Raw genomic sequence first — 57,671 nt, 5'->3', positions numbered from 1 at the left:
TCTGCTGATCGTCTGGCTGCTGTTCGGCTTCATGGGTGCCTCCTACTACCTGGTACCGGAAGAGGCGGAGCGGGAACTGTATAGTCCCAAGCTGGCCCTGGCGCTGTTCTGGATCTTCCTGGTCGCCGGCGCACTGACCATCGTTGGTTACCTGGCGGTACCCTACGCCACGCTGGCCGAAATGACAGGCAATGATCTGCTGCCGACCATGGGACGCGAGTTCCTGGAGCAGCCCACGATTACCAAGATCGGCATCGTGGTGGTCGCCCTGGGCTTCCTGTTCAACGTGGGCATGACCGTGCTTACCGGCCGCAAGACGGTGGTCAATATCGTCCTGATGACCGGTCTTACCGGCCTGGCAGTACTGTTCCTGTTCTCCTTCTACAACCCGACCAACCTGGTACTGGACAAGATGTTTTGGTGGTGGGTGGTTCACCTGTGGGTTGAAGGCGTCTGGGAACTGATCATGGCCTCTATCCTGGCGTTCGTGCTGATCAAGACTACCGGCGTTGACCGCGAGGTTATCGAGAAGTGGCTCTACGTCATCATCGCCATGGCCCTGATCACCGGTATCCTGGGCACCGGCCATCACTATTTCTGGATTGGCACGCCGGAGTACTGGCAGTACCTGGGCTCGATCTTCTCCGCCCTTGAGCCGATTCCGTTCTTCATGATGACCGTCTTCGCCTTCAACATGGTGAACAAGCGTCGTAAGCAGCATCCCAACAAGGCGGCCGTACTCTGGGCGCTGGGTACTGCAGTAGTGGCATTCCTGGGCGCAGGCGTGTGGGGCTTCCTGCATACGCTCGCTCCGGTCAACTACTACACCCACGGCTCTCAGATCACCGCTGCCCACGGTCACCTGGCCTTCTACGGTGCGTATGTGCTCATCGTGTTGACCATGATCTCCTACTCCATGCCCTACCTGCGCTGGAACCAGTCCGCCGCGCCCCAGCGGGCACAGGTGCTGGAGATGTGGGCCTTCTGGCTGATGACCATTTCGATGGTGTTGATCACGCTGTTCCTTACTGCGGCGGGTATCCTGCAGGTCTGGATGCAGCGTGCAGCTGAGGAGCCGATGGCCTTCATGGTGGTTCAGGACAAGATCGCCCTGTTCTACTGGCTGCGTTTCGCCGCGGGATGGACGTTCTTTGGTGGCCTCCTTGTGTACGTGTCCAGCTTCTTCGTTAAGAATGAAGCACCCTCGGCCATCACGGATGAGGAAGTGACCGCTGCCGCGTAACACGCAGTAGCGTTGATGGAGGGGGGCTTCGGCCCCCCTTTTTCTTTGTACCTGAACTTCGCCTGGCGGCCGCCGACCGGGTGCATCCGCTGCCAGATCCCCCGGTTCAACGGGAACCCGAACCCACCAGTTGTTTTTATCCTTCTACTATTCTCCGATCACTCCTTCCCCTGCCAATGTTTCCAGCCGTTACCTAACTCCTTGAATGCAAGACGTTTGAAAACCGACAGGTTTGCTGAGAAAGTAATCCTGCGTTTTTTTTGATAATTGTCATTTTTAGTGCATATTTGAATGCGGCCCTATTTCGCCTGGTTGAAATTGGGTGCATTATGTAACAAACCTTTTATCCCTTGATTCAGATCAATGCTCGGAATCAAGAACAGGATTAAAACTGTCATACAGAGAAGAGGGGTATTCTCGCCAGTTAACACAACCCGACCGACCAAAAGGGGAACAACCATGCAAGTCCGCTTCGCACTATCCGCACTCAGCCTCGCAATGGGTCTGGCCGTCGCCGGCTCTGCCGCTGCTGCCGGCAAGCCTACGCTTTCCGAGGCTGATTTCGAAAAAGCCAAACAGGTTTACTTTGAGCAATGCGCCGGTTGTCACGGCGTTCTTCGCAAGGGGGCCACGGGCAAGGGCCTTGAACCCGCGGATACCCGCGAAAAGGGTCAGAAACGCCTGGAAAGGATCATCACCTGGGGTACCGAAGGTGGTATGAACAACTTTGACAATATCCTTTCCAAGGATGAGATCAAGTTGCTTGCCACCTACATCCAGATGGACGTGCCCGAGCCGCCGGAGATGTCGCTGGCGCAGATGAAAAAGCACTGGAAGGTCCACGTCAAACCGGAGGATTATCCCACCAAGCCGCTGCACGGCCGCAACTGGGAGAACTTCTTCGTGGTGATTGAGCGTGACGTCGGCAAAGTGGCTGTTATTGACGGTGACACCAAGGAGGTCCTGACCCATATTCCGACCGGCTATGCCGTTCACGTCATCAAGGCGCTGGAACACTCCACCGTCGAGGAGGCGGAGTATCCGGGCCGCTTCTGGTACACCCAGGGTCGCGACGGCAAGATGACCAAGATCGATCTCTGGCAGAAGCCTGAGAACATGCTGGTTGCCGAAAACAAAATCGCCTATGACGCACGTGACGTCGCGGTCTCCGGCGATGGCAAGTACGTAATCGGCGGCGGTTACTGGCCCCCGCATTTCGTCATCTCCGATGCCAAGACCATGGAGCCCCTGAAGGTGGTCTCTACGCGCGGCATCAACGTCGACGGCGAGTATGTGGAAGAGTCCCGTGTTGCCGCTATCTACACCACTCCGAATGCGCCGACCTGGCTGGTCGCCACCAAGGAGCTTGGTCAGATGTGGCAGGTCGATTACACCGATATCGACAACCTCCGTATCGAGCAGATCAATACCTCCAAGTTCCTGCACGACGGCTTCTTCGATCCGACTGGACGCTACTTCCAGATCGCGGCCAACGCCTCTAACCAGATGGTGGTGGTCGACTCGAAGACGCGGAAACTGGAAGCCATCATCGATACCGACAAGCTGCCCCATCCGGGTCCGGGCGCCAACTGGATCGATCCGAAGTGTGGTCCGGTAGGCGGCACCACCCATCTGGGTGTCGGCAAGGTCACCGTCTGGGGCAACGACCCGCAAGGGCATGCGGACCAGGCCTGGAAGACCTGCTACACGGTCAATACCGATGGTCCCGGCGTGTTTATCCGTACCCATCCGAAGAGCAAGTACGTCTGGGCGGATCAGACCAAACACCCGGAGCCGGAGGTTCAGCAGTCGGTCAAGGTTATCGACAAGAAGACCCGCAAAGTCGTGAAGACGCTTCGGCCGACCACGAAAGAGGGCCAGGCTACTGTCCATATGGAGTTCAACGCCGATGGCAGCGAAGTGTGGGTCTCGGTCTGGAACCTGTCTGACAGCAAAAAGGCCAATGGCGAAATCGTGATCTACGATGCGGAAACGCTCGAAGAGAAGGATCGCGTCAAGGGTCTCTACGCACCGACGGGCAAGTTCAACGTCCATAACCGGACCGAACACGTGACCTGATCGCATCAACTCCGGTTCACTCGAACAGGCGGGCTGAGGGAGCAGCCCGCCATTACCTAATCTACTGCTCGGCTGAAAGGAGAAAGGTGTGATGGCCCACTCGGAAAACAAGCGGCGGTTGCTGTCGCGTAAGGTACTATTCGGCGCGAGTATCGGAAGCGCCCTCTTTTTCATGATGCTTGGTGTGTTCTTCTGGGGTGGCTTCAACACCGCCATGGAAGCCACCAACACACTCGAATTCTGTATCTCCTGTCACGAGATGGAAGACACCGTCTACCAGGAGTACAAGGAAACCGTTCACTACAATAATAGGAGCGGTGTCCGTGCGGCCTGTTCCGACTGCCACGTTCCGGACCCGTGGGTCCACAAGATCGTTCGCAAGGTACAGGCCACCAAGGAACTCTGGGGCAAGATGACCGGAAGCATCAATACACCGGAAAAATTCGAGGCCAAACGCCTCCAACTCGCGATGAACGAGTGGAAGCGTATGAAAGGCAGCGACTCCCGGGAGTGCCGCAACTGCCACGACTGGTCCACCATGGACCCGGCAGGCCAGAAGAAACGTTCGCGTAGTCAGCACGTCTTCGCTATGGAACAGGGGCAGACCTGCATTGACTGTCACAAGGGCATCGCCCACAAGTCGGTCCGTGACCAGCTGAGTGAAGAACAGATTGCCGAGCTCGAGAAGCCCGATGCCTCCCATAGTCGTCCCCTGCCAGCCAGATGGGTGACCTTCCTGGCAGAAGAGGAAAGCCAGGGCCAGCAGGCTGCCAGCGCGCCAGCGGTTGCAGCCGCATCTGCACCGGCTGCAGCAGTACCGGCATCGTCCGGCAGCTCTGAGGGAATGCCCGACTGGGCTGCCGTTCCGGCGCGCCAGATCACGGTTTTCTATCCCGGACAGACCTCCATGGAGTGGGCGCTGAATGGTAGCCGCCACGGCGGAGCCCGGGTCTACGATAAAGCGGGAGACCGGTGCTTCGATTGCCATGAAGGTGAAGAGGCCGACATGGGCGCGAAGATGGTAAGCGGCGACAAGGCGGAAGAGACCCCCATTCCCGGCAAGCGCCCGGGCATACCCGTCGACGTCCAGGCTGCACACGATGGCGAACACCTCTACATGCGTTTCGTTTGGCCCGAGACCGAGCACTCACCGGTACCGTTTGTCGACGGTGGCAAGATGGACCCGGAAAACCCGGTCAAGCTGGCCGTGATGCTGTCCAATGACGATCCCGAACAAGCCGGCCAGGCCGGTTGCTGGGGCACCTGTCACCATGATGCCCGCTCCATGCCGGATACGCCCGACGGTGAACAGGTGACCAAGTACATCGCCGAAACGCGGACAGACATCTCCATCCGAAGCGAGCCGCGTGGTGGCTGGGATAAGCGCAAGAGCGATGAGGAAATCCAGGCACTGCTCGCCGACGGAACCTTCATGGATCTGCTCCGCTTCAACGCCGGCACCGGCGAATCCGAGGATGGCTATGTCTTGGCCGACCGGGTAATGGAAGGTGGACAGGGCGTGGAGTTCAGCGCCGAACAGCAGGACGGTTTCTGGGTAGTCACGATGAAGCGCAAGCTTGATTCCGACCAGCCCGGCGATCTGTCACTGGCCTCCGACCAGCTCTACAATATCGGTTTCGCCATCCACGACGACTACAGTGATTCCCGTTTCCACCACGTTTCGCTCGGTTTCAAGCTCGGGTTTGACAATCCCGGCGCCGAGATCAACGCGGTCGGGATGTAGAGGTTCCTCCGTGCCCAGGGATGGGCCCTCCTTTAGGTTCGCTTGATACAGATCATGGGAAAAAGGCGGAACAAGAGCGACAGTCGGTAAAACACCCAACCGGGGAAAATATCGTGCGTACATCTCGATACTGGATACTCCTCTCACTGCTCATCGCCGGGTCGTCACTGGCGGATACGGTTACCGTTGAAATCAAGGGGTACCAGTTCATCCCCGAAGAGGTAACGGTAAAGCCGGGCGATACGGTCCAGTGGGTCAACCGTGAGAAGCGCCAGTACCACAGCGTCTGGTTCGAAGAACTGGGCGAACCGGAGTCGGATTACTTCTTCCCGGGCGAGAGTACCTCCCGCCAGTTTACGCAGGTAGGCAGTTTTCCCTACCGTTGCGGACCCCACCCGGAGATGACCGGGGTGGTCAACGTTGAGGAGTAGAGTACATGAGACTTGCTATAGCTCCCGAACCTGGACGAAGCCGTTGGCATGCCGTCGCCGTCGCCATCACGCTTCTGTTCCTGACGACCACTTCCGTAGCGGCCATTGAACCGGATGGCGAGCGCAAGGACGAACTGATCCATCTGCTGCAGCACGACTGCGGCTCCTGCCATGGAATGACGCTGAAGGGCGGGCTGGGTCCCTCCCTTCTCCCGGAACAGCTTGAAGACAAGTCGGCGATGATGTTGCGCGCCACCATCCTCATCGGTCGGGCCGGGACACCGATGCCGCCATGGCAGGGCATTCTTTCCGAAGAGGAAGTCGACTGGCTGGTTGGCAGACTGCAAGAGGGGATCTCCGATGCGCATTGACCAACTGCTGGTCGCAACGGTTCTGACGGTCATGCTGACGGGCTGTGCGGCCCCACGGGCAACCGGCGATCTCGGTGTGGTCGTGGAGCGCGCTTCGGGCAGTCTGACCCTCGTTGAAACCACTAACCAGACACTGTTGCAACGCATCGAGGGCCTCGGCGATCTTTCGCACGCCTCGGTGGTGTATTCGCGGGATGAGCGTTTTGCCTATGTCTTCGGTCGCGACGGCGGATTGACCAAGGTCGACATGTTGAGCGGCCGCATCGCCGGGCGGACCATTCAGTCCGGCAACAGTATCGGTGGTGCCATCTCCCAGGACGGGAGCCTGGTTGCCGTCTCCAACTACGAGCCCGGCGGGGTCAAGGTGTTTGATGCCGACACCCTCGAACTGGTCGTTGATATTCCCGCAACCTATGGTGAGGAGGGGCAGCTATCCAAGGTGGTCGGGCTGGTCGATGCCCCCGGACAGCGTTTCGTCTTCAGCCTCTTCGAGGCTGGAGAGATCTGGGTGGCGGACCTGAGTCAGCCGGACAAGCCGCAGATCACCCGATTCAAGGATATCGGCCGCGAACCCTACGACGCACTTGTTACCCCGGACGGGCGCTACTACATCGCCGGGCTGTTTGGAGAGGATGGCCTTGCAATGCTCGACCTGTGGCATCCCGAACAGGGTGTGCGCCGCATTCTTGACCATTACGGCCGCGGGGAACAGAAGCTTCCTGTCTACAAAATGCCGCACCTGGAGGGCTGGGCCATTGCCGGCGATTACGCCTTCGTACCGGCAGTGGGTCGTCACGAGGTGTTGATCGTTGATGTCGGCACTTGGCAGGAAGTGGATCGCATCGAGGTCCACGGCCAGCCGGTTTTCGTCATGGGACGCCCTGATGGGCGCGAGGTCTGGGTCAACTACGCGTTCCCTGACAACGATACGGTGCAAATCATCGATACCGCATCGTTCCGGATTGCCGAAACGCTGAAGCCGGGCAAAGGCGTCCTGCACATGGAGTTCACTCCCCGGGGTGAACACCTGTGGATGTCGGTGCGCGACGAGGATGTCGTCCGGGTCTACGACACCAGGACGCGGCAGGAAATTGCCACTCTGCCGGCGGAAAAACCCAGCGGTATCTTCTTCACCGCACGGGCGCACCGGATCGGTCTCTGAGAAACGCAGCCACCAGGGGAAAGCCAATGCTACTTCCGGAAACGAATGTGAGCGAAATCGAGAGTGCGTCCCTGGACCCGCTGGAGCGTCACCTTCTGAATGATTTTCAGCGTAACCTGCCCCTGGAGCCCCGGCCTTTCCAGCGCATGGCCGAGCAGCTTGGCACCAGCGAGGCGCGTGTTCTCGAATGCCTGTCCCTTCTGAATCGGGACGGCCGTATAAGCCGCGTAGGTCCGGTGTTTCGACCCCATTCCGTGGGAACCAGCACACTCGCCGCAATGGCAGTTCCCGGTGAGCGGCTCGATGAGGTCGCCCTCCTCATCAATCAATACCCGGAAGTCAACCACAACTACGAGCGCGAACATCGAATCAATCTCTGGTTCGTGGTGACCGCGCCGGATGAGCCCCATCTCCAGGAGATTCTGAAGGACATGGAGCTGCGTACAGGGCTGCCCGTAATCTCACTTCCGATGCTCGAGGCCTACCACATCGACCTGGGTTTTAGCCTGCAATGGGGCGTCGGCAACAGCGCAGCGGAAGCGAGCCACCCATCCGCTCGGCAGGCACCTTTTCATCCCGGCCCCGGCCCCGGTCTCGGAAAAGCGGAGGGAGCCATTGAGTCCGAGTTCGATCGGCGACTGGTTGCCACCATCCAGCAGGGGCTGCCGCTCGTTGCACAACCGTTTGCCGAGATCGCAGAGCAGGTAGGGCTGGACGAACGGCAAGTCATCCGGCGGTTGCGGGAGTGGCTGGCCAACCGCGTGATCAGTCGTTTGGGCGTAATTGTCCGACACAGGAGACTGGGCTATCGGGCCAACGCCATGGTGGTCTGGGATGTGCCGGATGACAGGGTGTCACAGTTGGGCCGTTGCATGGGGCAGTACGATTTTGTCACGCTCTGCTACCAACGCCCGCGTCGGCTACCCGAGTGGCGTTACAATCTTTTCTGCATGATCCATGGACGGGATCGGGATACGGTCATCGAGAAGGTCGAGTGGCTGGTCCAGCAGTGCGATCTGCAGGACATACCGCATCGCCTGCTTTTCAGCCGGCGCAGTTTCAAGCAGCGGGGGGCGCACTATCAGCGTTCGGATGCTGCCGACCACGGCACCGTCGCCTCCAGGCAGCGGGAGCTGGCATCATGCTGAACGAGCTGGATCGTCGCATCATCAATGAACTGCAGCGTGGTTTTCCGGTTTCGGAGACCCCCTATGCCGACGTTGCCGGTCGGCTGGGAACGACCGAGGCCGCATTGCTGGCGCGACTGCAGCAGATGCTGGATGACGGCATCCTGACCCGCTTCGGCCCGCTCTATCATGCCGAGAAGATGGGAGGAGGACTGACGCTGGCGGCCATGGCGATTCCCGCAGCCGATTTCGAGTCGGTGGCGGAGAGCGTCAACGGATTTCCGGAGGTCGCTCACAATTACGCTCGTGACCATCGCCTCAACATGTGGTTTGTGCTGGCCACGGAATCTCCCGAGCGCATCGGGGAGGTGATTGCGGAGATAGAGCAGCGGACGGGATATCCGGTGTATAACATGCCCAAGCAGGAAGAGTTCTTCGTCGGCCTTCACTTCGGGGTGTGAGATGAATACAGCTGAAGCAATCACCACCGAATACACACTCGACGATACCGATCGCGCCATTATACTGGCCACCCAGTCCGGACTGCCGCTGACGCCCCGCCCCTATCACCAGCTGGCGGATCAGCTGAATCTTCGGGTCGAGGAAGTACTGGCACGCTTTCGGCGCATGGCCGAGGCCGGGGTGATTCGTCGCATCGGTGCGGTTCCCAACCATTACAAACTCGGATACCGTGGTAACGGCATGAGTGTCTGGAACGTTCCCGATGCACGCATCCGCCACTGGGGACAAAAAATCGGTGCGCTCGACGAGGTCAGCCACTGTTACCATCGGCCCCGTCATCTACCCGAGTGGCCTTACAATCTGTTTGCCATGGTGCACGGTCATGACCGCGCTGCCGTCGAGGAGCAGGTGAATCGGATCGCCGAACTGCTGGGCGATGATGACCTTGGGCATGAAGTGCTGTTCAGTACACGGATACTCAAGAAAACGGGCCTGCGGATTACCGGCTGATTTCCACCGGTTGATACGCGGTGCCGCATGCAAAGTTCCCGGGTGCCCACCTTCGCCAACCGACAGGACACAGAACATGTTCCGAGTTTCCCAATTCATGAAAGCCCTTACGGCTCCTGTGCCCACTCTCCCCCCCAGCCGGGGACCGATGCCGGGCCCGGTGGTGATCTGGAACCTGATTCGCCGCTGCAATCTCACCTGCAAACACTGCTACTCGATCTCGACCGACACCAACTTCAAGGGTGAACTCTCCACGGAAGAAGTGCTGACGGTGATGGAAGACCTCTACGCCTTCGGTGTTCGCGTGCTGATCCTCTCCGGTGGTGAACCGCTGCTTCGGCCGGACATCTTCACCCTCTCCGAACGGGCCAAGGCCATGGGTTTTTATGTCGGGCTCTCGACCAACGGTACCCTCATCGACGAGAGCAACATCGACGCCATTGCCGCCGTTGGCTATGACTACGTCGGTATCAGCATCGACGGGCTGCGGGAGACTCACGACGAATTTCGTCGCCTGAAGGGGGCCTTCGATGCCTCCATGCATGGCATTCGCCTGTGCCGGCAGCACGACATCAAGGTCGGTCTGCGCTTCACTCTGACCCGGGACAATGCCGCGGATCTGCCCGGGCTGCTGCAAATCATGAACGATGAGGACGTCAGCAAGTTCTATCTGTCACACCTCAATTATGCGGGCCGCGGCAACAAGAACCGGCGCAACGATACGGTGCACCGGATGACGCGCGACGCCATGGACCTGTTGTTTGCCACCGCTTGGGAGGATGCCCGGCAGGGAGGAGAGCGCGAGTTTGTCACCGGCAACAACGATGCCGATGGTGTCTACCTTCTGGATTGGGTCAGGCAGCGCTATCCGGATTATGTGCCCGTGATCCAGACGATGCTCGAACGCTGGGGTGGGAATGCCACCGGCGTCAATGTGGCGAATATCGACAACCTCGGCAAGATCCATCCGGACACCATGTGGTGGCACTACGAACTGGGAAACGTCCGCGAGCGCCCCTTCTCCGAAGTCTGGGAGGATGTCTCGGACCCGTTGATGGCCGGTCTCAAACAGCACCCCAGGCCGGTTACCGGCCGCTGTGGCGCCTGCAAATGGCTGAATATCTGTAACGGCAATACCCGGGTGCGTGCCCACCAGACCAGTGGCGACTGGTGGTCGGAGGATCCGGGTTGCTATCTCACCGACGAAGAGATCGGCCTCAACCCGCAAGCGGTGGCTGCCGGAGGATAACCCTTGAAACGCCTGTTGCTCACGGCCGCAGCCGTACTGCTGGCCACCGCCGTTCGGGCGGAGACGGTGCCCGGCGAAAAATCCGGAACGGAAGAACTTTTTCAGCAGCACTGTGCCGCCTGTCACGGTACCGATCGCCTGGGTGGGACCGGCCCGGCCCTGCTGCCGGAAAACCTCAAGCGGTTGCGGCCGAAAGCCGCCGCCCGGGTGATTGCCGAGGGACGCGCCGCCACGCAGATGCCGGGCTTCGCGGACAAGCTGTCCGAGGCTGAGATGGCCTCCCTTGCCGAGTATGTCCATACGCCGCTGCCGGAAGTACCCCGCTGGCGCATGGCCGAGATCCGGGACAGCCACATTATCCACAATCCGCTCCACACCCTGGGCGATACACCGGTTTTTTCGGCCGACATGCTCAACCTGTTCGTCGTGGTCGAGGTCGGAGACCATCACGCCACCATTCTCGATGGTGACAGTTTCAAACCCATTCACCGCTTTGCGACCCGCTTCGCACTGCACGGCGGCCCCAAATACAGCCGTGACGGACGTTTCGTCTATTTCGCATCCCGGGATGGCTGGATTACCAAATACGACATCTACAATCTCAAGCCGGTTGCCGAAGTCCGGGCCGGTATCAACACCCGCAATATCGCCGTGTCGGCGGATGACCGCTACATCATGGTGGCCAACTATCTTCCCCATACCCTGGTGGTTCTCGATGCGCGCAACCTCGAGCCCGTCAAGGTGATCGACGCGGTTGGTAGCGACGGTACCTCCTCGCGGGTCAGCGCCGTCTACACCGCGCGTCCGCGAAACAGCTTTGTCGCCGCCCTCAAGGACATCCCCGAGGTCTGGGAAATTAGTTACCTGGACGAACCGCCCAACGACTATGCCGGGTGGACCCACGACTATCGGAAGGAGTCGGGCGACCTGGAGCCTGTCGCCCGTTTCCCGAAACGCCGCATCACCGTGCATGACTACCTGGATGACTTCTTCTTCGACCAGGACTACGAATTCGTGATCGGTACCTCCCGCAAGGGAACCGGCCAGGTCGTCAACCTGGATACCAGTCGGGTGGTCAGTGAGCTGGAAATTCCCGGTATGCCGCACCTCTCTTCCGGCATCACCTGGAATTACCGCGGCCGCACGGTGATGGCGACGCCCAATCTCAAGGAAGCGGAGGTCAGCGTTGTCGACATGGAGAGCTGGGAAAATGTCGCTCGCATACCGACACTGGGCTCGGGCTTTTTCATGCGCAGCCACGAGAACACTCCCTACGCCTGGGTCGACGTGTTTTTCGGCGAGCACCGCGATGCCATGCACGTTATCGACAAGCAGAGTCTGGAAATCGTCAAGACCCTTCGCCCGGCACCCGGCAAAACCGCGGCACACGTCGAGTTTACCCGTGACGGCCGTTACGCCCTGGTCAGTATCTGGGACATGGACGGGGCGGTAGTGGTGTACGATGCAAAGACCCTCGAGGAGGTCAAACGGATTCCGATGGTGAAGCCCTCCGGAAAATACAACGTCTGGAACAAGACCCGGCTCTCGGAAGGCACCAGCCATTAGGGGCAGTGGCTAGTGACGAGTGGCTAGTCGCTAGTAGCGAGTTGCTAGTGGCCAGGCTGTAGGTCGGCCTTCAGGCCGGCACCGATTTCGATGGGTTAGTAGTGATGAATCACAGGCGACAAGTGGCGGGTATGAACAGTGAGTAGCAACAGGTGGCGGGCGCTGGTGGTTTCTTTTCTCATCGTGGCGACGGTTTCGGCGGCCGGTGCGAAGGAGGTGGTTGTCCGTTTGCCGCCGGAGTCGCTGGCCAACTGGTACAAGCCGCAAAATGAACGCCAGGTCTGGCTGCATACCATGTTCGGCCTGCGCGAAGCGATGCAGGCGGTGGAGTACTATACCGACACAGGGAACCGGGACAGGGCTATCCACTGGAGTGAACGCCTTCATGATCTCTATACCGAGATTCCCCGTATGGTCCCCGAATGGCAGATAGAGGTCGAGCCGGAAACCATGGAGCGGCTGGTGACCGCCGTCCGCAGTGCCGACAAGACAGAGACCGAGGCCGCACTGCGCCGCCTCGATACCACTTGCGACGGTTGTCACTCGGATTTTCAGGCCACGGCGGCCGCGCTTTACCGCTCTCCTGACTACGGCAATGTATCTGTCGCCGACGGCCACGGCGGCGAGACCACCTATCCCGAAGCGATGCGCCAGATCAGCCGTTCACTCAATGACGTCAAGATCGCGCTCAAGGACGGTTTCCCCCGGCGGGCCCAGGCGGCAGTGGCGACTCTGCGCAGCGAGCTGGACCGGTTATCCGGGAGTTGTGCCTCGTGCCACCGAGATTCAGCGCCGAGAGAACGCATTTTTGCCCACACCCCTGACCTGCTGGACAACCTGCATACGGTTCTGGAGGGGACGGACCGCAGCGCCCAGGGCCGTCTTCTCGGAGAGCTCGGGGTAACGGTATGCGCCCGCTGCCACTCGGTGCACCGCACCCTGGGCGACTTGCGCGACGAGATCGAGCGCTGATCGTCCAGGCGCTGTGCTCAGCCCATTGTCATTGCGAGCCGTACCCCCTGCTGTGCAGGCCCGATTCAATGAAGGAATGGTAACCACGGGGTGCACGGGGACAACGGGGGTAAAACCGGTTATTCGAGTCTTTTTCTCCCCCGTGCGCCCCGTGTTCCCCGTGGTCCGAAAGGGGTGTAAACGATTCGAGGCCGTAAACTGATCTCCTCTTCATTTAATTCCTGACTGTTTGACTCAGGTCAATGCGGCGCTGCCCCCGTTTGGGCGCTAATAGGGCTGCTGATCGAACAGGAGTGAATATGACTACCGCCGTCGCAACCGAACGCCGCCTGCCGGGCGATCTGGCTATCTGGTTCTTCATCTTTGCAGAACTGCTGGTCTTCGGGGTGCTGTTCCTCAGTTATGCCTTCACCAGGAACGGCGACGTGGCGCTTTTCAACGCCTCCCAGCTCACGCTCGACCGCGTCGGCGGGATGTTCAATACGCTGGCACTGATTACCAGCAGTTATTTCGTGGTGCGTGCGGTGGTGGCCATCCGTGCCGACCGCCAGGAGGCCTGTTCACGCTGGTTAATCGCTGCGATGGGCATGGGCGGGCTATTCCTGGCGATTAAAACGGCAGAATTCGCCGGCAAGTTCGCCGCCGGTGTTGGTCTTTCCACCAATACCTTTTACATGTTTTACCTCATGATGACGTTCTTCCACTATATGCACGTCATCCTCGGAATGGTGATTCTGGGGTATATCCTCCTGAAGACGCGTAACGGCGGTTATTTTGCCTCCGAACACACCGGCATCGAAAGTGGCGCCTCCTACTGGCATATGGTGGACCTGGTGTGGATTGTGCTGTTTCCGCTGGTCTACGTGATCCGCTGATGATTCCCCGTTTCTCCTCTTTCGAGGTATCTCGCAAATCGTATATCGCCACGCGTACGGGCCGCCCAGAATGAACTCCGTGCGCGCGGCAAGACCGAAGAGAGTGTTGACATGAAATCAGAATCGACCACCGTCAGAGCTTTCACCGTAATATGGGTGCTGCTGCTTGTATTGACGCTCATGACATTCGCCATCGGGGAAATGCAATTGGCAGGACCGGCGGCGGTCTCTTTTGTACTCGCCATGACGCTGCTCAAGAGTCAGCTGGTGGCCAGCTGGTTCATGGGCCTGCGGCGCGCGCCGATACTGTTCCGGGCAATCATGACCGGTTATCTCGTCGTGGTGACAGCATTCATTGCCATTGCCTACCTTGTGGGCCTCGAATAGGAGAACAGTCGTGACTGCCGAAGCAAAGCGAACCGCGTTCCAGGAGTTGCCTTTCTATTCTCCCCAGGGCCAGGAGATTGCGCTTTTCGAGAACGCCTATCAACACCAGCTGCCGGTCCTCATCAAGGGGCCGACCGGTTGCGGAAAGACACGCTTCATTCGCCATATGGCAGCCAGGCTCGGGCGGCCGTTGTATACTGTGGCCTGCCACGATGATCTGACCGCTGCCGACCTGATTGGCCGTCACCTGATCGGGGACGGCACCACCTACTGGGCTGATGGCCCCCTGACCCGCGCAGTGCGTGAAGGGGCGATCTGCTATCTTGATGAGGTGGTCGAGGCTCGCAAGGACACCACCGTGGTGCTGCATCCGCTTTCGGATGACCGGCGTACACTGCCCATCGAACGCACCGGAGAGGTCCTCCAGGCGCCGCCGGAGTTCATGCTGGTGGTTTCCTACAATCCCGGTTACCAGAATCTGCTGAAAGGCATGAAGCCGAGTACGCGGCAGCGTTTCGTGGGTATGAGTTTCGACTACCCGCGTCCCGAGACCGAGCGGCAGGTGGTGATGGGAGAGTCCGGTGTGAAAACCGCCACTGCCGAACGGCTGGTGGCGCTGGCCGGAGGGTTGCGCGCCCTCAAGGATCACGATCTGGAGGAGTCCGCCTCGACGCGGCTTCTGGTCTATGCGGGCACGCTGATCAACAACGGTTTCGACCCGGTGGAGGCCTGCAGGGCTGCCATCGTGGAGCCCCTTACCGACGATCCGGAAACTGCAGACGCCCTTATGGAAGTCGTACGCGCGGTGTTCGGATAACGTTCACAAATTTGGAGAAGAAATGGCGGAAGCAGCTGATATAACAGACATTCCCGGGCAGCGACTCGCCATTATCGCCGAGGCGCTCTACCTGGTGAACCTGCTGCTGCTACCGGCTGTGGGATGCATCATCCTGTTCTGGGTCTATCTGCGCACCTATTCCGATGCCTCGCCGCTGGCCCGCAGCCATCTGGCACAGACCGTGCGCGCAACCATGTGGGCCGCTCTGCTGCTGATCTGGGTGACCATTCTCATCCTTGCGGCAGGGAACTGGGCCACACCCGCCGCCTGGACCGTGGCACTGCTGCACTTCCTCACCGTGCACACTTTTCTGGTGCTGCTGGGCGTAATAGGACTGGCCAAGGCGATGGCCGGAAAATCGTATCGTTTTCCTCTCGTGGGAGTTCCCTGTGACTAGGCGCGCTGTGCCTTGTCCTGACACTTTTGGGGGGCTCTGAAAGTGCCATTTCGTATGAAACAGTACACCAGGGAGACCAAGCGGCTGTGGTTGCGGTCCGCGTTCTTTGTACTGTTTGTGCTGGCCCCCCCGCTGGATCTCTTCCGGTTCGACCTGACCCTGGGACACTTCTTCCTTTTTGGCTATCCCTGGACTCTGGGGATTGATCGCTTTGCCGCCGGCGAGATCGGCGCCGGGGGCGCCGCCGTCCAGATGGCGCTGCGCGGCCTGCTGCCCATTGTCCTGGTGGTCGGTGGCGTGATCTGGGTCTCCTGGAAATACGGGCGGCTCTATTGCGGCTGGCTCTGCCCGCATTTCTCGGTGGTGGAAACCATCAATGCGCTGATGCGGCGCGCCATTGGTAAACTCAGTGTTTGGGACAAGCGGCGGTTGCCCGAAATCCTGCCGGACGGACGGCGGATCCGCCCCTCCCGGATATGGTGGATCCCCACGCTGTTTGCGGTGGTCGGCTTTGCGTTCCTCTGGGCGACCGCACTGCTGACCTACCTGCTGCCGCCGGCCGAGGTCTACGGCAACCTGGCCAACCTGCAGCCGACCCGCAACCAGGCACTGTTCATCGGCATTGGCACGCTGCTTTTCAGTATCGAATTCCTCTATGCCCGGCACCTGTTCTGCCGTTTCGGCTGTGCTGTCGGCCTGTTCCAGAGTCTTGCCTGGATGGGCAACAAGAAAGCCATGGTGGTCGGCTTCGATCGCCATCGCGTCAAGGCATGCACCGACTGCGACAACGCTTGTGACAACGCCTGCCCGATGCGTTTGAAGCCCCGCTCCATCAAGCGGCGGATGTTTACCTGTACCCAGTGCGCACGCTGTCTGCAGGCCTGCGACCAGGTCATGGGCGGCCCCCGGGAGAGCCTGCTGCACTGGGTGAGCGGCGCTGATGCCCTGGATGTATCCGATCGTGAATTCGGGCGCTCGGACGGCAGGAGGGAAGGCAACAGGACGCCGGGAACACAATCTTCCCGCTGTGGGTCCAATAGTGACGGTGGTCATCTCCTCTGCGGGCTCTGCGACTCCGCCAACTCCTCGTAACCGAAGGTGCGCGACTGATGGAAGAGTGGGTCGGAAAAAAATGGCATCGCTGGATCACCAGTACCGCCGAGCAGGACCATGCCGAGGCGGCGGTAACACTCGAAGAGATGCGGGTGACCCTGGCGGTCCTGTTCCGGGCTTTTGGCGGCGACGGTGGCTTGAAGATCGAGGCGGCTTCCGGTACCGAGCATGGTGCGCGTCGACGTTTCCTGCAGAAGGTCGCCGGCACGGGTCGTGCAGTTCCGCTCGCATGGCGGGATGAATCCACCCTGCGTCTGCCGGGCCGTATCGATCTGTTTCCGGAACGGGAGCGAAATCGCGATCTCTACCTCTGGTTGGCCGCTCTGGCTGCCGGGGAGGAGACTCCCGATTTGCCGCTTCCCTGGGTGGCGCGCAATCAGGCATTGACCCGTATCGCCCTGGCCCGGTTTCCCGGTCTCCGCACGCGCTATGCCCAGCTGATCGCCGCGCTTCAGGCGCTTCGCCCCGACCCGGACTCGCTCCCTGATGGCGAGGCGGCCCAGGAGCGGGTCATCCGCGCTGCACTCTCCGATCCCGATCAGACGCTGGAATTGCCGTGGGCCGGACGTCCGCCACAGCCGGTTCACCTCTGGTTGCATCCCTCGCCGCCCCTGTTGCGAGCGGTCCGGTGCTCTTCCGAACAGGACGCACCCGACGGTTCACCTTCGGGCGAAAGCAAGGAACCGGAAAAGAAACAGCGCCGCCGTGCCGAGCGGACCGACATGCCTGAGGGGGAGGATGGTCTGGTGGCGATACGTATGGATGCCATCCTCAGCTGGGCGGAGTTCATGAATGTCGACCGGACCACCGACGACGATGATGAGGACGCCGAGAAAGCTGCCGAGGACATGGACGTGATGAGTGTGTCCCGCGACTCGCAGCCTTCGGTGAAACGCCTGCGGTTCGATCTGGATATGCCCGCCGCCGAATACGACGACCTGCCCCTCAGTGAAGGTGTCACCCTGCCCGAGTGGGACTACCGAAAACGTGAACTGCAACCCGACCGCTGCTGCATTCTGCCCATGGAGGCACGCCACCTGGGGGCGCCCGAGTTGCCAGTCCACCTTCGTCGCACGGCGAAACGGCTGCGTAACCAGTTTCAGGCACTGGTGCAGACCCGGATCTGGGAGCGCGGCCTGGCCGACGGATCCGAGGTGGACCTGGATGCCTACCTGCACTTTACCACCGAAAAAATGAGTGGCCATGTTGCTGCAGGCGACAATCTGTACCGGGAGTTTCGCAACGGCAACCGTGACCTGGCGTGCCTGCTGCTTGCCGATCTCTCGCTCTCGACCGACGCGGCGGTCAATGATGACGATCGGGTCATTGATGTTATCCGCGATAGTCTGCATCTGTTCACCGAAGCCCTCTCGGCCACCGGCGATCGGTTCGCCATTCACGGGTTTTCCTCGAAACGCCGTGACCAGGTTCGGGTTCACAAACTCAAGGGGTTCGATGAGCGCCCTGATGATCGCGTCCGGGGTCGGATCAATGCCATCAAGCCCGGGTACTACACCCGCATGGGGGCGGCGATTCGTTACAGTGCCGATCTGCTGTCGCGCCAGGGCGCAAGCCGGCAGTTGTTGTTGATCCTTACCGACGGCAAACCCAATGACCTCGACAAATACGAAGGTCGCTACGGTATCGAGGATACGCGGGAGGCGGTCCGCGAGGCCCGTAAAAAAGGCCTGTTTCCGTTCTGTGTGACCATCGATCGTGAAGGCGGCGAATACCTGCCCCACCTGTTCGGCCCGGACAGCTTCATCGTCATTCGTCGACCGGAAGAGCTGCCGAAACATTTGCCCCTGCTCTACGCCCGTCTGACCGCATCCTAGCGACCATTTCCCGGCGGCCTGACTCGCGGCTTCCGCCGCTCCTACCGCGGTTGGGGTTTCTCCTGTAGGAGCGACGGCACTCGCGATAGCGGTCCGGCTCGTGGCTTCTCCGCTCCTGCGCTACGGACTTGCGTGGAACCGGATCTGTTCGGTGCCGCCCTTCGGTTGGCTCGCTATACTCGCTGGCAAAACCGGAGGCCACGGAATGGCGGGTCGGAAGGGCAAGGGAAAGCACACCGTACTCAAGGGTATCGCGACGCTTCTGCTGCTGATAGCGGCCGCGATGGTTGCCCTCGTGCTTTTGATCGACGACGCGGACGTAGCCCGATTCGCCGAATCCCGGGTCGAGGAAGCGACGGGGCGCGCACTGAAAATCGGTGATCTCGGGATCGACTGGGGATTGCCGACCCGAATCAGAGTCTCGGATTTGCGCCTCGCGAACTCCGCCTGGGCGGAACAGCCGATGTTCGACATCGAACAGGCGACGGCAACCATCGGACTACTACCGCTGCTTCGTGGCAAGGTCTTGCTGACCGATCTCCGAATCGATGAGGGGATCCTGCGATTGACCCGTTCCGCGAAGGGGGCTACAAACTGGACCTTTGGCGGGCAGGATGGGGAAGGAGGGGCTGAGCTGCCGGTCATTACCGGCGCGCGACTGAATGATGTGGTGATTGAATACCGTGATCACACCCGGGACAGTGAACGGTCGCTCGTGCTTGCCGAAGCACACCTGTCGAGCTATGAAGATCGCGCCACTCTGGATATCCGGGGTACCCTTGACGGATTGCCGCTGTTTGCCAGCGCAGAGGGTGGGGACGTTACCGATCTGCAGACCCCGGGCGCGCGTTTTCCGCTCCGCGGCGAACTGGTGATCGCCGAGACGCGGCTGGCGGTCGACGGTGTTTTGACAGGCGATGGGAGCGGGCGGTTCTTCGATACGCACGTGGCACTGAGCGGCCCCAACCTGGGGCGTCTTTTTCCTATCGCCGGGGTACCGGCCCCGCCCACCCCGCCTTATGCCATGAGCGGTCAGTTGCAAAGAGAGGGTGCGCGGTATGTGCTTTCGCAGTTGCAACTGCAGGTGGGGGAGTCGGACCTGGAGGGTCGCATCGGTGTGGATTTTTCGGTCCACCCTCCGCAACTGAAGGGGCACCTTTCCGGAGAGCGTCTGTCGCCTGCGGACATCGGTATGTTTCTGGCCGAACCCGAGAGAGAGGAGGAGCGGACCGAGATATTGCCTCGGGCTCGTATTGCCGAACAGAGGCTGCGGGCCCTTGGAGTCGATATCGAGCTGAAGGCAGGTGTGTTGGAAACCCCCATCATCCCCCTCCGTAACCTCGAGTTATTCATCCGGTTGCAGGATGGTCGCCTCACCCTTCACCCTCTTCGGGTGCGCATCGCGGGCGGTCAGGTGAAGGGCCGTGTACGATTCGATGCGGTCGGCCTGCCGGGGATGGGGCTGGACCTGGAGCTGCAAGGCGTCCAACTGGCGAAGTTTCTGCCGGAGATCGAACCGGTGGAGGCCACCCAGATCGTGATCGGTGGCCGCGTGCGCCTGGCGGGTGACGGGCCCACGATCGCCTCCGCCATCGGTCATGGGAACGGGCGCATTGAACTGGTCGGTACCGGGGGGCGGCTGGACAGTATCCTGGTGGCGGCGGCCGGACTGGATATTGCCAAGTTCCTTCTGGTCCGCGGCGAAGACACCAGTACGCCCATTCGTTGCGCCATCGCCCTCTTTGATGTCGAAAACGGCATTGCCAGGGCAGAGACCGCTGTTGTCGATACCGAAGCCGCCGTGCTGATTGTCGAGGGATTGATTAACCTGCGGAGCGAAACTTTCAATCTGGAGGTGGCCACCCGGGCCAAGGAGCCGAGTCCGCTCTACCTGAATCGGCCGGTAACCGTGCAGGGACCGTTTCGCGACCCCTCCTTTGAGGCGGCTGGCGACCCTGTTCCGGAGATCCTTGGATCAGTGGCTTTGGCGGCACTCTTTGGACCTGCTGCAGCTCTGGTCCCCTTTCTCGAGGCCGGAGGGGCCGAAGCGCGCGATTGTCGGGCGTTGACCGAAAGGGTGGAGGAAGCCGGGTGAACCACTGTTTTGTGAATGGAGAGTTCCGCGCTGGACCGCGCCGCGCCTTGGCCGTCGTCGTGCTGTGTTGCGGATTGTTGAATCCGGCAGCAGCAGATGCCGAGTCCGGTGTAGGAAAGGTGCTGCGAAATTGGCTGCAAAGCGACCAGGCAATGCCCGCCGATGTGGCTCGGCTACCGACCCGCTCTTCCTGGCACAGCGTCTATTCTTCAAGAGGCTATACACCCCTCTGGTTCGATAGCCGCGGACTCAACCCCCGTGCCCGCGAATTCCTGACCTGGCTGGCCAATGAGCGCCATGGCCTCGAATATGCCCGCACGCCCTATATTCCCCTTGGCGAGGTCTCTTCCGAGCGTATCGCCGCCGTCGAACTGCAACTCACCCATGCCCTGCTGGTTACCGCCTCGGAACTTTACCGGGGGCAAACCGATCCCTACAGGGTGGACCCCTCCTGGCATTGGCAGCGGGATTACCTGGCACCGGGGCGGATCATCGAGCTGCTGGCCGATGGCCAATCGGTGGCAACCGTTCTGGACAGTCTGGCTCCACAGGCAACCGGGTACCGCCAGCTGCGTCGCGCCCTTCGGGACTATCGGGCCGCGGCCCGTATGGGCGGCTTCCATTATCTTCCTCCGGGGGAGAGCCTGAAACGGGGTGATCGCCAGCCGCGAATCGCCACGCTTCGCCGCCGCCTGGCCCAGAGCGGCGACCTTTCCCTGGCAGATGTTCCCGACCCGGGGTTTTTCGACGGGCAGCTCGAGAGGGGCGTACGACTTTTTCAGGCACGGCATGGGCTTCGGGTCGACGGTCGGGTGGGTCCCGACACGCGGGCGGCCCTGAATGTGCCGGTCGAGGAGCGGCTTGCACAGATCCGGGCCAGTCTGGAGCGCTGGCGCTGGATGCCCCGGACGGAGGCGCAGCGCTTCGTGATGGTGAATGTCGCCGGGTTTCGTCTCTCCCTTTACGACGCCGATCGTGAACAGCTGAATATGCGGGTTATTGTTGGCCGCGCGGAGAAGGAGTGGGAGACTCCGGCCTTCAGCTCCCCGATTCGTTATCTGGTGCTCAACCCCGGGTGGGTGATACCGGAGGCGATTGCCCGTGACGAACTGCTGCCTCGTCTGCTATCGGACCCGTCCTATTTCGCCCGACAGGGCATTCAGGTGTCCAGGGAAGGGCATCCGGTGGAACTGACCCGGGACGATGTCCTGGCTGCCCTGCAGCTCGACAGGGAGGAACCGTTTCCCTATCGCCTTGAACAGGAGCCGGGAAGCCGCAACGCGCTCGGGCAGATCAAGCTGGTGCTTCCCAATCGCTTTGCCATTTATCTTCACGATACCCCGGACCGTCATCTGTTTACGCGCCGCGATCGGGCCTTGAGCCACGGCTGCATCCGGCTCGAAAAACCCTTTGCGCTCGCTGCTGCACTGCTTGATGACACCTGGGGAAGTGGCCGTCTGCTCGAGGCCGCGGAGTCGGGGGCGTGGAAAAAGATAACCCTGCCGGAGCCGGTACCGGTTCATTTCGTCTATCAGACCGCCTGGGTCGACTCCGAAGGCCGGGTGCAGTTTCGGGATGATGTCTATGGTCGAAACCGGGAGCTGATAGCCGCTTTGCAGGGTGGGCTGCCAGGCTTCATCTCTAACGTGAACTGATTCGTTTACCGCGGTCGCCATCTGCGGTTTGATCTCCCTTGAATTGAATTCGAGGGAAAAATGCAAAACCGTAATCAGCGGAACCGGGTGGACCGTGGCCGACGGGGTTTGCTAAAGGCCGCGGCTGCGTGTGCGACAACGATAATCACACCACCGGCTTTCTCGACCACGAGTGTTCCGGCGCGGGAGGAACACGTGCGGGAACTGGCATTCTATGGCCTTCACACCGGTGAATCCCTGCGCACGTCCTACTGGGAAGAGGGACACTACATCCCTGAGGCTCTGGACGCTGTCGATTACATTCTGCGCGACCATCGCAGTAGCGAGGTAAAACGAATCGATCTGGGGCTACTCGATCTGCTCTGGGCCATCCAGCAGCGGGTGGATGGGCGGGGGACCTTTCATGTGATTTCGGGTTACCGTTCCCCGAGCACCAACGAGGCACTGCGCGCCACTTCCGGAGGCATCGCCAAGTACAGCCTGCACAAGGTGGGAAAGGCCATCGATATCCGCCTTCCGGGTACCCCGACTCAACGGCTCAAACAAGCCGCCGTAGCTCTGAAACGCGGCGGCGTAGGCTACTACCCGGAATCCGACTTCATCCATGTGGACACCGGCCGCGTCCGCTACTGGTAGGGCGCATTCTGACGCACCACCTTCCTTTCCATGAAGCCGCCAGATTTTCAGCGTGCACCAATCATCGCCTGGGGGCAAAACCAAATGCGCCAGCTCCAACCATCACCGGGACGATCCCCGTAGGGCGCATTCTGACGCACCACCTTCCTTTCCATGAAGCCGCCAGATTTCCAGCGTGCACCACCCCTCGCCCGGTGCACAACCAAATGCGCCGGTTCCGACGCCGGGACGATCCGTAGGGCGCATTCTGACGCGCCACCTTCCTTTCCATGGCGCCGCCAGATTTTCAGCGTGCACCAATCATCGCCCGGTGCACAATCAAATGCGCCGGTTCCGACCCCGGGACGATCCGTAGGGCGCATTCTGACGCACCACCTTCCTTTCCATAAAGCCGCCAGATTTCCAGCGTGCACCACCCCTCGCCCGTTGCACAACCAAATGCGCCGGCTCCAACCATCACCGGGACGGTGCATTTGAAGAATTGCACCCTACGCCAACCGTAACTCCTTGAGCGAAGCACGTGCGTCGCCCCGGTCAATGTCGGGAATGATCTCGATCTCCAACGCCGTGAGGCCATTGAGCTCTGTCTGTAGCTCCTCCTCCTCACGTTCGGTCGTCGGCGGGCTGAAGTTGTATTGCTGCCGAACGATCTCGCGGTAGGTGTGTCCGCCGCTGGTAGACCAACGTACTACGAATTCCTGCGTCCGGTTGAGCTCATGCTCCTCGAATACCAGATGTATGCGCTGGATCCGTTGCGGTTCGTCGAAGAGTAACCGTATCGTCTGCGGCCCCGGTACTTCGGCGCGCCAGCCGTCCCTTCCCGGTGGGGCCAGGGTGTTTTCGAACGGGTGTTGCGGGTCTTCGGAGGTCAGCTCGGCACGCGCAATCCGTTCCAGGTCCAGCCAGCCTTCGGCTTCAGCCGGCGAAGGGCGGGCCTGCCGCTCGATAACACGTTTGCGCATGAGGCTCTCCAGTCGGGATGTATCGTTCGAGTCTAGTGTACTGTTGCATGCTTGGCGGTGCTTTCAGCGAGTCGCTGGCCGGCCAGACCGCTCCTGCGCATCCATGCGCAAGAGCGGCCCAAGAACGCAACGCCGCAGATGGCCGGCCAGCGGCTCGCCCGGAGGGAGCCCCCCAAAAACGCCATGACGGCGTTGCAGCGCTTGACAAGGGAATAACCATTGCCTGCGCGCTGCGCCTTGTCCTGACGTTTTTGGGGGGCTCTGAAAGTATCGCCAAGCATGCAACAGTACACTAGCAGTCCTCGGACTGGGATAATCGACCCCGGCGGTAGCCTCTCGCACTCTCTGGTTTCCATGTAGGTCGGTCTTCAGGCCGTCACCGCGACGGGCTAAAGCCCGACCCACAGGTTACCAATGAGCGGCGACAGCCTGTCGGCTATTCAAGCCCCAACTGGCGCCGGACGGCGACGGTAATCGACTGGTGAACACTGCGATAGGTCTTCCAGGGGTCTTCTTCCAGGTTTGTCAGCCGCTCGGAGATATTGTGGACGTTCCACTGGTCCGCTCGAAGGTCGAGTGTCAGTTCGTCCCAGGCGATGGGGGTCGCGACCGGGGCGCCGGCCCTGGCGCGGGTGCCGTAGGGGGTGATTGCGGTTGCGCCCCGGGAGTTGCGCAAATAGTCGATAAACAGCTTGCCCTGCCTGGCCCGCTTCGACGGGCTGGCGGTATAGCGACGCGGGGCATCATTGACCAGGTCCTCCGCCACCGCCTTGGCGAAGGCCTTTACTTCCTTCCAGCCGTGCCGGCGCATGAGCGGCATCACTACGTGCAGGCCTTTTCCGCCGGTGGTTGTCAGAAAAGATTCCAGGCCGAGTTCCCGCAGACGCGAGCGGACCGCCAGCGCTGCATCGACCACGGCCCCCCAATCCAGACCCGCATCAGGATCCAGGTCGAAGATCACCCGGTCCGGGGCTTCGGTCCGGTCGGTGCGCGCGCCCCAGGTATGGATCTCCAGAACCCCCATCTGGACCAGACCAATCAGTCCTTCAAGGTCATCCACGAACAGGTAAGCCTCTTTCCCCGTTTTCTCGGGGATCATTACCCGCCGAATTGCCTTGGGGATTGTGCCCTCGGCGTGTTTCTGAAAAAAACACTCCTTGTGGTGACCCTCGGGGCAGCGCAACAGCGTAAGGGGACGCCCGGCCAACCAGGGCAGAATCCGGTCGGAAACCGCTTGATAGTAGTGGGCAAGATCGCGTTTGGTCAGGCCCTGTTCGGGATAGAGCACCTTGTCGGGGCTGGAGAGCTTCAGACCATCAATGCGATCGTTCAGCAGTCGAGGAGGGGCCTCTTCCCGTGCAGACGCAGTCGATGAGGGCGTAAGCCGTTCTGTCGCCTCGCGTCGCACCTCCGTGGGAGGCTTGTCTTCCCTCAGCCCCTGATAAGAAGGAGTGCGCAATATTCCCTCCCGCGTCCATTCGGCAAACTGCACCTCGGCGATCAGCTCGGGCCGCACCCAGTGCACGGATCGACTACTCCGCGGCAGGCCCGTCGTGAAGGGGGGATCCGCCTGCTCAAGTGGTCGCAGCCGCTCATGGAGGTCCTGCAGTATCGCTTCGGTGAAGCCGGTTCCAACCCTTCCCACGTAGCGAAGCGCGCCATTCTCATAGACCCCCAGAAGCAGCGCGCCAAGTCCCTTTCGACCTCCCGCCGGATCGGTATAGCCACCGACGACGAACTCCTGCCGCAGCAGGCACTTGATCTTCCTCCAGTTGCCGCCGCGACCGCCCCGATAAGGCGCGTCGACGCGCTTGGCCAGCGTCCCCTCCAGGCCGTGGCTGCACGCCTGTTCATGAAAGATGGTCCCATGGCCGGTGATGTGGTCGGCATAGCGAAGGGGAGAGGCGCCACTGCCGACCCGATCCAGCAGCCGGTTCAGGTCAAGCTTGCGCTTTTCCAGCGCCCGGTCGCGAAGATCCAGTCCGTCCAGGTAGAGCAGGTCGAACACAAAGTAGACCAGCTCCTCCTCGTGCCCCCTGCTCAAGGCCTCCTGCAGTCCCTGAAAACTGGTCCTTCCGTCCGGGAGCAGGGTGCAGATCTCCCCATCCAGCCAGGCGTTCTGGATCGGCAGGTCGGCCAGGGCCCGGGCGATGGGACCGAACTTGTCGGTCCAGTCCTTGCCGTTGCGGCTGATTAGCCGGACCTTGCCGGCATCCAGGCGGGCGAGGATACGGTAGCCGTCGAATTTGATTTCATGAAGCCACTGTTCCCCTTCGGGAGGAGTGTCGGTCAGCCGCGCGAGTTGGGCTTCCATCGTAGCCGGCAGAGGTTCCGGCCTGCCCTCAATCTCCGGAAGCAGCGCCTCGCCTCCTGACTCGGAGTGCCAGAGATGGTCACGACTTTCTGCAATCTGCTCCAGGCTTCGTCCGGAGACAACGCTGCGATTTTCCTCGGCTTTACTCCAGTGGCTCCCGGCCTCGTCATCATCCGACTTGATGAGCAGCCAGTTGCGGCTCTCCTTGCCGCCTGTACGGACCAGTGACCAGCGGCCCCTCAGCTTCTCCCCTTCGAGTCGAAAACTGAGGTGGCCCCGCCGCCAGGCGGTCTCGGCATCACCCTCCGGTTGCCAACGGCCGCGGTCCCAGAGCATAACCGCACCAGCCCCGTATTCCCCTTCGGGGATTACGCCTTCAAAGTCGCCGTAATCGAGGGGGTGGTCCTCGGTCTCCACCGCCAGGCGTCTGTCATCCGGATTGGGACTCGGCCCCTTGGGGACCGCCCAGCTCTTCATCACAACCCCAACCTGCAGACGAAAATCGTAGTGCAGCCGCCGCGCAGCATGTTTCTGAACCACGAACAGCGGAGCTTCGCCGGCCGAAGCGGCTTCTTCTCCACCCGGCTCCGGCGTGCGTTCGAAATTCCGTTTATGGCGATATTTTTCCAGTGCCATGGCTATCGACGGTGAACGTTAACCACGGGTACACGGCACGGGAACACAGCCACCACGGAGAACACAGAGGGACTTTTGTACCCACTGGCTTGATTGCTCAGTGCCCTCAGTGGTTTTGCTTTGGCTACCCGTGGGCGTCAGGCCCGCTTTCGGGGTCGCTTGGGTGCGGTTTTCTTGCCGCGCTCCTTCTCCGTCTCCTCGACACTCTTCTTGAGCAGGGACATGAGGTCGACGACCTCGGCGCGGCGGCGTTCGGGAGGGGGTGGTCCGACACCGATCTCGTGTGTTTTCCCGGTGCGCACCTTTTCGTCGATCAGGCGCAGCACATCCTCCCGAAAGTCGTCATGGTACTTCTCGGGCTGCCATTCGCTGGCCATGCCCCCGACCAGCCGTTCGGCCATCTTGATCTCCCGGTCGGATATGCCATAGGCCTCCATGTCTTCGGCGGGCAGATTGAATTCGTCCGGTTTGCGCAACTCGTAATCGTAGCGCAGCATCTCCAGGACCAGTGCATTTTCCACCGGCACCAGGGCCGCCAGATACTGACGGGTCCGCAGCACCACCCGGGCGATTCCCACCTTCCCGGTGCGCCGGAGTGTTTCCCGCAGGAGGATGTAGCCCTTCTCCGCACGCTTCTGCGGCTCCAGGTAATAGGGCTTGTCAAAATACATGAGTGGAATGCCGTCGCCGTCGACGAAGTCGATGATCTCCACAGTCTGGGTCGCTTCGGGATTGGCCTGTTTGAGTTCGTCGTCGGAGACCAGGACGTAGTCGCCCTTCTCGTATTCGTAGCCCTTGACGATCTCATCCCGAGGCACCTCTTCACCGGTATTCTTGTTGACCCGCCGGTAGCCGATGGGGGAGAGGTTGCGTTTGTCCAGCTGATGGAAATGGATTTCGTCCCGCTGTTCGCCCGAGTAGAGGGAGACCGGGACATTGACCAGACCGAAACTGATGCTGCCTTTCCAGATTACTCGCGACATCACGGATCCTCCCGCTGCGGTTTGCAGCAACCGGCGCACTGGACCGGCTCGACATACGGCTCGTGCAGTTCACCGCATTGTTCACAGGCGATCAGCGGCGATGTGCCGGTATGCCGGCACCCCTCTGCCTGACAGGCCGGGTCATCGCACCACCCGCAATGGTAAGGACACACCCTCATTGCACTTTTCGCCTCGTGTCGATTCCATAAAAGATAGTTCTGATCGCCATGGGATGCTGTTGCACCTGAGGGCCGCCGCCGATTCCCGATAGTGCTGTGACAAATATGGCATATCTGAGATAATGGCTGTCATTGACGACATACTGGATTCCGGGCCATGAATGAAAAGATCCCAGCCGAGGTGGTCTCGATTATTGACTCCTTCGGCCAACCGGCTGTCATCATTTCCCGCGATTACCGCATCCTGGCGGCGAACGGGGCCTACAAGAAGGAGTATGGCGACCCCGGACCCAGCGGCGAGTCGCTCTGCTACCGCATGTCCCATCATTATCAGCTCCCTTGCGATCAGGCCGGCGAGACCTGTCCCCTTAAGGCGTGTCGTGAGACCGGTCTGCTTCAGCGCGACCTGCACCTGCACCACACGCCTTCCGGCGAGGAGCACGTGGAGGTGGAGATGATGCCGGTCCGGGGGGAGAGCGGAGAACCGAACTTTTATCTGGAGATCATGCATCACAGCCGTCTGGCCAGTTCCGAGCCGACCGAAAGCGGGCTGGTGGGGCGATCCTCGCCTTTCAACCGTGTGCTGGAGCTGGTGCGGCGGGTTGCCCCTTCTGAAGCGGCGGCCCTGCTGCTGGGCGAGTCGGGTACCGGCAAGGAGCTGGTTGCCCAGGCCGTGCATGATGCCAGCAGCCGTGCCAAGGGTCCCTTCGTGCCGGTGGAGTGCTCGGGGTTGACCGAAAGCCTGTTCGAAAGCGAGCTGTTCGGCCACGAAAAGGGCGCCTTTACCGGTGCCCAGGCCCAGAAGATCGGTCTGGTGGAGGCGGCGCGCGGCGGGACGCTGTTCCTGGACGAGATTGGCGACGTGCCGCTCTCGCTGCAGGTAAAACTGCTGCGGCTCCTGGAGACCAGGACCTTCCGGCGGGTGGGGGGGATCGAGCCCCAGAAGGCCGACTTCCGGCTGGTCTGTGCCACCCACCGTGGACTGAAGAAGATGGTCGAGACAGGGGAGTTCCGGAGTGATCTGTTCTATCGCATCAATGCCTTTCCAATCACCATTCCCTCGCTGCGCGAACGGGTCGAAGACCTGCCGCTCCTGTGTGAAAATCTGCTTCGCCGATTGAACATCGGGCGCACCCTTACGCTCTCCGCGGAGGCCCTCGACTATTTGCGTGCCTATGATTTCCCGGGGAACATCCGTGAGCTGCGCAATATTCTGGAGCGCGCCTCGCTCTTGACGGATGGGGACGTAATCCTCCCGGATCACCTCCCGGACGAGTGTCGGAGCGGTATGCAGCGGTCGGTCTCGGGGCCGATGCCCAACGAAATCATTCCCCTTGACGAGATGGAGCGCCGCTACCTGGGCTGGTCCGTCGCCCGCTTTCAGGGAGAAAAACGCGATTTGGCTGCGCGCCTGGGAGTCAGCGAACGGACACTCTACCGCAAGCTCCAGGACCTTAAGATACCCGAGGAGGCGGGGCACTGATGCACCTGCTGGCCGCCATCTCGCCCCACGGTTTTGGGCACCTGGCCCAGAGCGCCGCGGTGCTGAATGCACTCCGGGCGCGGCAGCCGGGACTGCGGCTGACACTTCGTACTGCGCTGTCACGTGCCGTTCTGGAACGCCGGATCGACGGCCCGTTCGAACTGCAGGTCGCGACTGATGATTTCGGAATGGTGCAGCACAATGCGCTGGAAGTGGATGTCGAGGCCAGCGCACAGCGTTACGCCGAGTTCCATCGGCAGTGGGATGAACGGGTGGAGCACGTGGCGGGAGAGCTGCGGAGCGCCGCCCCCGATCTCGTTCTGGCGGATATCCCCTACCTTACCCTGGCCGGCGCCAGTCGGGCAGGACTCCCCTCCGTGGCGATGTGCTGCCTCAACTGGGCCGACATCTACCGGCACTACTGCGCCGACCGACCCGAGGCCGGCCGCATCCTCGAACAGATCGAGACCGCCTACAGAGGCGCCGATGTATTTCTGCGCACCGCACCGTCGATGCCCATGGTCTTTCTCGACAACGCCCGCGACATCGGACCCATCATGGCGTCCGGCCGCAACCGGCGCTCCGAACTGGACCGCGCTTTCAACACCGGAGGCGAAAAATTCGTCCTCGTTGCCGTGGGCGGCATCCATCTGCGCCTTCCGGTCGAACAGTGGCCGCGCATCGAAGGCGTGCGCTGGCTGGTACAGCGCGACTGGCAGGTCGAGCACCCTGACGCGATCACAATCGAGGACCTGAACCTGCCCTTCGCCGACCTGGTTGCCTCGTGCGATCTGTTGATCACCAAACCCGGTTACGGCAGCTTCACCGAAGCCGCAGCAAACGGCATCCCCGTTTTTTATCTCCCCCGCCCCGGCTGGCCCGAATCGCCCTACCTCGAACAGTGGCTCAGGAAAAATGGAAGCGCAGAGTCCCTGTCCCCCGAGGCCTGGAATTCGAACTCATTCAGGCAAGCCGTCCTGCGGTCACTGCAGGCCGGACGTCATACCCCGGTCTCCGCCACCGGAATCGACCAGGCAGTTGACGAACTGGAGCAACGGATCGCAATCGACCTGTAGGGCGCATTCTCAACCAGCCCCCACAACCCTCCGCAGCCGATGGCTTTGGAGGAGCACCCCACGATCCGCAGGCACGCGCAAATGCGCCGGTTTGTTCACCCTCCGTAGCGGTGCATTTGAAGAATGCACCTACGAGGAATGCAGCGACAGCCGTCGCGTAGGGCGCATTCTTGATAGGACCACTCGCTTGCATGAAGCCGGCAGATTTTCAGAGTGCACCAACCATCGCACGCGGCACATCCAAAATGCGCCGGCCCTGTTCGCCCAATGAAACGGTGCTTTGAAGAATGCGCCCTACGTTCAGCACACAATTTACAACAAAAAATGCCAGATGGGACTCAAAAGCAGCACCGCAACGCCCGTGAGTAGCCAAAACGAATCGATCACTACAGACCACCACAATTGAGAGCGGCTACTTGACCACAAAGGTGATCTGGTCGGTGTCCGTGGCGATGCGTCCATCGTCCCGTTCGCCGTCGATGGAGAGCACCACCTTGTTGCGTCCCGGCTCCAGGGGGAGTTTCACCACGGCCGTACCGCTCGGTGCCACCGTGAACCGGTCGGAGATGTCGCTGCGATTCAGCGAGGCCTCGAAGCTTGCGGGCACGATGGTCTCTCCGAAGACGACGACCAGGTCATAACTTTCCGTCTCCGGCGAAAGGTCCACCGACGTTTCCAGTGGGTTGGCGAAGCGCAGGAATCGGTTCTCGTCCCGGTCGCGCTGTCCCTTGCCGTCGATGAGCTCGCGCTCGTGCGGCAGTTGCGGGCCGACCACTCGTCGCTCTTCCCAAAAGGTTCTTGGGTCGGGGCAGGGGCTGTTGTCCTCGCCGCACAGTTCGCCGTATTCTTCGTATGGCGAGCCTGGGCCCATGTCGATTTTGGGCTTTAGAAGCGCCGTTACGACTCCGGGTGGTACACGAGAGTGCAGGCGGAATCCACTGACAACTTCACCGGGGTCGATAAAATCGAGAGGCTGCCCCCATGGCGTATCAGGAAGCCACACCACGTCTCCATCCCTGCCGATGGTGGCTTCATAACCTGTCGGCGATTCGATGCCGAGGGGGATAGAGTAGGCTGAGGCGGAGGAATGATCCCGTTTGAGGCTGCCATCACTTGGCAACCCGGAGTCATCCAGATAGGGGCGATCCCCGACAAGCGAAGTCGGAAACTCAGGCTTTGTTGCTATCCAGAAGTAGCGCACGGGTGCGAAGCTGGAACTGGGATTGATCACCGTATAGTCATATCGGTAAATCCCCGTGGCTGGGTCGAACCCCACTTCCACCTCGACACTGGAAGCTGAGATATCGGGTGCGATCCATTCGGCCGACGCGGTCACCATCCCCAACAAGAGAATGGCTGTAGTAATGATTATGTGATAAGCAAATGTTTTCATGTAAACCTTCTCCTACCTCAATGGACCGTCAGCGCAGGCTCGCAACGGAAGTGGTATTTGTGTATGACCGACATGGGGGTTCACGTTTTTTGAATAGGTCCTTAAGCTCTTCAGCTTGTTCACTACTCAAGACCATCCGGTTTTGTACATTTACATCCACATCAATCCCCACCTCATGCGAAACATGGCTGCATTGGCTTGCAGGCTTTGGCACAGGTCGAAAATGCCACCATTCGACAGGCTCATATCGTTGAAGCTCAGTTTTCTTACTTCAGGCACTGGTGTGCCTTCGGCGACCCGGTCTTCTATCCATTGGCTTGCCACGCTCTGTAGAATCGATACCAGCCCCAAAGTCCCATAGTTGTTCTTTTGTGTGTATCTTGTCCGGTGGGTGACTGGTACAGTTCATAATCGCTGGACGGTGTCAGCGGAACGAGATCCGGAATTGCGATGGTCAGTTCGGTTTCGCCAGTACTCTCCATGATGTTTGGCGGTTCACTCTCCGCCGATACATCCGCCCTGGCTGTGGCTATCACCTGCTCCCTCAGTCCGACGACGCCGGCGGTGTATTCGGTCCGGAAAACACCTTCTTCGTTGGTGATTCCGGTTTCGGTCGCGCTCCCGAGGGGAACGAGCCGGTGCCGGCCTGTTCGCCCATGTGGGTATGTCCACCGCTGCCGGCCACGGTCCGTGTCTCGATCGTGATGTCGGCATCAGGCAGGGGTCTGTTGGGGCAACCGGAGTCGTTCACTTCAACCTTGACGCCGGTGCTGCCCGCAGACAGATTGGGGATCCCCCCGCCCCCAATTACTTGGGACGGATCCGGTTTGAAGCGGTAGCTACATCCACCTCGGGACCGGTCGAGACGATCTCCAGTGGGTTTTCTATGAGTTGCTCGGGACTTCCGTCTCCGGGGGTATACCGGATGTCCACGGACCAGCTCCCCGCTGTTCGGCAGTAGCTTTTATAGGCGACTTCGTGCCATGTGCTCGTGGTGCCGCACCACACTTGTGGATAATGGAAGAGGATGTAACTGACGAAACAGTTTTCCCTGCCGTCGTACTCTTCATGGAAGGTCAGTGAGGCCGATGATGATTTGACCAAATCCCCTGACGAAAAACCCAGGTCCACCTGTCGCCATCACCGGCGCCGGAAACCCTTGCGTCGGCACCAATGGCGTAATCGTTCAAATAGGCTTTCCCGTCCACCAGGGCGCTGCTGCTGATATTGTTGAAGGCCGATTCTGTGATGTAGCGGTAGACGCCGATGACGGATGTCTCGGCCGCCCCGGAGGCGGCGGACAGGTGTGCCAATAAAACAAATACCCCTATGCGTATACTTCTTTCCATAGCCAGAACTCCTTTTGTAGACCAACAAACCTGGCGAGGGAGGGCGAACGGTTTCGCGCATCGGAGCGCGGTGCGAAGGAAGCGTCAGACGACGCGGTAGGAAGGAAAATCGGGTGCGGGCGCAACGGCCGGCGCGTCCTGTTGCTCATGTTGACTCCCTCTCCCGGGAGGCCGGCTTTGCCTCGTGCCTCCCTTGGCAACTGCCCTCGAATTTCCCGGGGGCGCGCAGCCAACTTTACGCCTGACATGTAATAAGTCAATACCATGCTGTTTGTGAGGAAATATGCCGGGGATGTTTGGCAGTTATTGATACCTTCGCGTGAGGTGGGGAGGTGTTGAGATGCGATTGTGGTACGGTTCCCTTATGTCGTTACGAATAGCTGTCATCTACCTACGCTACTTTTGGCCTGTGGTCCCGGCCGGGGTGGGGGCCGTGGGAGCCGCGTGGCTGTTGCGGGGGCTCGGATTGATGTGGTCTGTGATGGTGCCGGTAGTGATTGGCGGTGTTGTTTTCCTGTTTTTTGTCCGGGTCCAGATTGCGGCTGATACCGGTGCTTGAGGGCCACGCGGGTGAGGCTTTACGTTCTAAGGCTCTGGCTCAGGCGGTGGCGGAGCGCGAGCTAACCGAGTATCTCGATCCGAAAGAGGGTGTAGATGAGGTGGCTATCGATGGGGCATGGGCTTCAGTTAAGACGAGCAGGCACGGCAAGGTTGTTGCGTTGGTAGAGGTTATGGTCAAGATGCGATTGCTCGATGCGAAGCAGCTCAAGGAGTGGCGGTTTGGCTGAGTCCCATACTCGGAATAGGCCACTAACTGCAATCTCACCAGGCTCTCGTGGTTGTTGCGCATCCTCCGGCCTCATGCGTATGGCCTTAATCTCCGGCCTTCGGATGGCGTACATGCGTTGGGGCAAGGGGCCGATGGGGCGAACCAGTGGAACTGACTAGTTTCGAAACGATAACGCGGGCGTTGAATGACTCGCAGGTCCGGTATCTCGTGGTCGGTGGTCTGGCTGTAGTGGCGCATGGCTATGTGAGGTTCACTGCGGATGTTGATTTGGTGTTGGCCTTGGCGCCTGAAAATATCGTGAAGGCATTTGAGGCGCTTGAACCTTTGGGTTACCACCCCACGGTTCCGGTCACCGCTGAGCAGTTCGCCAACCCGGAAACCCGCCGGCTGTGGATCGAAGAGAAGGGGATGACTGTTCTGAATCTCTATAGTGACCGGTTTCGAGGAACATCGGTTGACTTGTTTGTGAATATTCCGTTCAACTTCGAAGATGAATACGACCGCGCACTGTCTGGTGAACTTGTCCCGGGGCTTACGGTGCGCTTTGTGTCTCTGGAAACGCTGATTACAATGAAAGAGCGAGTAGGGCGCCCTCAGGATCTGCTGGATGTGGAGCATTTGCGGATGATTTTGGCGGAGCGGGAGAAGCAATGAGCGAACAACACAAAGAGTCCTGCTCAGACGTGGCTTCCTGGGATGCTAGTCGACGAGAGCAGTTACGCCGCTGGCAGCGGCTGACGCTACGCGAGCGCTTTGAGGCGCTCGACCAGCTATGGGTCACAGCAGAGTTACTGCAACGGGCGCGCGAAGAGGGAAAGCTCAAGGAGCCGGGTAAGCCCCGGGCTTCGGAGTGAACTGATCCAAGCAGGCGAGTTCGAGCCCCCCACAGCAGCTACGCGGCTCCCACGGACGGGACCACAGGCCTTCAACGATATGAGTCTGCCGAACGGTGATTTGGTCGGTGTCCATGGTGATGCGTCCATCGTCGCGTTCGCGGTGCATTTGAAGAACGCACCCTACGATTCGTTACGACTTGGCAATTTACAACCGTATCGCGACGATGCCATCGGTGACTCGTACCTCATAGCGGCGCGCGCATCCTTCGTCCGGACTGACTGCTTCGCCGGTGGCCAGTTCGATGCTCCAGTTGTGCAGCGGGCAGGTGACCCGGTTGCCGTAGACCATACCTTGTGACAACGGCCCACCTTCATGGGGGCAGGTGTCGTGTAGTGCGAATACCTGATCGTCTCCGGTGCGGAATACCGCGATATCACCCTGGTCGGTGGTTACCACCCGGGCGCCGCGTGGTGGAATGTTTTCCAGGGGTCCTACGTCTATCCACTCGGACATCATTGTTCTCCTGTTGGAATGCCGCTGATTCGGGGGCGTTTAGCCGAAAGATGTTTTCAGCCGCTTTGTGCAACCCGGGCATCACTCGATAGGGTCTGCATGGGGACGAATTCCAGACGCTGCTCCGGTGCGCGGTTTGCTGCCCAGGGGTCATGCCGGGCATATCGCTGTGACTCGAGAAAACGCTCGTAGAGTTCGCGACGCCGTTCTGTATCATCGACCACCTGGGTTCTGATGTACGTCAGGCCGATGCGCTCCACCCACGGTGCGGTACGTTCGAGATAGCGTGCCTCCTCCCGGTAGAGTTGCATGAAGGCACCGGCGTACTCGAGCACCTCGGCCGCGGTTTTCACTCGGCAGAGCTTGTCCGTGACCCGCACCTTGGTGCCGCCGTTGCCGCCGACGAGCAGTTCCCAGGCCCCTTCGATTCCGATCACGCCGAAGTCCTTGATGCTTGCCTCGGCACAATTTCGTGGACAGGCGGAGACCGCCATCTTGAATTTATGGGGGGTCCAGGAGCCCCAGGTCATCTTCTCCAGGTCGATACCCATCTGAATCGAGTCCTGGGTGCCGAAGCGACAGAATTGTGCGCCGATACAGGTCTTCACGGTCCGCAGCGCCTTGCCGTAGGCGTGGCCCGAGACGAGCCCCGCAGTGTTGAGATCGCCCCAGATGTCGGGTAGCTGCTCCCTCTTTACGCCCACCAGATCGATCCGCTGCCCGCCGGTCAGCTTGACCAGCGGTACCGCGTGCTTGTCTGCAGTATCGGCAATGGCCCGCAGTTCATCCGGCGTGGCGACACCGCCCCACAACCGCGGCACCACGGTATAGCTGCCATCCTTCTGGATATTGGCGTGCAGGCGTTCGTTGACGAAGCGCGATTGCCGGTCATCGACTGCCTCGCCCGGCCACCTCGCCAGCAGGTAGTAATTGAGTGCCGGTCGGCAGGTAGGGCAACCGTCAGGGCTGCGCCAGTCGAGCGCACGCATGACCGATTCGCGGTCGATCAGGTGTTGTTCCCGGACGGCGTGGCGTACCTCATCGTGGCTGAAGTCGGTGCAGGTGCAGAGCGGTTTCTCGTCCGGACGGGTGTGTTCGCCGCCTACCGTGGCGCCCAGAATCTGCTCTACCAGGCCGCTACAACCGCCGCAGGAGGCTGCAGCCTTGGTATGCTTTTTCACCTCGTTCAGGGTAAACAGGCCGTGGCGGCGAATGGCCGTGACGATGTCCCCCTTGGTGACCCCGTTGCAGTCGCAAACCTGTGCGTCATCGGCCATCTCGGCAGTGCTCGTCCCACCGCCAGGACCGGCGTCACCGATATGGGCTCTTCCGAACATCAGTGCATCGCGAAAGGCGGCGACATCGACTCCATCGCGCATCAGATCGAAATACCAGGAGCCGTCCACGGTGTCGCCGTAGAGCACGGCCCCCTTCAGCCGGTTTTCCTCCAGTACCAGCTTCTTGTAGACACCTCGTGACGGATCGCCGAAAACGATGGACTCACTCTGCGCATCGTCGCTGAAATCCCCCGCGGAGAAGAGGTCGACGCCGGTCACCTTGAGCTTGGTGGAGGTGATCGAGCCGGTGTAGCGCCGGAAGGCCAGTTGCGCCAGATGGTTGGCACAGACCCGGGCCTGCTCGAACAGCGGGGCTACCAGACCGTAGGTGGCACTGCGATGCTGGACACATTCGCCTACCGCGTAGATACGCGGGTCGAAGGTCTGCAGTGTGTCGTCCACCACCACCCCGCGGTCGCAGTAAATGTCGGCACTCCGGGCGAGTTCCTTCTCGGGACGGATACCGACGGCCATCACCACCAGATCGGCACTCACCTCGCGACCATCTTCGAACAGCACGCCCTGCACACGTTTCCGACCGATGATCTCTCTGGTTTTTGCGCCCATGAGGAACTCGACCCCGCGGGATTCCAGATTCTGCTGGAGCATCCGACCCGCAGTCTCATCGAGTTGGCGCTCCATCAATGTGTCCGCGAGATGAACCACCCGCACCTTCATGCCGTGCTTGAGTAGACCCGCGGCGGCCTCCAGCCCGAGCAGTCCGCCCCCGATCACGACGGCGTGGTGAAAGCGCTGAGCGGCATCGATCATCACCTCCACGTCGGCGACACTGCGAAAGCCGATGACACCGGGCAACCCATGCCCCGCAACCGGCAGGATCACCGGACGGGAGCCGGTGGCGAGCAGCATGCGATCATAAGGGGTTTCGCTGCCATCGGCGGCAATCACCACCCGGCGTCGCCGATCGATCTTTTCTACCCTCGTGCCCGAGCGCAGCGTAATGCCGTTCTCGGCATACCATCCGGGCCGATGGAGCAGCGTCTCTTCGAACGACAACTCACCGCCCAGCACTGGTGAGAGAAGGATGCGGTTGTAATTACCGTGGGGCTCCTCACCGAACACCGTGATGTCGTAAAGGTCGGGTGCGAGCTTGAGCAGCTCCTCGACCGTTCGCATTCCCGCCATGCCGTTGCCGATCACTACCAGACGTTCTTTCATAATTTTTCACTCCTGATTTACCGCACCATCCGCGGCTCCGGATCGGTGCGTCGATCGACGCTAACCGGTCCCGGGGTAGTTCCGTCGGTGTTGTCGCTGCGGCTGGTAATGGCGTTCGTGCAGAAACTTGTACACGGCGCGGCGACCATTCGATTCAGCCTAAAGCGCCCAACGCGTGGGGCTCCCTACGGATAGATGGACTTTGGTTCTTAGCTAGCAGGAGCCATGCCAATCGGTGCAGGACGCATAATCGCTGGTGGTTACGGGAGAGCCGTTCAGGGAAAGTGCAATCCGGTATGTTTCGGCTGCACCATCATGGTACAAAATGTGGGTTGCAGTACCTGGAATGGGGCGGGGAGCGGGTTGAACCATTAATCTCTGGAGAAGGTAGGTTTATCAGATGTCCAGCTGCTCCGGGTCCAGGTGTTCAAAGGCATATTGTTCCCATACCCGCTCGCGCGTGAACAGATCGAAAAGATCGGGATCGATATGCCCCCGCTCGCTCATCGACTGCAGGATACCCAGTGCCTCGGAGAGTTTTTTTCCCGGCTTGTAGGGACGGTCGCGGGCGGTCAGGGCCTCGAAGACGTCTGCAATGGCCATGATCCGCGCCTGAAGCGGCATCTCATCTCCTTTGAGACCTCGGGGATACCCCTGGCCATCCATACGTTCGTGGTGACCGCCGGCGTATTCGGCAACCCGCTTGAACTGCTTGGGAAAGGGCAGTGCTTCAAGGATGTTGATGGTGGCCACGATATGGTTGTTGATCTGCTCACGCTCTTCCGGGTTCAGAGTGCCCTTGGGTATGGTCAGGTTGTAGATCTCATCTTCCGTCAGCAGAGTCCGGCTTTTGCCTTGCGCATCATGCCAGCGCCGCTTGCCGATGGCACCGACCCGTTCCTGATCGGTTTCGGTCATGAACTCGCCGCCCGAATTCGCCTTTTCGATAAAAGCCTGCTCCTCCTCAAGCTCCCGAAGAGTCTGCCGATACTCGGTTGCCCAAGCGGGATCGGGCTCCCGCCCTGCCTCCATGGCTTCCATGCGCTTGTGCAGCCAGCGGTTTTCAGCTTCCTTGCGCAAGACCTCGAACCGGGCTTTCACCAGCTCGATGCGATCAAAAACTGTCTGCAGCTTGGTGGCCTTGTCCACCACGTGTTCGGGGGTGGTGATCTTGCCGCAATCGTGGAGCCAGGCGGCGATTTCTAGCTCGTAGCGGTCATCGTGATCCATGGCGAAATTGGCGAGTGGTCCGTCGCTGGCTTTCGTCGCAGCATCGGCCAGCAGCATGGTCAACTTCGGAACCCGCCGGCAATGGCCTGCGGTATAGGGGGATTTTTCGTCGATGGCATAGGCGATCAGATGGATCAGCGCATCCAGCAACTCCTTCAATTCATCGATGAGACGACGGTTCGTAACAGCGATGGCGGCCTGGGAGGCCAGTGCCTCCACCAGCCTTTGCGTCTCTGCATTGAAGGGGATGATCTTTCCCTGTTCGTTCTTTGCATTGAGAAGCTGCAGAACGCCGATGATATCGCCCTGGTGGTTCTTCATCGGTACGGTCAGGAAAGATATCGACCGGTAGCCGGTAACCCGGTCAAACTCCCGGGTGCCACTCAGGTCGAAACGATCGGTATTGTAGGCATCTGGGATATTGACGGTGCAGTCATTGAGAATCGCGTGGGTGACGACATTGCTCCGATTGGGCTCCCCTGCTTCGTCATAAAATTCTATGGGTGGGAAGGGAACTGCCTTGCCAGTGGTACCCCCCATGGCGATTCCGAGCGAATCGGTACGCATATTCTCTATCCTTACCCGGTTCTCCTCCGAGACCGAGTAGAGGGTACCGCCGTCAGAGCCCGCCATCTCCTTTGCTGTGAGTAGAATCTTTTCCAACAGGCGATCGGTATTGCGTTCCGTCGACAGTGCGAGCCCGATGGCAGTGAGCTGGTCGACCTGTTCAAGCAGCGATTTTGGAGACATGCCGACTCCAGAAAAGGGCGGACCGCTATTGTAGGTCTAGTCGCGTGTTCTGCTGCAAGTCCTTTCTGCCAAGCACTTCTTAACCAACCTGTTCGCCGCGGGCCTGCTGTTCGGCGTGATAGGAGGAGCGGACCATCGGGCCGCTTGCCACATGGGTAAAGCCCAGATCTTTGGCCCGTTCTCCCAGCTCATGGAACTCTTCGGGAGGAACATAGCGCTCCACCGGAAGGTGATAACGGCTCGGCTGCAGATACTGACCGAGGGTCAGGTGATCGCAGCCGTGTTCCCGGAGATCCTTCAGCACCTCCAGGACCTCCCGGGGTTCCTCACCCAGGCCGAGCATCAGCCCGGACTTGGTGGGGACCTGCGGGTGTTGTTCACGAAAGTGCTGCAGCAGCTCCAGGGACCACTGGTAATCGGCACCCGGCCGGGCCTTGCGGTAGAGGCGGGGCACCGTCTCCAGGTTGTGATTGAAAATGTCCGGTGGTGCCTTGCCGAGCGCTTCCAGGGCAGGCTCCAGGCGACCCCGAAAGTCGGGCACCAGGATCTCCACGGCCGTTTCGGGTGATTGCTCGCGTACCGCTGCCACACAATCAGCGAAGTGCTCGGCGCCGCCGTCGCGCAGGTCATCGCGGTCCACCGATGTCACCACCACGAAACGCAGGCCCATGGCCTTGACGGTTTCAGCCAGGTGCGCCGGTTCATCGGCGTCGAGGGGGTCCGGGCGTCCATGGGCCACATCACAGAAGGGGCAGCGGCGGGTACAGATATCCCCCATGATCATGAAGGTGGCGGTCCCGTGCTGGAAGCATTCTCCCAAGTTCGGGCAGGCCGCCTCCTCACATACGGTATGCAGCTTCTGTTCGCGAAGAATGCCCTTGAGGCGCATTACTTCGGGGCTGGTGGGCGCCTTGGCGCGGATCCAGCGGGGCTTCGGCAGAGGACGCTCTGCGGGCACAACCTTGATGGGGATGCGTGCGGTCTTGGTCTCGCCCCTCAGGGATCGTTTATCATCGGAGTTCATGGATGGAAGGATAAAGCCAACGGCGATGGAACGCGAATCGAAGCGTGGGGGGTGTTGCGCCAATCACGCTACGGCGGTTAACCACTGAGACCACAGAGAATGGCGGGATTCTACAATGCTCGCTACTCGCTACTCGCTACTCGCTACTCGCTCCGTCAGCCTGGCGGCCAGGCGCTCGCCGGCGGTTTTCACATCCAGGTCGATGCCCAGCTCCTTGAGCTGGGTTACGGCCAGTCCGGCATGGCCGCAGGGGTTGATGCGCTGAAACGGCGTCATTTCCATGGCAACGTTGAGGGCGATGCCATGATAACTGCACCCGCGGCGTACCCGAAGGCCCACCGAGGCAATCTTTGCCTCGCCCCGCCCGGGTAGCTCGACATAAACCCCGGGGGCGTCCCGTCGGGGGTACGCGTTCACTTCAAAGTCGGCCAGCAGGTCTACGACCGATTGCTCGAGGGCACTGACCAGGTGGCGGACACCGATCCCGAGTCGCCGCAGATCGATTAGCGGATAGAGGACAACCTGGCCGGGGCCGTGATAGGTCACCTGTCCGCCCCGATCGGTTTTGACCACCGGGATGGCACCCGTATCGAGCAGGTGTTCCGGCTTCGCGTTCAGCCCCTGTGTGAATACCGACGGATGCTCGACCAGCCAGAACTCATCCCGCGTATCGGATCCTCGCTCGTCAGTAAACGCTCGCATCGCCTCCCAGACAGGGATGTAGTCACGGAGGCCGAGGTGGCGGAGAAGGGGCTGTTTAACCACGGGGCGCACTGGGTTCTCGGGGGAAATCAAAACGGATACTCGGTGCGCAGAAACAAGCAATGAATCCGTCGCCTAGTAGCAGGCGTACGCCCCTCGCTGTTCCTCGAATCTCGCATCTCGAACCTCGTTCCTCGTCCCTGCCCTTACAGTGCCATCATGACCTTTTCGTGGGCGGTGAGTTCGAGGTAGATGTTGTCCAGCTGCTCCCGGCTGGTGGCCCGGACAGTGACGGTCACGGACAGGTATTTGGCACCGCTACTCTCGCGCACCGACACCGCGGCCTCGCCCAGGTCGGGGGCGTGACGCCGCACGATCTCGACCACCGTGGTCTCGAAATCCTCATCAGCGCGTCCCATCGCCTTGATGGGAAAGTCGCAGGGAAACTCCAGCAGTGTCTCGTCATTACTCATAGCTATCACCACGGGGTGCACGGGGAACACGGGGTAGTCATTTGGAGACTGCCGAGCTTGTTCAAGCCTTTGAAGTCCCCGTGCTCCCCGTGTCCCCCGTGGTTTAAATTATTCCACCTCGCCCCGGCGGAAAGCCTCCTTGTAGGCCTGGTAGAGCTCCACCATCCGTTCCCAGACCGGCCCGGGGTGGCCATTGCCTACGGGGGCACCATCAAGGCGGGTGACCGGCACTACTTCCCGGGTGGAGCTGGTAACCCAGAGTTCATCGGCGTCCAGGAGCTCCGCTTCATCGATGGGGCGCTCTTTGCAGGGTAGACCGTGACGGGCACAAAGTTCCACTACCAGGTCGCGGGTGATGCCCGGCAGCAGCAGGTTGCTCTTGGGCGGTGTGACGATGGTGCCGTTGCGCACCAAAAAGACATTGGCCGCCGCGCCCTCGGTCACTTCGCCGTCACGGGTCATGATCGCCTCGGCGGAGCCCTGGTCCAGTGCCTGTTGGCGTAACAGGATGTTCGGCAGCAGGGCGATGGCCTTTATGTTACAGAGTTTCCAGCGGATATCCTCCAACGTGACGGCGCTGATGCCCTGGCGCAGTTCCGGAGCGGGGGCACCCAGCGGCGAACTCATGGCAAATACCGTCGGATTGACGACGGGAGGGAAGGCATGATCGCGGCGGGCCGGACCGCGGGTGACCTGGAGATAGAGGGACTGATCGCCGCCGCCGTTACGCTTTATCAACTCTTCGAGAACGTCCTGCCAGCGCGAATGCGGGAGCGGGTTTTCCAGCCGAATACCGGCAAGACTGTGGTCAAGCCGGTCCAAGTGATGTTCGAGGCGAAAAAGCCGCCCGCCATAGACCGGGATGACCTCGTAAACGCCATCGCCAAACATGAAACCGCGGTCGAGGACCGAGATGCAGGCCTGGTCCGCCGGCAGGAAATCACCATTCAGAAAAACCGTATCGGTCATTATTGTTTTGTCCGGCCACGATTGGGATGCAAAGAACACGAAGAGGTAGCTCCGTGTCCTCAGTGGTTAATCTCAATAGAACCACAGCATGACGTCATCCAGCAGACGCTGCCAGAGGCCACCCTCTTCGATATCCTGAAGGGCGACCAGCGGCTGCTCCACCAGTACTTCTTCTCCCAGCTGCACGGTCACGGTCCCGAATTCCTGGCCCTTGTGTGCCGGGGCGATGATGTTGCTGTCGACGCTCAGCGAGGCATCGAGTTGTTCATACTGCCCGCGCGGAATCGTTACATACATCTCCCGATTCAGGCCCAGTGGCAGGGTTTCGGACATCCCTTTCCAGATCCGTATCTCCTTGAGCGGTGTGTCGCTCTCATAGAGGCGGTGGGTTTCAAAAAAGCGGAAGCCGAAGTTGAGCAGTTTCTGGCTCTCCTGCGCCCGGGCATTTTCACCGGACGTTCCCATGACCACGGCGACCAACCGCATGTCTTCGCGCTTGGCCGAGGAGACCAGGCAGTAGCCTGCGGAATCGGTATGGCCCGTCTTCACACCATCGACGTATTCATCCCGCCACAGCAGCTTGTTACGGTTGTGCTGGGTAATGTTGTTGTAGGTGTATTCCTTGATGGAGTACCACTCGTAAAATTGCGGGAAGTCGTGGATGACGCCAGTGGCGAGCAGGGCCATGTCCCGCGGTGTGGTGTAATGCTCCGGGTGTGGCAGTCCGGTACTGTTGACGAAGTTGGTATCGGTCAGGCCGAGCTTGCGCGCATATTCGTTCATCAGCGCGGCAAAGGCTTCTTCACTGCCGGCGACGTACTCCGCCACCGCCACGCTGGCATCGTTGCCGGACTGGATGATCACGCCCTTGAGAAGTTGTTCGAGGGTGACCTTGGTGTCGACCTCGACAAACATCCGGGAACCCTGGGTGCGCCAGGCCTTTTCACTGATCCGGACCTTGTCATCGAGCTTGATGTCCCCGGAGGCCAACTCCTGGAAGACCACATAGGCGGTCATCATTTTGGTCAGGCTGGCCGGTTCCATTCGTTCATTCTCGTTGACCGACGCGAGAATGCGGCCGCTATGGAAATCCTGCAGGACATATCCCTCCGCCTTCACTCCTGGCGGCGCCGGTACGAATGCCAGATTGGCGGACACCGCAGTGGTGAAAAAGAGCAGAAGGAGAAGACTAAAACGACGCAGAATAGCGCTCATGGCAATGGCGTATCAGTGATTTGATGAAGTTTTATAGTCTACCGTGTCGTTCCGCCGAAAAGTAGGTGGCCAGTCACACGATATACTGCGAAATCGGCTGCAACTCAACGGGGAGCACCGGGAAACCCTTAAAGAGCCGTAGGGCGCATTCTTGATACGCCACCCTCGTTTCCATAAAGCCGGCAGATTTCCAGAGTGCACCAACCATTGCACGAGGCTCATCCAAAATGCGTCGGCTCCGTTCGCCCACCAGAATGCACCCTACGGGTCAGTCCCGAAGCACTCGCGGTGAATGGATGCCGTAGTCCACCAGCTGATCCGCGAGGGCATCCGCTTCCTGCTCGGACGTCAACGGGCCGACGCGAACACGGTAGAGCGGTTGCTGGGCGGCATCCCCGGGTTCGATGACGATGTCCGAAACGGCATCGGCCAGTCGCTGGCGAAGACGTTCCGCATTGTCGCGGCTGGAGAACGCGCCCACCTGGAGGAAAATGGCGGGTGTCTCGGCGGTCCGGGCTGTGGCCAACGGCGCCGCTTCGATAGCGGCGATCTCTCCGGGGGCTGCGGCGGCCAGGGTGGCTGGACGCACCGTTACGGTGGATTCGTTTTCGTCGCTCAAACGGACTTCCATTGCCGGTTGGGTGCGCTCGATACTCCTTGTCGGTTTCGTCGGGTCAATGGCCCGGATCTCGACCGGTGCCGTACCGCTGCGGGTGAACTCCAGTTTGCGGGCCGCTGCGTAGGAAAGATCGATAATCCGGTCGTCATGGAAGGGACCGCGATCGTTCACCTTGACCACTACGCTGCGTCCGGTATTCAGGTTGGTGACCTCCACATAGGTGGGGAGGGGCAGACTCTTGTGTGCGGCGGTCATTTTGTACATGTCGTACACCTCGCCGCTCGAGGTACGGCGACCGTGAAATTTGGTGCCGTACCACGATGCCAGGCCTCGCTCCACAAACGCCTCGGCACTGTCACTGACCCGGTACCGTTTACCGAATACAACGTAGGACTCGGGGTTGCCGTAGTGGCTTTTCGGCTCGACCCGGGGCACGGCGTCGGGAATGCGGCTGAAATCGATACCGGTATCGTCCGGGGCGCTGTCCCGCACGACGCTCGTGCTACAGCCGCCGATCACCATCGGAATCAGGGCCGCTGCTATCCGCCACTGACCGCTCATTCGCCTCACCGCTGGTTTGTCTCCTCATAGGCCGCGCGTATCCCTTCGGCCAGCTGGTGGACCGCCATGGCATAGAGCGGGCTGTGATTGTAGCGGGTGATGACGTAGAAGTTGTGCAGGGCCACCCAGTGCTCCGTGCCCTCTTCGGCCTCCAGTGCGATCAGCGCGGCATCCAGTTCAGGGTCGATGGATGTCTGGGGCTCGACGCCCAACTTGCCCAGTTCCCCGACTGTGGTGCTCGGCCGGTAGCCCTTGTCCAGCAGCGACTGGTGCTGATTGCCATTGACCTTCGCACGGGTGGCGACGGGCTGGCCCGGCTGCCAGCGATGCTCGGCGAAGTAGTTGGCGACACTGCCGATGACGTCTTCGATATTCTCCCAAAGGTCGCGGCGGCCGTCGCCATCGAAGTCGACGGCATAGGCGCGGAAGCTGCTCGGGATGAACTGGGGCTGACCCATGGCCCCGGCGTAGGAGCCGGTCAATTCCAGAGGGTCGATTTTCTCTTCCCGGGCCATGACGAGGTACTGTTCCAGCTGCCCACGGAAAAATTTGGCGCGCGGCGGGTAGTCAAAGGCCAGCGTGGAGAGCGAGTCCATCACCCGATAGCTGCCACGATGGCGACCATAACGGGTTTCCACACCCAAAATCGCCACCAGGATCGACGGCGAGACGCCATAACGGCGCTCCGCTTCCGCCAGCACCTCGGCATGCTCCTGCCAGAATTCGGCACCCTGACGGATGCGCGACTCGGTGACGAAGATCGGCCGGTACTGGTGCCAGGGTTTGCTCTCGGCGGGGCGCGAGATGGCGCGAATGATATCGTCCTGAAGTTGTACCTTTCGGAACAACGTTTTCAACTGCGTATCCTCGAAACCGTAGTCCGAGACCATTTGCGAAATAAAGCCCTGCACATCGTCCCGCGCTGCGAGATCGGCATGGCTGGGGCCCGATAACAGTAGCGCGGCCGGAATGAGTACAATCTGTGCGAAACGGTGGTTCACGGTCATCAACCTTTTAGTAGTTTTCGATGAGTGTGAATGGACATCAGTATCCCGAAGGAGGCCATTATTGTCACCATGGAGGTGCCACCGAAACTGATCAGAGGTAGTGGCAGTCCCACTACCGGCAGCAGCCCGGCGACCATGCCTATATTGACGAAGAAATAGATAAAGAACGTCATGATCAGTCCGCCTGCGAGCAGTCGCCCGTAGGTCTCCTGGGCCTGGGCGGCGATATAGAGCCCTCTCCAAACAACAAATAGATAAATCGAGAGTAGCAGAACGCCGCCCAGCAGCCCGAACTCCTCTCCGAATACCGCGAAAATGAAATCGGTATGACGCTCCGGCAGAAACTCCAGGTGAGACTGCGTGCCGTTAAGCCAGCCCTTGCCATACAGTCCGCCCGAACCGATGGCAATCTTCGACTGGATCACGTGGTACCCGGCCCCCAGGGGGTCGGATTCGGGGGTCAGAAACGTTAACACCCGCTGCCGTTGATAATCGTGCATCCCGAACTCCCACAACAATGCAGCCATCGGTGCGAGCAGCAAAGAGGCTAATCCCAAAAGCTTGAACGGGATCCCGGAAAAAAGCAGAACAAAAATCCCCGCACCGGCCACCAGCAGGGCAGTGCCAAGGTCGGGCTGTTTGGCGATTAGCAGGGTAGGGAACGCCACGATCAGTAATGCCGCAAAGATCTTTTTCGGGCCGGGGGGGAGGGAGACCTCCCTCAGGTACCAGGCCACCATCATCGGCATCGCCAACTTCATCAGCTCCGAGGGCTGGAAGCGGAATCCGCCGATACCGATCCAGCGCTGGGCACCCTTGCCGGCAATCCCTGCCACCAGCACGGCAATCAACAGCGCAACGGCTGCTGCATAGATCCAGGGTGTCCAGCGGACATAGTTCTCCGGCGGGATCTGCGCGAGCACCAGCATGCCCACGAAGCCCAGCCCCAGTCGCAGCAGTTGCTGATCGACCCGTCCGGCGTCGACACTGTAGAGGACCGCCAGGCTGACTCCTGACAGCAGCAGCAGACCGATCAGCAGCGGCATGTCCAGATGCAGCCGGTTTGCCAGGCTCCCCCGGCGTGATGTGGGTGCGTCCAGGATCACGGCGTCTTCTCCTCCTGCCGGCCGACCAGGTGATAATCCATCACCTGCCGGGCAATGGGCGCGGCTACAGCTCCGCCGCTGCCGCCGTTTTCAACGATGACCCCGATGGCGATCTGCGGCTCCTCCACCGGCGCGAAACCGATGAAGAGGGCATGGTCGCGGAGCAGTTTGACGACATCCTCCTCCACGTATTCCGCATCCTGTGCGATGCCGAACACCTGGGCTGTACCGGTTTTGCCGGCAATCTCGTAGGACGCATCGTGACCGATGCGGCGAGCCGTCCCGCGGCGGCCATGCACCACCTGCTTCATGGCGTGAAGGATCCGGTCCCAGTTGGAGGACTCCTTGACGTGCACCGGCTCCAGAGCAACGGCGGGCACGATTTCATGATCACCGCCACCCGAATTCTCCAGAGCCCGGACGACCTGGGGCTGCATGCGCTGTCCGCGAATGGCCAGCGCAGCGGTGGTCGAAGCCAACTGCAGCGGCGTGGCCAATGTAAAGCCCTGGCCGATGCCGGTGATCAGGGTTTCGCCGGGATACCAGACCTCCTGTCGCGTGCGGCGCTTCCACTCCCGTGTGGGCATCAGCCCACTTGCCTCCCCGCCAATATCGATGCCGCTGGGTTGCCCGAAACCGAACTGGCTCAGAAAGCCCGAGAGTCGATCGATACCGAGTTTGTGTGCCAGGTCGTAGAAGAAGACATCACACGATTCAACGATTGAGCGGTGCATGTCCACCCCTGGGCCGTGCCTCGTCCAGTCACGGTAGCGCCGTTCCTCACCCGGCAGCTGGTAATGGCCGTGGCACACCTGCTTGTCGTCGGGGCCGACATCTCCCAGCTCCAGTCCCGCCAGACCGACAAAAGGCTTGGTGGTCGAACCGGGCGGATACTGGCCGCGCAGGGCCCGGTTGAAGAGCGGCTGAAACAGTGAACGGGAGAGTTCCGTATAGGTTGCCGAATCGATACCGTTCACGAACAGGTTGCTGTCGTAACTGGGCACGCTGACCAGGGCCAGCACCGCACCGGTTTTCGGTTCAATGGCAACCAGCGCTCCGCGCTCGCCGGTAAAGGCGTTTTGCGCCGCCTGCTGCAGCCCGATATCGATGTTGAGGTGCAGATCCTTCCCAGGGACCGGCGGTGTGCGCTCAAGGACGCGCAGGACCCGGCCCCGTGCGTTGGTCTCCACTTTCTGGAACCCTACCTTTCCATGCAGGGCATCCTCATGGCTTCTTTCCACGCCCACCTTGCCGATGCGGTCGGTGGCGCTGTAGTTCGAGCGCTGCAGGAATTCCTTGGAGGCATCGGTCCACTCGAAGCCGCAGCCCTCTTGTTGATCCAGGCAATTGATTTCCCGTCGGTTGATCCGGCCCACGTAACCCACCACGTGCGCAGTCAGTGCGCCCAGCGGATAGTGCCGGGTGAGCCGGGAGTTGATCTCCACTCCCGGCAAGCGGTGGCGATTGACCGCGACCCGCGCCACCTCTTCATCGGTCAGCTGGAAGCGCAGCGGAATGGCTTCGAAGCGCCGCTTCCGGCTGACATTCTCGCGAAACCGCTTCAGATCGGTTTCGGCTACATTGATCAGCTTGCGAAGCGCCGCCAGGGTCGCCTCCATGTCCTCCACCCGCTCCGGGATCACCTCCAGACTGTAGGTGGGCAGGTTTTCCGCCAGCACCACGCCGTTGCGATCGAAAATGAGTCCGCGTGTCGGTGCAATCGGCTGAACGGCCACCCGGTTGTTGTTGGAAAGTGTCGTGAAGTGCTCATGGTTATGGACCTGCAGGTGGACCAGCCTGGCCAGCAGGCCCAAAACCAGCAGCGCGGACAGTACGCCTGCCGCTACCGCCCGGGTCCGGAACAGGTGCGTTTCACGAATCGGATCCTTGAGGGTGAACCTCTTGGCCATCAGTGTGCTACTTCACGCTTGGGAGGATATTCGGGAACCAAAGCCTGCCATTCCGGCGCGAGCGCACCTTGCTTGATGTGCATGGATGCACGAATGCCGCGGGCGCAGGGATGCGCAGGAGCGGTCTGGCTGGTCAGCGGCTCGCTGAAGGTGGCTCCAGACATGATTAGGTCACCCGGAAATGGCGGCGCAGGTCCCGCAGGATCAGAAACATCCACGGCCATAACAGCATACTGGTAAGCGAGGGCGCCCAATACAGCCAGCTATTCGGTGACTGGCCGATGATGCCCTTTACCCAGAGGACCAGCAGCTGCTCAAGTGCCACCAGCACCAGCACCGCAAGACTCTGTTGCCAAAGGGGGAAGTTCCTCACCCGGCGATGCAGGTGAATGGTGAGAAAGGCCACCAGCGTCAGCGCCAGCGCATACTGGCCGAGCAGTGCTCCACGGGCGACATCCAGGAATAGGCCCATAATCCACGCGACGCCGATGTTGACCCGTTCGGGCAGTGCCATACACCAGTAGATCAGCACCATGGCCACCCACTCGGGACGAAACCACTCCGCACCATCGGGCAGCGGCATCAACGTCAGTATCATCGCCACCAGGAAACTGGCGATAATGGCCCAGCCGTTCTGGTGTTGGGCCAGGCTCATGATGGGGACGCCTCTTGTGCATCTGGCTCCGGTGCGTCGGCTTCCGGTGCATCTTTCGCCGGGGCCCCTTGCGAGTCGGTGGTTTCGGCAAGGTGATCCGGCCAGATCAGCAGCACTTCCCGAACCCGCTCCAGTTCCGCCGTGGGCCGGGCCACGATGGACGCATAGGGCTGAGTGGGGTCCTTGTCGATATGCTGTATCTCGGCGACCGGATAGCCCGGAGGAAACCGGCGGTCGAGACCGGAGGTGACCAGCAGATCGCCGACGCGGATATCCGCGTTATTGGGAATGTGGGGCAGTTCGAGCCGGTCGGCCTCACCCGTACCGAGTGCAATGGCGCGGAGTCCGCTGCGATTTACCTGTACCGGGATGGCGTGGCTGGGATCGGTGATCAGCATCGCCACCGAACTGATGGGGGACACTTCGGTCACCTGCCCCATGACGCCCTTGGCGTCGAGGACCGGGTGGCCGCGGTAAACTCCGGCCCGGGAGCCCTTGTTGAGCACCGCCTGACGCTTGAAAGGATCCATGTCGACGGCCAGCAGCTCTGCCACCAGCAGCCGTTCGTCGACTTTACGCGGTGATTGCAGCATTTCACGTAGCCGGCTGTTTTCGGCCAGGAGGGCATCAAACTTCAGCAGCCGGGCCTCCAGCTCAAGCTGCCGGCTACGCAGGCTTTCGTTTTCGCTGATGAGATGCGAACGGGCGGCAAACGCATCGGAGGCCCAGGTTCCCGCCGAGGCGGGCAGGCTGACCAGGTATTCCAGCGGGTAGAGGACCACGGCGATGGTGGCGCGCATCGCTTCCAGGTGCTGCTGACGGTGATCGAGTGTCATCAGGAACACTGAGACCAGCACGAGCAGCGCCGCTCGCATGGCCATCGACGGTCCGCGCAAGAACAGTACCTTGATGTGACACCTCCGACTTCAGATACGAGGTTGAAGATACGAGGTGCGAAACCCCGTATCTCGAATCTTTTACCTCGGACCTGGTCTACTCCAGGGCAAACAGGTCGCCCCCGTGTTCGTCCATCAGCTCCAGGGCACGGCCGCCGCCACGGGCGACGCAGGTCAGCGGATCTTCGGCGATGATTACCGGCAGGCCCGTCTCCTCGACGAGGAGCCGATCCAGATCCCGCAGCAATGCGCCGCCGCCGGTCAGTACCAGCCCGCGCTCGGAGATATCCGCGCCGAGCTCCGGGGGGGTCTGTTCCAGCGCCGTCTTGACCGCAGCGACGATACCGGAGAGGGGTTCCTGAAGCGCTTCCAGTATCTCGTTGCTGTTGAGGGTGAAGCTGCGGGGGATACCCTCGGCCAGGTTACGGCCGCGCACTTCGATTTCCCTCACCTCGGCACCCGGGTAGGCGGTGCCGATCTGCTCCTTGATGCGTTCGGCAGTGGCCTCGCCGATAAGCGTCCCGTAATTGCGGCGCACATAGGCGGTAATGGCCTCATCGAAGCGGTCGCCGCCTACTCGTACCGAGTTGTCATAGACGATGCCGTTCAGGGAGAGAACGGCGATTTCCGAGGTGCCGCCGCCGATGTCCAGCACCATCGAGCCGCTCGCCTCGGAGATGGGCATGCCGGCGCCGATGGCCGCCGCCATGGGCTCTTCGATAAGGTAGACCTCACGGGCGCCAGCCCCGGCGGCCGATTCCTTGATGGCCCTGCGCTCCACCTGGGTGGCGCCGCACGGCACGCAGATCAACACTCGTGGGCTCGGCTTGAAGGCCTTGAACTTGTCTTCGTGTACCTTGCGGATGAAGTGCTGCAGCATCTTCTCGGTGATGGTGAAGTCGGCGATAACGCCATCCTTCATCGGCCGGATAGCGGTGATATTCCCCGGCGTGCGTCCCAGCATCTGTTTCGCCTCGACGCCTACGGCCGAGATGCGTTTGGTATTGTTGGGGCCGGGCTCCTGCCGGATGGCGACCACTGAAGGTTCATTGAGGACAATGCCTTCACCGCGAACGTAGATAAGGGTATTGGCAGTACCCAGGTCGATGGAGATGTCGTACGAAAAAAGGCCCCGGAAAGATCCCAGCATGGCAGTCGCTTCTATAAGATTAATGAGTCGGCGGAATGAACCGGGCATAATTTAGCAATGCCGCGGCCCTTTGGGCAAGGTGGCAATTGTGATAAGTTTCTGCTTTTTCCGCTATTAACCGACCGGATGGAGAGCCTGATGGCCCTGGACCGAGACGATGTGGAGAACATCGCGCACCTGGCGCGACTGGCTATATCCGATGGAGATATACCGGAGTATGCCACAAACCTTTCCAACATTATGGGACTCGTCGAGCAGATGAGCGCAGTGGATACCACTGACGTGGTGCCGATGGCCCACCCCCTGGAGATGAGTCAGCGGCTGCGTGACGATGAGGTCACCGAGACCGATCAGCGTAGCGAATTCCAGCAGAATGCCCCCGCGACCGAAGCAGGGCTCTATCTCGTGCCGAAGGTCATCGAATAGGTGCGGGTCAAGATACCCATGTCCCGTGCCCTTACCCCCTCGTATCTCGAATCTTGAATCTCGAACCTGAGTGTTGACATGCACAACAAGACCATCGCCGAACTTGCCGCCGGCCTCAGCGCCGGTGATTTCTCCAGCGAGGAGCTGACGCAGGCGTTCGTGGACCGCATCGCACGTTTCGACGGGAAACTGAACAGCTACATCACCGTGACCGCCGAGGCCGCCCTGGAGCAGGCGCGCGAGGCGGACCGGCGTATCGCCGGTGGCGAAGCGGGGCCGCTGACCGGCATCCCGATCGCCCACAAGGACATTTTCTGCACCCGGGGAGTGCGGACCTCCTGCGGCTCGAAGATGCTGGACAACTTTGTGGCTCCTTATGATGCCACGGTCGTGCAGCGCTTCAAGGCGGCCGGCGCGGTCATGCTGGGAAAGACCAATATGGACGAGTTCGCGATGGGCTCCTCCAATGAGACCAGCTTCTACGGTCCGGTCAGCAACCCCTGGGACCTCAAAGCCGTACCGGGCGGCTCTTCCGGTGGCTCTGCTGCGGCGGTAGCGGCACGCCTCGCCGCCGGCGCCACGGGCACCGATACCGGCGGCTCCATCCGCCAGCCGGCCGCCCTGTGCGGGATCACCGGCCTGAAGCCCACCTACGGCCGGGTCTCCCGCTACGGGATGATCGCGTTTGCCTCGTCGCTGGATCAGGGCGGCCCCATGGCGCGCACCGCCGAGGACTGCGCGCTGCTGCTGTCGGCGATGGCCGGTTTCGATGAGCGCGACTCCACCTGCGTAGACCGCGAAGTCCCCGATTACATGGCCGGGCTCGGCAACGACCTGAAGGGGCTCCGCATCGGCCTGCCCAGAGAATATTTCGGCGAGGGGCTGGACCCGGAAGTCTCGAAGGTGGTCGAGGCGGCCGTCGAGGAGTACAAGCGACTCGGTGCCGAGGTGAAGGAGGTCAGCCTGCCCAACACCAACCTGGCGGTGCCCACCTATTATGTGGTGGCGCCGGCCGAGTGCTCGTCCAACCTGTCCCGCTTCGACGGGGTGCGCTTTGGCCACCGCTGCGAAGAGCCGAAGGACCTGGAAGACCTTTACAAGCGCTCCCGCGGGGAGGGCTTCGGCCCCGAAGTGAAACGCCGCATTATGGTCGGGACCTATGCGCTCTCCGCCGGCTACTACGACGCCTATTACCTGAAGGCCCAGCAGCTGCGGCGCCTGATCCGCGACGACTTCACCAGGGCTTTTGAAGAGGTCGATGTGCTGATGGGGCCGACCTCGCCCGGCGTTGCCTTCAATATCGGCGAAAAGGCCGATGACCCGATCACCATGTACCTGTCGGACATCTACACCATCGCCGCCAATCTCGCCGGTCTGCCGGGCATCTCCATCCCCGCCGGTTTTTCCGGTGAGCGCCCCGTCGGTCTGCAGATAATCGGCAACTACTTCGATGAAGCGCGGCTCCTGAACGTGGCCCATCAGTACCAGCAGACCACCGACTGGCACACCCGCGCGCCCGAGGCGTTTAGCTAAACAGCGATAACCGCGAAGGACGCAAAGGAACGCCAAGAAAAGCTTAGGTTTTATCTTTGCGACTCTTCGCGACCTTTGCGGTAAAAATAAATCAAGGTATCGAATATGGATTGGGAATGTGTCATCGGGCTTGAGATTCATGCCCAGCTCGCTACCAAGAGCAAGATTTTCTCCGGGGCTTCCACCGCCTACGGCGCCGAGCCGAATACACAGGCCTGTGCAGTGGATCTGGGGCTGCCGGGTGTGCTGCCGGTGCTGAATCGGGAGGTGGTGCGCATGGCCGCGAAGTTCGGCCTTGCCATCGGGGCGCGGGTCGCCGAGCGTTCGGTGTTTGCGCGCAAGAACTACTTCTACCCGGACCTGCCCAAGGGCTATCAGATTTCCCAGTATGAGCTGCCCGTCGTCGAGGGAGGGCATCTGGACATCGAACTGGAGGACGGGGAGACCCGACGTATCGGTGTTACTCGCGCCCACCTGGAAGAGGATGCCGGCAAATCCCTGCACGAGGACTTCCACGGCATGACCGGTGTCGACCTCAACCGGGCCGGCACGCCGCTCCTGGAGATCGTTTCCGAGCCGGAACTCTGTTCGGCCAGGGAGGCGGTGGCCTACATGAAAAAGATGCACTCCCTGGTCCGTTACCTGGAGATTTGCGACGGCAACATGCAGGAGGGCTCGTTCCGCTGCGATGCCAACGTCTCGGTACGTCCCAAGGGTCAAAAGGAGTTCGGCACCCGTGCGGAGCTGAAAAACCTCAACTCCTTCCGCTTCGTCGAGCGCGCCATCGACTTCGAGATCGAACGCCAGATCGCCATCATCGAGGGTGGCGGTGAGGTGGTGCAGGAGACGCGCCTCTATGATGCGGACAAGGGCGAAACCCGCCCGATGCGTTCCAAGGAGGAGGCCAACGATTACCGCTATTTCCCGGATCCCGATCTCCTGCCGCTGGAACTGGATCGGGCCTTTGTGGAAGACGTGCGCAAGACCCTGCCGGAACTGCCGGATGAGAAGATGGAGCGCTTCGTAGCCCATTACGGTCTCTCCCGTTACGACGCCGGTGCTCTGACCGCCTCCCGGGATATGGGTGACTTCTACGAGGCCGTGGTGAAGGCCTCCGATGGCGATCCCAAGATGGCCGCCAACTGGGTGATGGGCGACCTGTCCGCATTCCTGAACAAGCATGGCAAGGAGATCACCGAGTCGCCGGTCTCCGCCGAGATGCTCGGCGGGATGCTCAAGCGTATCGTCGACAACACCATCTCCGGCAAGATCGCCAAGGATGTTTTCGAGGCCATGTGGAACGGCGAAGGCGATGCCGACAGCGTAATCGAGTCGAAGGGTCTGAAGCAGATCACCGATACCGGCGCCATCGAAGGCATCATCGAACAGGTCATCGCCGATAACCCGAAACAGGTCGAGCAATACCGCGCCGGCAAAGACAAGGTCATGGGCTTCTTCGTCGGCCAGGTGATGAAAGCCAGCAAAGGCAAAGCCAATCCCCAGCAGGTCAACGAACTGCTAAAAGCGAAGCTCGGCTAAGGTGTGCACCGAATTCGCCCCTCATACCGGTAGATACCTGTAGGAGCGGCGGAAGCCGCGAAGGTGGAGCGCTTTCGCGGCCGTTCGCGGCTTCCGCCGCTCCTACAAGCACCGAGTCGGATTTGGCACAGAGTATTTCTTTTTTGCCCAGCGGTTTGATTCTGCTCTGTGTTCTCTGTGGTTTTCCTTGAGTCCCGTGTCCCCCGTGGTTTGTTTCCGGGGGCTATGTGCCGAACTTACGAATCCCAAAAAGGGTCTCACCGGCTATGAATGACACATTGCAGCGGTTCCTCTTCGAAAACCTCGGTATTCGCGGCGAACTGGTTCGCCTTGACGCCAGCTGGCAGGCGGTGCTGGAGCGGCAGGATTATCCGCCGGTGGTTCGGACCCGGCTGGGCGAATTGATGGCTGCCAGCGTTCTGCTTTCGGCAACGCTCAAGTTCGACGGCAGCATGACCCTGCAGATCCGGGGCGATGGTCCCATCGGGATGATGGTGGTCGAGTGCACCAGCGCGCGTACGCTTCGCGGCCTGGCGCACTGGGAGGGCGAGCCTGATGAGGCCAGCCTGAACGGTCAGTTCGGTGATGCTCAGCTGATCATCACCATCGACCAGAAAAAGAGCGGACGCGATCGTTACCAGGGCATCGTACCTCTGGAGGGTGACAGCTTTGCCGAGGCCATCGAAGGCTATCTTTACCGCTCCGAACAACTGCCCACCCGGCTGTGGCTGACGGCGGACAGCGACAGTGCAGCCGGTCTGCTTCTCCAGGATCTGCCTGGACAGTACAGCGAGGAAGACGCCTGGAATCGCGTCTCCACGCTGGCCGAAACCGTGACCGAACCGGAACTGCTTGATCTCGAACAGGGAGAGGTGATCCGGCGTCTGTTCCATGAAGAGGATGTTCGGGTGTTCGAGAGCGAGCCCGTAAGCTTCCGCTGCTCCTGCTCCAGGGAGCGAGTTGAAAATGCACTGCGCGGCCTCGGCCATGATGAGGTGACGGATATCATTCGCACCGAAGGCGAAGTGGCGGTCAATTGCGAGTTTTGCAATCGCCGTTATGCCTACGATGCAGTGGATGTGGAGCGCCTGTTTGCTGGTCCGGAACAGCCCGAGGTCTCCACCACTCGCCACTAGCAGGCTGTCGTCCCTTATGCGCCCCGAACGGTGCCGGCTTCTCTCGTAGGGTACATTCTTCAAATGTACCGGTTCCGATCAATGATGGGGTTCGCGGGGCTCACCCCATCCTACATTTCTGGCCTGAAGGCCGACCCACAGGGGGTTGGCATCGATGCAGCGCATTTTGAATGCGTCCCGAACGGTGCCGGCTTCTCCGTAGGGTGTATTCTTCAAATGCACCGGTTCCCCGATCAATGATGGGGTTCGCGGGGCTCACCCCATCCTATATTCCTGCCCTGAAGGCCGACGGCGCCAAACGCCAAATGTAGGTCGGCCTTCAGGCCGTCGCCGTCTCCGGTTAATGCTGCCATGACTGGCTAATACCACCTACGTGAATACGTGGCCAGATCGATTTTAGACCATTGACTTGGCCAGACGTTCATCCGTGGTGTCCAATTTCATTCCTCTGTTCGACCTTTCTCTCCGCATTGCAACATGCAATGTCTGCGCGTCATGAGAATCGCCTATTGCAAATTGCGACTGTAGAAAACCCACCGGTTTTTCCCTAACTAATTGTCTCCTCAGCCAATTTTATTGTTGGCACAGACCGTGCTCTATTTCTGGTGAGCAACAGGAAGGGGGCGAGGTTGGTGAACTGGATACAGCGAATGCTGAGCCGTAAACAAGAAGCCACTGTGCTGGCGGTGCCGCATACCGTCACGCTGCCGCAAACAGGTGAAGTGACGATTTCCCGCACCCTGGACTGCATCGGCGCGGCGTGTCCCCGGCCGCAACTGTTGACAATGCGCGTGCTGGACGAGTTGGAGGAGGGCGAGGTGATCGAACTGCTGTCCGACAACCCGGCCACCGTGGAGACCCTGCCGGCCCTGATGTTTTCTCAAGGCGGGACCCACATGGCAACGCTCAAGCGAGGCGATCACTGGCGCATCTATATGCGCAAAGGCGTGTACGAAGTACCGAAAAAACGATTTTGAGGATGACCCATGACC

At 60.6% G+C, this 57,671-nt stretch carries 54 protein-coding genes (2 of these 54 only partly in view); 32 read left to right on the top strand and 22 right to left on the bottom strand.

Annotated elements, in window-relative coordinates; all coding sequences use genetic code 11:
* From BLP65_RS08105 to BLP65_RS08005, 21 genes are all read left to right on the top strand, one after another.
* Positions 1 to 1,243 carry the 3' portion of a cbb3-type cytochrome c oxidase subunit I gene (locus BLP65_RS08105; RefSeq protein ID WP_092995162.1) on the top strand. 164 nt of this gene lie to the left of the window's left edge, so 1,243 of the gene's 1,407 nt are visible here — the last part of the coding sequence; its start codon lies off the left edge, out of view; the stop codon is at positions 1,241 to 1,243.
* Between the two features lie 459 nt (positions 1,244 to 1,702).
* Positions 1,703 to 3,322: a cytochrome D1 domain-containing protein gene (locus BLP65_RS08100; RefSeq protein ID WP_245688274.1), complete on the top strand. Its 1,620-nt coding sequence runs from the start codon at positions 1,703 to 1,705 to the stop codon at positions 3,320 to 3,322.
* A gap of 91 nt (positions 3,323 to 3,413) precedes the next feature.
* Positions 3,414 to 5,066, top strand: a complete 1,653-nt coding sequence (locus BLP65_RS08095) for a NapC/NirT family cytochrome c (RefSeq protein ID WP_092995160.1) — start codon at positions 3,414 to 3,416, stop codon at positions 5,064 to 5,066.
* A 113-nt stretch (positions 5,067 to 5,179) separates the two neighbouring features.
* Positions 5,180 to 5,497: a plastocyanin/azurin family copper-binding protein gene (locus BLP65_RS08090; RefSeq protein WP_217631934.1), complete on the top strand. Its 318-nt coding sequence runs from the start codon at positions 5,180 to 5,182 to the stop codon at positions 5,495 to 5,497.
* 5 nt (positions 5,498 to 5,502) lie between these two features.
* Positions 5,503 to 5,868: a c-type cytochrome gene (locus BLP65_RS08085; RefSeq protein WP_092995156.1), complete on the top strand. Its 366-nt coding sequence runs from the start codon at positions 5,503 to 5,505 to the stop codon at positions 5,866 to 5,868.
* Positions 5,858 to 7,030, top strand: coding sequence for a cytochrome D1 domain-containing protein (locus BLP65_RS08080; protein ID WP_092995153.1), 1,173 nt, complete (start codon positions 5,858 to 5,860; stop codon positions 7,028 to 7,030). Before BLP65_RS08085 ends, BLP65_RS08080 begins: the two co-directional genes overlap by 11 nt.
* Positions 7,031 to 7,077: 47 nt before the next feature.
* Positions 7,078 to 8,178, top strand: coding sequence for a siroheme decarboxylase subunit beta (gene ahbB, locus BLP65_RS17190; RefSeq protein WP_245688273.1), 1,101 nt, complete (start codon positions 7,078 to 7,080; stop codon positions 8,176 to 8,178).
* Positions 8,172 to 8,618, top strand: a complete 447-nt coding sequence (locus BLP65_RS08070; RefSeq protein WP_092995150.1) for an Lrp/AsnC family transcriptional regulator — start codon at positions 8,172 to 8,174, stop codon at positions 8,616 to 8,618. The genes ahbB (BLP65_RS17190) and BLP65_RS08070 overlap by 7 nt, the downstream gene beginning before the upstream one ends.
* Position 8,619: 1 nt before the next feature.
* The gene (gene ahbB, locus BLP65_RS08065; RefSeq protein ID WP_092995148.1) at positions 8,620 to 9,129 is read left to right on the top strand and encodes a siroheme decarboxylase subunit beta; all 510 of its coding nucleotides are present in this window, start codon (positions 8,620 to 8,622) and stop codon (positions 9,127 to 9,129) included.
* A gap of 76 nt (positions 9,130 to 9,205) precedes the next feature.
* Positions 9,206 to 10,378, top strand: coding sequence for a heme d1 biosynthesis radical SAM protein NirJ (gene nirJ / locus BLP65_RS08060; protein WP_092995146.1), 1,173 nt, complete (start codon positions 9,206 to 9,208; stop codon positions 10,376 to 10,378).
* A 3-nt stretch (positions 10,379 to 10,381) separates the two neighbouring features.
* Complete coding sequence (locus tag BLP65_RS08055; RefSeq protein ID WP_092995143.1) at positions 10,382 to 11,944, top strand: nitrite reductase; 1,563 nt, start codon at positions 10,382 to 10,384, stop codon at positions 11,942 to 11,944.
* Positions 11,945 to 12,082: 138 nt separating this feature from the next.
* Entirely contained in the window at positions 12,083 to 12,916 is an 834-nt protein-coding gene (locus tag BLP65_RS08050; protein WP_139181457.1) for a hypothetical protein, read from the top strand.
* 299 nt (positions 12,917 to 13,215) lie between these two features.
* Positions 13,216 to 13,791 carry a cytochrome c oxidase subunit 3 family protein gene (locus BLP65_RS08045; RefSeq protein ID WP_092995137.1) on the top strand — a complete coding sequence of 192 codons (576 nt, stop codon included), beginning with the start codon at positions 13,216 to 13,218 and terminating at the stop codon, positions 13,789 to 13,791.
* 111 nt (positions 13,792 to 13,902) lie between these two features.
* Positions 13,903 to 14,178 (top strand): cytochrome C oxidase subunit IV family protein, encoded by a 276-nt coding sequence (locus BLP65_RS08040; protein ID WP_092995134.1) that lies wholly within the window; start codon positions 13,903 to 13,905, stop codon positions 14,176 to 14,178.
* 10 nt (positions 14,179 to 14,188) lie between these two features.
* Complete coding sequence (locus BLP65_RS08035; protein WP_092995131.1) at positions 14,189 to 14,995, top strand: CbbQ/NirQ/NorQ/GpvN family protein; 807 nt, start codon at positions 14,189 to 14,191, stop codon at positions 14,993 to 14,995.
* Between the two features lie 22 nt (positions 14,996 to 15,017).
* On the top strand, positions 15,018 to 15,413 hold the full coding sequence (locus tag BLP65_RS08030; RefSeq protein ID WP_092995128.1) for a hypothetical protein: 396 nt from the start codon (positions 15,018 to 15,020) through the stop codon (positions 15,411 to 15,413).
* Between the two features lie 54 nt (positions 15,414 to 15,467).
* Entirely contained in the window at positions 15,468 to 16,505 is a 1,038-nt protein-coding gene (locus BLP65_RS08025) for a 4Fe-4S binding protein (protein WP_092995125.1), read from the top strand.
* A gap of 17 nt (positions 16,506 to 16,522) precedes the next feature.
* Positions 16,523 to 18,361: a nitric oxide reductase activation protein NorD gene (locus BLP65_RS08020; protein ID WP_092995122.1), complete on the top strand. Its 1,839-nt coding sequence runs from the start codon at positions 16,523 to 16,525 to the stop codon at positions 18,359 to 18,361.
* 205 nt (positions 18,362 to 18,566) lie between these two features.
* On the top strand, positions 18,567 to 20,456 hold the full coding sequence (locus BLP65_RS08015) for an AsmA family protein (RefSeq protein WP_092995119.1): 1,890 nt from the start codon (positions 18,567 to 18,569) through the stop codon (positions 20,454 to 20,456).
* Positions 20,453 to 22,111 carry a L,D-transpeptidase family protein gene (locus BLP65_RS08010; protein WP_092995116.1) on the top strand — a complete coding sequence of 553 codons (1,659 nt, stop codon included), beginning with the start codon at positions 20,453 to 20,455 and terminating at the stop codon, positions 22,109 to 22,111. The genes BLP65_RS08015 and BLP65_RS08010 overlap by 4 nt, the downstream gene beginning before the upstream one ends.
* A gap of 195 nt (positions 22,112 to 22,306) precedes the next feature.
* A complete protein-coding gene (locus BLP65_RS08005) occupies positions 22,307 to 22,747 on the top strand; it encodes a peptidoglycan L,D-endopeptidase MepK (protein WP_217631933.1) in 441 nt (146 codons plus the stop codon).
* Between the two features lie 488 nt (positions 22,748 to 23,235).
* Here BLP65_RS08005 and BLP65_RS08000 read toward each other — a convergent pair whose 3' ends face one another.
* The 3 genes from BLP65_RS08000 to ku all read right to left on the bottom strand — a co-directional run bounded on the left by BLP65_RS08000 (position 23,236) and on the right by ku (position 27,642).
* The gene (locus tag BLP65_RS08000; RefSeq protein ID WP_092995110.1) at positions 23,236 to 23,709 is read right to left on the bottom strand and encodes a hypothetical protein; all 474 of its coding nucleotides are present in this window, start codon (positions 23,707 to 23,709) and stop codon (positions 23,236 to 23,238) included.
* Positions 23,710 to 24,145: 436 nt separating this feature from the next.
* Positions 24,146 to 26,659, bottom strand: a complete 2,514-nt coding sequence (gene ligD, locus BLP65_RS07990) for a DNA ligase D (RefSeq protein ID WP_092995104.1) — start codon at positions 26,657 to 26,659, stop codon at positions 24,146 to 24,148.
* Positions 26,660 to 26,796: 137 nt separating this feature from the next.
* Positions 26,797 to 27,642: a non-homologous end joining protein Ku gene (ku, locus tag BLP65_RS07985; protein ID WP_092995101.1), complete on the bottom strand. Its 846-nt coding sequence runs from the start codon at positions 27,640 to 27,642 to the stop codon at positions 26,797 to 26,799.
* 336 nt (positions 27,643 to 27,978) lie between these two features.
* Here ku and BLP65_RS07980 point away from each other — a divergent pair, with 336 nt between their 5' ends.
* A complete protein-coding gene (locus BLP65_RS07980; protein ID WP_092995098.1) occupies positions 27,979 to 29,304 on the top strand; it encodes a sigma-54 interaction domain-containing protein in 1,326 nt (441 codons plus the stop codon).
* The gene (locus BLP65_RS07975) at positions 29,304 to 30,380 is read left to right on the top strand and encodes a glycosyltransferase family protein (RefSeq protein ID WP_217631932.1); all 1,077 of its coding nucleotides are present in this window, start codon (positions 29,304 to 29,306) and stop codon (positions 30,378 to 30,380) included. The genes BLP65_RS07980 and BLP65_RS07975 overlap by 1 nt, the downstream gene beginning before the upstream one ends.
* A gap of 412 nt (positions 30,381 to 30,792) precedes the next feature.
* On the opposite strand, the gene BLP65_RS07970 is transcribed toward BLP65_RS07975, so the two are convergent.
* The 3 genes from BLP65_RS07970 to BLP65_RS07965 all read right to left on the bottom strand — a co-directional run bounded on the left by BLP65_RS07970 (position 30,793) and on the right by BLP65_RS07965 (position 33,122).
* Positions 30,793 to 31,773 carry a hypothetical protein gene (locus tag BLP65_RS07970; protein ID WP_092995092.1) on the bottom strand — a complete coding sequence of 327 codons (981 nt, stop codon included), beginning with the start codon at positions 31,771 to 31,773 and terminating at the stop codon, positions 30,793 to 30,795.
* Positions 31,774 to 31,923: 150 nt separating this feature from the next.
* Entirely contained in the window at positions 31,924 to 32,097 is a 174-nt protein-coding gene (locus tag BLP65_RS17070) for a hypothetical protein (protein WP_217631931.1), read from the bottom strand.
* A 752-nt stretch (positions 32,098 to 32,849) separates the two neighbouring features.
* Complete coding sequence (locus tag BLP65_RS07965) at positions 32,850 to 33,122, bottom strand: hypothetical protein (RefSeq protein ID WP_092995089.1); 273 nt, start codon at positions 33,120 to 33,122, stop codon at positions 32,850 to 32,852.
* Positions 33,123 to 33,619: 497 nt separating this feature from the next.
* Between BLP65_RS07965 and BLP65_RS07955 the strand changes: the two genes are divergently transcribed.
* From BLP65_RS07955 to BLP65_RS07945, 3 genes are all read left to right on the top strand, one after another.
* On the top strand, positions 33,620 to 33,910 hold the full coding sequence (locus tag BLP65_RS07955; protein ID WP_139181456.1) for a hypothetical protein: 291 nt from the start codon (positions 33,620 to 33,622) through the stop codon (positions 33,908 to 33,910).
* A 146-nt stretch (positions 33,911 to 34,056) separates the two neighbouring features.
* Positions 34,057 to 34,566: a DUF6036 family nucleotidyltransferase gene (locus tag BLP65_RS07950; protein ID WP_092995080.1), complete on the top strand. Its 510-nt coding sequence runs from the start codon at positions 34,057 to 34,059 to the stop codon at positions 34,564 to 34,566.
* A complete protein-coding gene (locus tag BLP65_RS07945; protein ID WP_092995077.1) occupies positions 34,563 to 34,766 on the top strand; it encodes a hypothetical protein in 204 nt (67 codons plus the stop codon). The genes BLP65_RS07950 and BLP65_RS07945 overlap by 4 nt, the downstream gene beginning before the upstream one ends.
* A gap of 187 nt (positions 34,767 to 34,953) precedes the next feature.
* Here BLP65_RS07945 and nirD read toward each other — a convergent pair whose 3' ends face one another.
* From nirD to BLP65_RS07870, 16 genes are all read right to left on the bottom strand, one after another.
* Positions 34,954 to 35,262, bottom strand: a complete 309-nt coding sequence (gene nirD, locus BLP65_RS07940; protein WP_092995074.1) for a nitrite reductase small subunit NirD — start codon at positions 35,260 to 35,262, stop codon at positions 34,954 to 34,956.
* Positions 35,263 to 35,318: 56 nt separating this feature from the next.
* Positions 35,319 to 37,778 carry a nitrite reductase large subunit NirB gene (nirB, locus tag BLP65_RS07935; RefSeq protein WP_092995071.1) on the bottom strand — a complete coding sequence of 820 codons (2,460 nt, stop codon included), beginning with the start codon at positions 37,776 to 37,778 and terminating at the stop codon, positions 35,319 to 35,321.
* Between the two features lie 396 nt (positions 37,779 to 38,174).
* Positions 38,175 to 39,758 carry a GAF and HD-GYP domain-containing protein gene (locus BLP65_RS07930; protein WP_092995068.1) on the bottom strand — a complete coding sequence of 528 codons (1,584 nt, stop codon included), beginning with the start codon at positions 39,756 to 39,758 and terminating at the stop codon, positions 38,175 to 38,177.
* Between the two features lie 79 nt (positions 39,759 to 39,837).
* Positions 39,838 to 40,782: a lipoyl synthase gene (gene lipA, locus BLP65_RS07925; RefSeq protein ID WP_092995065.1), complete on the bottom strand. Its 945-nt coding sequence runs from the start codon at positions 40,780 to 40,782 to the stop codon at positions 39,838 to 39,840.
* Positions 40,783 to 40,911: 129 nt separating this feature from the next.
* Positions 40,912 to 41,547: a lipoyl(octanoyl) transferase LipB gene (lipB, locus tag BLP65_RS07920; protein ID WP_092995476.1), complete on the bottom strand. Its 636-nt coding sequence runs from the start codon at positions 41,545 to 41,547 to the stop codon at positions 40,912 to 40,914.
* A gap of 143 nt (positions 41,548 to 41,690) precedes the next feature.
* Positions 41,691 to 41,957, bottom strand: a complete 267-nt coding sequence (locus tag BLP65_RS07915; protein ID WP_092995062.1) for a YbeD family protein — start codon at positions 41,955 to 41,957, stop codon at positions 41,691 to 41,693.
* Between the two features lie 108 nt (positions 41,958 to 42,065).
* A complete protein-coding gene (locus BLP65_RS07910; RefSeq protein WP_092995059.1) occupies positions 42,066 to 42,926 on the bottom strand; it encodes a D-amino acid aminotransferase in 861 nt (286 codons plus the stop codon).
* A gap of 72 nt (positions 42,927 to 42,998) precedes the next feature.
* On the bottom strand, positions 42,999 to 44,141 hold the full coding sequence (locus BLP65_RS07905; protein ID WP_092995055.1) for a D-alanyl-D-alanine carboxypeptidase family protein: 1,143 nt from the start codon (positions 44,139 to 44,141) through the stop codon (positions 42,999 to 43,001).
* Between the two features lie 268 nt (positions 44,142 to 44,409).
* The gene (locus BLP65_RS07900) at positions 44,410 to 45,321 is read right to left on the bottom strand and encodes a septal ring lytic transglycosylase RlpA family protein (protein WP_092995052.1); all 912 of its coding nucleotides are present in this window, start codon (positions 45,319 to 45,321) and stop codon (positions 44,410 to 44,412) included.
* 5 nt (positions 45,322 to 45,326) lie between these two features.
* Positions 45,327 to 46,328 (bottom strand): lytic murein transglycosylase B, encoded by a 1,002-nt coding sequence (gene mltB, locus BLP65_RS07895; RefSeq protein ID WP_092995049.1) that lies wholly within the window; start codon positions 46,326 to 46,328, stop codon positions 45,327 to 45,329.
* A complete protein-coding gene (rodA, locus tag BLP65_RS07890) occupies positions 46,328 to 47,374 on the bottom strand; it encodes a rod shape-determining protein RodA (RefSeq protein WP_092995473.1) in 1,047 nt (348 codons plus the stop codon). Before rodA ends, mltB begins: the two co-directional genes overlap by 1 nt.
* A gap of 56 nt (positions 47,375 to 47,430) precedes the next feature.
* Complete coding sequence (gene mrdA, locus BLP65_RS07885; RefSeq protein WP_092995046.1) at positions 47,431 to 49,344, bottom strand: penicillin-binding protein 2; 1,914 nt, start codon at positions 49,342 to 49,344, stop codon at positions 47,431 to 47,433.
* Positions 49,344 to 49,508 carry a hypothetical protein gene (locus BLP65_RS16905; RefSeq protein WP_175452487.1) on the bottom strand — a complete coding sequence of 55 codons (165 nt, stop codon included), beginning with the start codon at positions 49,506 to 49,508 and terminating at the stop codon, positions 49,344 to 49,346. Before BLP65_RS16905 ends, mrdA begins: the two co-directional genes overlap by 1 nt.
* 2 nt (positions 49,509 to 49,510) lie before the next feature.
* A complete protein-coding gene (gene mreD / locus BLP65_RS07880) occupies positions 49,511 to 49,999 on the bottom strand; it encodes a rod shape-determining protein MreD (RefSeq protein ID WP_092995042.1) in 489 nt (162 codons plus the stop codon).
* Positions 49,996 to 50,895, bottom strand: coding sequence for a rod shape-determining protein MreC (mreC, locus tag BLP65_RS07875; RefSeq protein WP_245688270.1), 900 nt, complete (start codon positions 50,893 to 50,895; stop codon positions 49,996 to 49,998). The genes mreD and mreC overlap by 4 nt, the downstream gene beginning before the upstream one ends.
* Before the next feature lie 97 nt (positions 50,896 to 50,992).
* On the bottom strand, positions 50,993 to 52,045 hold the full coding sequence (locus tag BLP65_RS07870; RefSeq protein WP_092995036.1) for a rod shape-determining protein: 1,053 nt from the start codon (positions 52,043 to 52,045) through the stop codon (positions 50,993 to 50,995).
* 138 nt (positions 52,046 to 52,183) lie between these two features.
* Here BLP65_RS07870 and gatC point away from each other — a divergent pair, with 138 nt between their 5' ends.
* From gatC to BLP65_RS07840, 6 genes are all read left to right on the top strand, one after another.
* Positions 52,184 to 52,471, top strand: coding sequence for an Asp-tRNA(Asn)/Glu-tRNA(Gln) amidotransferase subunit GatC (gatC, locus tag BLP65_RS07865; protein WP_092995033.1), 288 nt, complete (start codon positions 52,184 to 52,186; stop codon positions 52,469 to 52,471).
* A 78-nt stretch (positions 52,472 to 52,549) separates the two neighbouring features.
* Positions 52,550 to 54,004: an Asp-tRNA(Asn)/Glu-tRNA(Gln) amidotransferase subunit GatA gene (gene gatA / locus BLP65_RS07860; RefSeq protein WP_092995030.1), complete on the top strand. Its 1,455-nt coding sequence runs from the start codon at positions 52,550 to 52,552 to the stop codon at positions 54,002 to 54,004.
* 90 nt (positions 54,005 to 54,094) lie between these two features.
* Positions 54,095 to 55,543, top strand: a complete 1,449-nt coding sequence (gatB, locus tag BLP65_RS07855; protein ID WP_317623053.1) for an Asp-tRNA(Asn)/Glu-tRNA(Gln) amidotransferase subunit GatB — start codon at positions 54,095 to 54,097, stop codon at positions 55,541 to 55,543.
* A gap of 266 nt (positions 55,544 to 55,809) precedes the next feature.
* Positions 55,810 to 56,679 (top strand): Hsp33 family molecular chaperone HslO, encoded by an 870-nt coding sequence (gene hslO / locus BLP65_RS07850; RefSeq protein ID WP_092995024.1) that lies wholly within the window; start codon positions 55,810 to 55,812, stop codon positions 56,677 to 56,679.
* Between the two features lie 650 nt (positions 56,680 to 57,329).
* On the top strand, positions 57,330 to 57,656 hold the full coding sequence (locus tag BLP65_RS07845; protein WP_092995021.1) for a sulfurtransferase TusA family protein: 327 nt from the start codon (positions 57,330 to 57,332) through the stop codon (positions 57,654 to 57,656).
* A gap of 9 nt (positions 57,657 to 57,665) precedes the next feature.
* A protein-coding gene (locus tag BLP65_RS07840; protein WP_092995018.1) for a YeeE/YedE family protein crosses the window boundary here: on the top strand, positions 57,666 to 57,671 show its start. 1,443 nt of this gene lie beyond the right edge of the window; 6 of the gene's 1,449 nt are visible here — the first part of the coding sequence; it begins with the start codon at positions 57,666 to 57,668; its stop codon lies beyond the right edge, outside the window.

Origin of the sequence: Thiohalomonas denitrificans, from assembly GCF_900102855.1 — a bacterium.
GTDB classification, from domain to species: domain Bacteria; phylum Pseudomonadota; class Gammaproteobacteria; order Thiohalomonadales; family Thiohalomonadaceae; genus Thiohalomonas; species Thiohalomonas denitrificans.
The sequence above is the reverse complement of the archived record's forward strand: the minus strand, read 5'-3'. Positions and strand labels throughout refer to the sequence as shown.

What these genes read in the sequence shown, in the direction of transcription:
- BLP65_RS07910 (WP_092995059.1), bottom strand. Translation starts at nt 42,926, where the DNA reads ATGACCGATACGGTTTTTCTGAATGGTGATTTCCTGCCGGCGGACCAG.
- ku (WP_092995101.1), bottom strand. Translation starts at nt 27,642, where the DNA reads ATGTCGCGAGTAATCTGGAAAGGCAGCATCAGTTTCGGTCTGGTCAAT.
- BLP65_RS07930 (WP_092995068.1), bottom strand. Translation starts at nt 39,758, where the DNA reads ATGTCTCCAAAATCGCTGCTTGAACAGGTCGACCAGCTCACTGCCATC.
- BLP65_RS07970 (WP_092995092.1), bottom strand. Translation starts at nt 31,773, where the DNA reads ATGAAAACATTTGCTTATCACATAATCATTACTACAGCCATTCTCTTG.
- BLP65_RS07870 (WP_092995036.1), bottom strand. Translation starts at nt 52,045, where the DNA reads ATGCTGGGATCTTTCCGGGGCCTTTTTTCGTACGACATCTCCATCGAC.
- nirB (WP_092995071.1), bottom strand. Translation starts at nt 37,778, where the DNA reads ATGAAAGAACGTCTGGTAGTGATCGGCAACGGCATGGCGGGAATGCGA.
- BLP65_RS08085 (WP_092995156.1), top strand. Translation starts at nt 5,503, where the DNA reads ATGAGACTTGCTATAGCTCCCGAACCTGGACGAAGCCGTTGGCATGCC.
- BLP65_RS08000 (WP_092995110.1), bottom strand. Translation starts at nt 23,709, where the DNA reads ATGCGCAAACGTGTTATCGAGCGGCAGGCCCGCCCTTCGCCGGCTGAA.
- gatA (WP_092995030.1), top strand. Translation starts at nt 52,550, where the DNA reads ATGCACAACAAGACCATCGCCGAACTTGCCGCCGGCCTCAGCGCCGGT.
- BLP65_RS07845 (WP_092995021.1), top strand. Translation starts at nt 57,330, where the DNA reads ATGCTGAGCCGTAAACAAGAAGCCACTGTGCTGGCGGTGCCGCATACC.
- nirD (WP_092995074.1), bottom strand. Translation starts at nt 35,262, where the DNA reads ATGTCCGAGTGGATAGACGTAGGACCCCTGGAAAACATTCCACCACGC.
- BLP65_RS07900 (WP_092995052.1), bottom strand. Translation starts at nt 45,321, where the DNA reads ATGAGCGGTCAGTGGCGGATAGCAGCGGCCCTGATTCCGATGGTGATC.
- BLP65_RS08040 (WP_092995134.1), top strand. Translation starts at nt 13,903, where the DNA reads ATGAAATCAGAATCGACCACCGTCAGAGCTTTCACCGTAATATGGGTG.
- BLP65_RS08095 (WP_092995160.1), top strand. Translation starts at nt 3,414, where the DNA reads ATGGCCCACTCGGAAAACAAGCGGCGGTTGCTGTCGCGTAAGGTACTA.
- BLP65_RS08100 (WP_245688274.1), top strand. Translation starts at nt 1,703, where the DNA reads ATGCAAGTCCGCTTCGCACTATCCGCACTCAGCCTCGCAATGGGTCTG.
- BLP65_RS08030 (WP_092995128.1), top strand. Translation starts at nt 15,018, where the DNA reads ATGGCGGAAGCAGCTGATATAACAGACATTCCCGGGCAGCGACTCGCC.
- BLP65_RS08020 (WP_092995122.1), top strand. Translation starts at nt 16,523, where the DNA reads ATGGAAGAGTGGGTCGGAAAAAAATGGCATCGCTGGATCACCAGTACC.
- BLP65_RS07965 (WP_092995089.1), bottom strand. Translation starts at nt 33,122, where the DNA reads ATGGAAAGAAGTATACGCATAGGGGTATTTGTTTTATTGGCACACCTG.
- mltB (WP_092995049.1), bottom strand. Translation starts at nt 46,328, where the DNA reads ATGACCGTGAACCACCGTTTCGCACAGATTGTACTCATTCCGGCCGCG.
- mrdA (WP_092995046.1), bottom strand. Translation starts at nt 49,344, where the DNA reads ATGGCCAAGAGGTTCACCCTCAAGGATCCGATTCGTGAAACGCACCTG.
- BLP65_RS07980 (WP_092995098.1), top strand. Translation starts at nt 27,979, where the DNA reads ATGAATGAAAAGATCCCAGCCGAGGTGGTCTCGATTATTGACTCCTTC.
- BLP65_RS08045 (WP_092995137.1), top strand. Translation starts at nt 13,216, where the DNA reads ATGACTACCGCCGTCGCAACCGAACGCCGCCTGCCGGGCGATCTGGCT.
- lipA (WP_092995065.1), bottom strand. Translation starts at nt 40,782, where the DNA reads ATGAACTCCGATGATAAACGATCCCTGAGGGGCGAGACCAAGACCGCA.
- ligD (WP_092995104.1), bottom strand. Translation starts at nt 26,659, where the DNA reads ATGGCACTGGAAAAATATCGCCATAAACGGAATTTCGAACGCACGCCG.
- BLP65_RS07975 (WP_217631932.1), top strand. Translation starts at nt 29,304, where the DNA reads ATGCACCTGCTGGCCGCCATCTCGCCCCACGGTTTTGGGCACCTGGCC.
- BLP65_RS08025 (WP_092995125.1), top strand. Translation starts at nt 15,468, where the DNA reads ATGAAACAGTACACCAGGGAGACCAAGCGGCTGTGGTTGCGGTCCGCG.
- BLP65_RS07945 (WP_092995077.1), top strand. Translation starts at nt 34,563, where the DNA reads ATGAGCGAACAACACAAAGAGTCCTGCTCAGACGTGGCTTCCTGGGAT.
- BLP65_RS08080 (WP_092995153.1), top strand. Translation starts at nt 5,858, where the DNA reads ATGCGCATTGACCAACTGCTGGTCGCAACGGTTCTGACGGTCATGCTG.
- BLP65_RS08015 (WP_092995119.1), top strand. Translation starts at nt 18,567, where the DNA reads ATGGCGGGTCGGAAGGGCAAGGGAAAGCACACCGTACTCAAGGGTATC.
- mreD (WP_092995042.1), bottom strand. Translation starts at nt 49,999, where the DNA reads ATGAGCCTGGCCCAACACCAGAACGGCTGGGCCATTATCGCCAGTTTC.
- nirJ (WP_092995146.1), top strand. Translation starts at nt 9,206, where the DNA reads ATGTTCCGAGTTTCCCAATTCATGAAAGCCCTTACGGCTCCTGTGCCC.
- BLP65_RS07915 (WP_092995062.1), bottom strand. Translation starts at nt 41,957, where the DNA reads ATGAGTAATGACGAGACACTGCTGGAGTTTCCCTGCGACTTTCCCATC.
- ahbB (WP_092995148.1), top strand. Translation starts at nt 8,620, where the DNA reads ATGAATACAGCTGAAGCAATCACCACCGAATACACACTCGACGATACC.
- hslO (WP_092995024.1), top strand. Translation starts at nt 55,810, where the DNA reads ATGAATGACACATTGCAGCGGTTCCTCTTCGAAAACCTCGGTATTCGC.
- BLP65_RS07905 (WP_092995055.1), bottom strand. Translation starts at nt 44,141, where the DNA reads ATGAGCGCTATTCTGCGTCGTTTTAGTCTTCTCCTTCTGCTCTTTTTC.
- BLP65_RS16905 (WP_175452487.1), bottom strand. Translation starts at nt 49,508, where the DNA reads ATGTCTGGAGCCACCTTCAGCGAGCCGCTGACCAGCCAGACCGCTCCT.
- rodA (WP_092995473.1), bottom strand. Translation starts at nt 47,374, where the DNA reads ATGCCGCTGCTGATCGGTCTGCTGCTGCTGTCAGGAGTCAGCCTGGCG.
- gatC (WP_092995033.1), top strand. Translation starts at nt 52,184, where the DNA reads ATGGCCCTGGACCGAGACGATGTGGAGAACATCGCGCACCTGGCGCGA.
- BLP65_RS08070 (WP_092995150.1), top strand. Translation starts at nt 8,172, where the DNA reads ATGCTGAACGAGCTGGATCGTCGCATCATCAATGAACTGCAGCGTGGT.